Below are 57671 nucleotides of genomic sequence, written 5' to 3' on the forward strand. Positions count from 1 at the left end.
TTCCTTTATCTTTAGCTTCAGATTCAGTTAATCCGACAGAAGCGATCTCTGGATCAGTGAATGCAACAGCTGGAAGTGCACGGTAATCCACTGCAACTTTTTTCCCAGATATTGCTTCAGCGGCAATTTTAGCTTCATAACTAGCTTTATGTGCTAGTGCTGCTCCAGGAACAACATCTCCAATAGCAAAGACGCTCTTGATATTTGTACGTCCTTGGTTGTCAACTTCAATTAAACCACGATCAGAAACATTCACTCCAACTTGTTCTAATCCAAGTTCATCAGTATTTGGACGACGACCTACGGTTACCAATACATAATCAACATCAATAGATTCTTCTTTTCCGTTAACTTCATATTTTACTGTTACACCATTGTCAGTCGTTACAGCTTCTTTAGCCATAGCTTTTGTTACAATGTTCACGCCATGTTTCTTAAAGTTCTTCTCAACTAACTTAACCATATCTTTATCAAATCCGTTAAGAATTGCTGGAAGTCCTTCAAGAATTGTAATTTCAGCACCCAAGTTAGCATAAACTCCAGCTAATTCAGATCCAATATAGCCTCCACCAACGATGACCATTTTCTTAGGTACTTCCGTTAATGCTAATGCACCAGTTGAATCTAGTACACGTTCGCTGAATTTGAATCCAGGAATTTCAACAGGACGGCTACCAGTTGCAATGATAGCATTGTTGAAAGAATAAGTTTGTGCACTATCTTCTCCCATAACACGTAAAGTATGCTCATCATTAAAGAAAGCTTCTCCTCTAAGAATTTCAACTTTATTCTTTTTAAGCAACATTTCAATTCCGCCAGTTAAGCGGTCTACAACTTGCGTTTGTTTCCATTCTTGAGTTTTTGCAAAGTCAAGCGTTACATTTTCAGTTGTGATACCAAATGCTTTTGAATCTAATGATTCTTGATATTTGTGTCCAGCAGAAATCAATGCTTTAGAAGGAATACATCCAACATTCAAACATGTTCCACCAATTAATTCTCTCTCAACAATGGCAACTTTTTGTCCCATTTGTGCGGCACGGATAGCAGCAACATAGCCACCAGGTCCAGAGCCGATTACAACTGTGTCTAATTCAATTGCGAAATCTCCTACAACCATTTACACTTCACCTTAGCCTTCCATTAATAATAAATCTGGGTCTGCCAATAATTTTTTCAATTCGTTCATTGCTGCTTGTCCTGTAGCACCATCAATAATACGGTGGTCAAATACAAGTGACAATGGAAGCATTGGAGCTGCAACGATTTCACCTTCAGCGTTAACGATTGGTTTCTTGAATGAACGTCCAACTCCTAAAATAGCCACTTCTGGATGGTTAATGATTGGTGTAAAGAATTGACCATTCACTGAACCGATATTAGAAATTGAGATTGATCCGTCAGCCATATCGCTTCCTTTAAGTTTCCCGTCATGAGCTTTAGCTGCTAAATCATTGATTTCGTCAGCAATATCGAATACTGATTTAGTATTTGCATCTTGAACAACAGGAACATATAATCCTTGTTCAGTATCTGCAGCAATACCAATATTAAAGTAGTTTTTGTAAACAACTTCATCAGTAGTATCATCAATTGATGCATTAAGTGCTGGGTATTTTTTCATAACTGAAATCAGAGCTTTAACTACATAAGGTAAGAAAGTTAATTTAGTTCCTCTTTCAGCAGCAATTGCTTTGAATTTAGTACGGTGTTCAATAACTTTTGTAAAATCAACTTCATCAAACAACGCTACAGAAGGAATTGTTAACGTGCTGTTAACCATTGCTTTAGCAATTGCTTTACGAGTTGTCGTCATTTTTTCACGTGTTTCCTCATCTGAACGACCAGATTTAAACGGTTTAGCATCAGCTGAAACTGTTTTAGATGTTCCAGAAGATACAGGTGCTTTTGCACTTGATTGTGTAGATTCTTCTTTAGTTGATGAAGTTTTTTCAGATGCTGCAGCCCCACCGCCAGATACAAAGTTATCGATATCTTCACGAGTGGTACGTCCACCTTTACCTGTAGCTTCTACAGCACTAATATCAACATCTTTTTCACGAGCATATTGACGAACTGAAGGCATAGCAAGTACACGTTTATCAGGATTTGAAGTTTTGACGACTTCTCCTGAAGTTGCACCTTCAGAACCAGCTGGATCATTTTTCTTAGTTCCTGCAGCTGCATCTGATGAAGCTTCTTGAGTTTCTTCAGATACGTTTCCTTCTGCAGCGATTTCTACAATTGGATCTCCTACAGCTGCGACTGTTCCTGGTTCAACTAAGAATTTTTGGATTGTTCCATCAACAGGTGCTGCTAATTCTTCTACTGATTTATCATTTTGGATTTCAGCTATTGAATCGCCTTCTTCTACTGTGTCTCCTTCAGAAACCAACCAGCTGACGATTTCTCCTTCTGCCATTCCTTCCCCTACATCAGGGAGTTTAAATGTGAATGTTCCAGTTGAAGAACTTTTTGCTTCAGGTTTTTGTTCTGTAGAAGCTGGAGCTTCTGAATCACTTTCTTCGGATTCATGTCCTTCAGCATCGATTTCTACGATTGGATCTCCTACAGCTGCGACTGTTCCTGGTTCAACTAAAAATTTCTTGATTGTTCCATCAACAGGTGCCGCTAATTCTTCTACTGATTTATCATTTTGGATTTCAGCTATTGAATCGCCTTCTTCTACTGTGTCTCCTTCAGAGACTAACCAGCTAACGATTTCACCTTCTGCCATTCCTTCCCCTACGTCAGGGAGTTTAAATGTAAAAGCCATGTTTGCGCTCTTCCCTTCTTAATTAATGATTATTAATCATTTAAAGTTTAAAGTTATTGTTACCTATACAACAATAGGAAGAAAAACCAATACAGATTAATTAAATACTGAACTAGTTTTTCTCCTTTGTTGAATGATTATTAATTTATTTTAGTTTGACGATTGAATTTATTTAATTAAAAATTAACCGCTTTGTTGATAGCTTCAGTAATATCATCCGCGCTTGGTAACCAAGTATTTTCAGCTTGACCAAATGGATAAATCGTATCTGGAGCAGATACAAATCCAATTGGTGCTTCAAGAGAAAGAACTGAACGTTGCGAAACTTCAGAAATTACAGTGTTCCCTACACCGGCTTGACGTTGAGCTTCTTGAACCATAACCATACGGCCAGTTTTTTCAACAGATGCTACAACTGTTTCATAGTCAATTGGTGAAACGGTGCGTAAGTCAATCACTTCTACAGAGACGCCGTCTTTTTCTAAGTTTTCTGCAGCTTTTAATGCTTCACGTACCATATAACCATATGCTACAACTGTTACATCAGTTCCTTTTTTAGCTATTGCAGCTTTACCGATTGGAACAGTGTATTGTTCTTCAGGTACTTCATCACGGAATGAACGATACAGTTTCATGTGCTCTAGGAAAACAACAGGGTCGTTATCACGAATAGCTGAAGTTAATAGGCCTTTTGCATCATAAGGGTTAGATGGGATAACGACTTTCAGCCCAGGAGCTTGAGCCATTAATCCCTCAAGAGAATCAGCATGCATTTCAGGAGTGTGCACTCCGCCCCCGAATGGAGAACGAACAACTACTGGCATGTTCAGTTTTCCACCCATACGATAGCGAGTACGGGAAATTTGTCCAACGATTGAGTCCATTACTTCAAATACAAATCCGAAGAATTGAATTTCAGCAACTGGACGAAATCCTTGTACAGCTAATCCGAATGCCATACCACCGATACCTGATTCAGCAAGTGGAGTATCATTAACTCTATCTTCACCATGTTTATCATAAAGACCTTGAGTTGCACGGAAAACTCCTCCGTTTTTACCAACATCTTCTCCGAATATCAAGACTTTTTCATCACGAGCTAATTCTTGATCTAAAGCTTCAGTGATTGCTTGAATCATTGTTAGATTCGCCATGCTTATTTACTCTCCTTTGCTTGGTATTTCTCAATTTGTTCTTTTATGTTTTGACCTGGTGCGTCATACATACTTTCTAAGAAATTAGAGATTTTCATTTTTGGTGCTTGGTCTGCTTCTTTAGCAGCTTGTTTGATTTCTTCTTTGGTTTGCGCAATTAATTCTTCTTCACGTTCTGTAGACCAAAGTCCTTTTTCTGTTAAGAAATTACGGAAACGAATTAATGGATCACGTTGCTCCCAATAATCAAATGATTCTTGTTCACGATAACGTGTTGGATCATCTCCAGAAGTAGAGTGAGGTCCGAAACGAGAAGTAATTGTTTCAATTAGAACTGGACCATTTCCAGCTACTGCCCAATCACGAGCTTGTTTGGATACGGCATAAACTGCCAATGGATCCATACCATCAACTTGAATACCAGGAATACCAGCTGCGGCAGCTTTTTGAGCTAATGCTTTAGCTGCTGATTGTTTTTCTCGCGGTGTTGAGATTGCATAACCATTATTTTGAATATAGAAAACGATAGGCGCTTTGTAGCGTCCAGCAAAGTTCATACCTTCATAAACATCACCTTGTGAAGAACCACCATCACCAGTATATGTGAAGGTTACTTGATCTTCTTTTCCGGCTAATTTTTGTCCTACTGCGTTACCCATTGCTTGAATGTATTGCGCACCAATAATAATTTGAGGTGGAATTGCATTCAAATCTTCTGGATAATTATTTCCTTCTACATGTCCACGTGACCACAAGAAAGCTTGTGATACAGGCAAACCATGTTGGATTAACTGAGGTACATCACGGTAACCTGGGTATAACCAATCTGTTTTTTTGAACGCGAAGTGACTTGCTAATTGAGAAGCCTCTTGTCCCATTGTAGGCGCATAAAAACCTAAACGTCCTTGACGAGCTAATGCCATAGAGCGATCATGTAACACACGTGACCACACCATTCTTTCCATTAATTCTACTAACTCTTCATCTGATAAATCAGGCATAATGTCTTTATTTACGACTTTTCCGTCTTTATCAAGAATCTGAACCATCGGAAACGAAGCTTCGATTGAACCTAGTAGTGCTTCGTAATCAACTGGTTGCTTTGCCATAGACTACCCATTCCTCTCTTATAATTAAAAGTTTTGTTTTATTTGAAACAGTTTTGAATTACTGTATCAATTTTCTCGATTCCTTCTTAAATTTACCACGCATACGCTAACTTTGCAAGCAATATCATATAACATAAAGCTTATAAACGTTGATACATCAAGGGGATCACACACTTTGTGATCAAGCGAACTAGACAAGTGTTTCAATTAAAAAATTAGTTTTATTGTTATATATTAAAATCAATAGTAATACAGACTATTAAACTGTTATATAATATTGTTGCTTTTGGTTACTGTGTTTTTCTGAATTTTTGAAAATATAACTATGTGATTGAGTTCACTATATCATTAAAATAAATTTATCCTATTTTTATTTATTTTTTATGAACCAACCTTTACGTTGAAATAAAGCAATTGTCACGTGCAATATCGCTTGAAAACTGCTAAAATAACTAGGATAGATTATACTCATCAGATTACTTAATTAAGGAGTGTTTGCTTTGATTACTATGGATGACGTTATACGCGAAGGACATCCTACGTTAAGAAAAATAGCAAAAGATATTGAATTTCCGTTAACTGAAGAACTAGTACAGCTAGCAGAAGATATGTTACAGTTTTTAAAAAATAGTCAAGATCCAGATATCGCAGAAAAATACGAGTTACGTGGAGGCGTTGGTATCGCCGCTCCTCAAGTGAACGTTTCTAGCCGCTTGATTGCAGTCCACGTTCCTTCTAGCGATGAAGAATCAGATATCCCTGAATATAGTACTGTATTGATTAATCCTAAAATCATCAGTCACTCTGTTCAGCAGACGTGTCTTCCTGACGGAGAGGGTTGTTTATCTGTTGATCGTGAAGTACCTGGTATAGTCCCGCGTCACAAAAGAATCACTGTTGAATACTATGATACGACCGGCAGTAAACACAAAGAACGATTGCGTGGCTATCCCGCTATAGTCGTTCAACATGAAATTGATCATTTAAATGGTGTAATGTTTTATGATCGTATAGACCCAGAAAATCCTCTAGCATTGCCAGACGGCATAGACATTCTTGGGGCATAATAACTAAAAAGCTGAGATATTGTCATTTTGAACTGTAAAAGAGATCAATCTCTTACAGTTCAAAATGGCACTCTCAGCTTTTTTCTTTTTCTAATTCTATTTCTTCGGCCGGATCCACTGGTTCTCTTAATTCACGTCTCTGTTCTCTATGATAGTGTACAGCTTCGAGAAGCGGAATCATTAAAGCAGCTACAAATCCCCCGGCAAAGCCGTTATTATATAAATTGATTCCTCCATGAAGATAACTTGTATTGCTCACAACCGTCAAATGCAATCCACCTGCTACCATCCCCATGAAAAATCCATACCTTCCAGCAATTGGTGCTACTGTTGTCCCAAATAAACCAGCAATAATCACAGAAGTTGCACTCATATCATACGAATTGAGATATCCAATCAATATAACACCCAATAGTATAGGCAATACATTTTTTAAATGCTTACCAAACGCTCCAAAACCAACAACTGTTAATATACCTCCAATTGTTGGCCCGTTCAATTCTCCTCCTAGTACTAGTACAAATGTAGTCGCTACTAATCCTAGTAATCCCATATTAATTAAGGTTAGGCTGAAACCTGTCTTTTCCAGAAAATCAGTCGAAAGCTGACCTGAATGTTTAGTAATTGAACCATAACCTTTGAAAGACCATCCATTTTGATATAGCCCAAATACCAGTAATGAAGCGAATACAAAGAAGAATAAAATAGATAACGGTAGATTATACCCGCTGGAAAGGAGAGAAACCGGCTCTATCACTACCCCAGTCGCTCTTAAGATTGATGTGACTATCGTACCAACTACTCCGCTGGAAAATCCGATATTATAGAGACTAAAGCCTTTTGTAAAACCTACAAAATGGTGCGCTAATGGCGGAAGAATAAAGCCTGATACAAAACCTACACTATTGCCCAGTAGAATTCCAGGGAGAATTGGCAGACCAATATTGAACGTAATCTCATTTACTAAAGGTCCCAAGGCAGTACCAAATAATGCTGCTAAAAGTGATTTTTTAGCTGATACTTTCGTGATCCAAGCATAAGAAAATGCACCTAAAACGATCGGCATAGAGTTATACAAATTTTTTCCAAAAAAAGAGAAGGCTGCAACAGTAAAGAAAGCTGCAATCAAAGGACCATTTATTCTAGCTTTTGTCATTTTCATCAATACAAGAGAATGAATCATTAATATACCTGAATTAAAAAATGTGGCCCCTACAGTGGTTAATGCAAAATAATCAGTTGTTAAATTAGATGGCGAAGTTAAAATTTTGAATTGACCATTTATTATTTCTTCAAATGAATTAAAATAAAATGAAACGGCAATAAATAAAAATGAAAACCCTAGCAAAAACCCCAATAGGACTTTCTGAGAAACATGTTGGTAAGGTAAAATAACCCTATCATTGTTTATATCCATAATCATCTCCATTTCTTAATCACAATAATTAAATACCATTTATCAATAAATTTAATTCGGCAGATTACTTACTATTTAATTATAAATAATGTTTTAACTTGTTTCAACTTTTGATTCAAAAACACTAAACATGCTATATAAATTGAAATTACTTATTATAACTTCTTTCAAATATAAATTGAAAATCACTTTAACTGTTTTTGATATCAACCTATCTTAAAAGTTCACTTCTCTAACTGCGATATTAATTGTTTTTATCAGTAAAAATTTACTGTTCTTTTTATTTTTCCAAGATAATTTCATCCTAGATTTTTAAAGCTTGTCTATAAAGCACTCGTAATTCAGAGGGAATCTTAGCCTTTTATTTCAGAAATTTTTTAATACATTACCAATTCTGTACTAAATCAAAGATAGTTTCTTCAATGCTTTGTATATTCCATCGTTATTATTGGTGTCTGTAACTATGCCTGCAACATCTTTAACGATAGATTCAGCATTTCCCATGGCAACTCCAACTCCTACATTTCCGATCATTTCATAATCATTCATGCCATCTCCGAAAGCGATGATATCTTCTTTTTTAAATCCTTTATCCGTTGATAACTTAAAGATTGTTTCGAACTTCGAACCATTAGCCGGCAGAACATCCATCCCTTTTTCATACCATCTAACAAACCTAAACTCAGGAAATTGACCATCTTCATACAAATGTCTCTCTTCTTCAGTATAAAATATCAGTAATTGTGTTAAATCATTATATTTATAAAAATCAGTCTCATGATCCGGTACGTCAAATCCAACATGTTTCATTCCCGATTCAACCGCGTGGTTAATCTTGTGACTTCGCCTTTTTAAATCTTTTGCAGTTTCATAAATCAGTTGATGACCATTTGCATCAGCTACTTGAATTAACCGATTAATCGATTCTTTATCCAAAGGGTTTGAATAAACCATCTCATGGTGAAAAAACCCAGCCGCTCCATTACAGACTATATAATTGGGCAAATTCAACTCATCAATCAGTTCTTTTGCCATAACAGCGTTTCTACCTGTTGCAATCGCTACTTCATGACCATTTTTCTGCAAGCGATCAATAGCTTCTCTAGTGCTGCTTAAAATAGTTTTTTCATCTGTTAACAATGTTCCATCAATATCAAAGTAAATCATTTTTTTATTCATACGGATCTCCTCATTTAATTTATACATAATTATTATACACGAATTCAGTATACCGTGTGTAATCCATTCCACACAATTTATCTTAGCTTAATATTATAGAATTACAGTATATTGATACTCGTTATATTCAAGTTCTATTCATGAATGTTCTTTTTGTGTGATTTGCTTCTTCTATACTTATTTGAGTTAGTATGGTAGAATCAATATAGCTGTTGGTAAAGTTATGCCAACTTATCGGACGGATATAAAAAATGAAAATCAAGTTTGAGCCATGTCATGATTGACTTTACATCTATAGTGGCTTTTTTCATAATATATAAAATACAACCTGAATATGTTTTTTATATAGAGGTTTGCTTTTTTTATGCAAACTCCAACATCATAAAATCTGAATGAAAACAATTTTAAAAGGAGATTTATAATGAAACCGAATATTAAAAATAACGAAGCAGCCATCTTTGCATTAGGTGGGCTGAATGAGATCGGAAAAAATACGTACGGAGTACAATTTCAAGACGAGATCATTTTAATCGATGCAGGAATCAAATTTCCTGAAGATGATTTGTTAGGAATCGACTATGTTATTCCTGATTATTCTTACATTCTTGAAAATAAAGATAAGATCCAAGGGCTTTTCATTACGCATGGTCACGAAGATCACGTTGGCGGAATTCCTTATTTACTAAAACAATTAAATATTCCTGTTTATGCCGGTAAGCTTGCCTTAGCTCTTATCCGAAATAAACTGAATGAACATCAATTACTCCGTTCGGCTGAATTAAACGAAATCAACGAAGATACAGTTGTGAAATTTAGAAAGACATCTGTTTCTTTCTTCCGTACTACCCACAGTGTACCTGAGTCATACGGAATTGTTGTTAAAACACCTAACGGAAATATCGTTCAGACTGGAGATTTCAAGTTTGACTTTACTCCTGTAGGTGAACCTGCAAATCTGCATAAGATGGCAAAGATTGGTGAAGAAGGTGTACTAGCTCTGCTATCTGATAGTACCAATGCTGAAGTTCCTAACTTCACAAAATCAGAACAAGTTGTTGGGGACTCCATCCAAAACTTATTGAAGAAAATTGATGGTAGAATTATATTCGCTACTTTCGCTTCTAATATTTCCAGAGTACAGCAAGTCGTTAAAGCAGCGAATGCTACAGGACGTAAGATTGCTGTTTTTGGACGCAGTATGGTTACCTCACTAGAAACTGGCCAGGAACTTGGTTATATTGTGGCTGAAGAAGGAACCTTTATCCATCCTAATGAACTGAAAAAATACAAAGATAATGAAGTTCTGATATTGTGTACCGGCTCTCAAGGGGAACCGATGGCAGCCTTGAGTCGTGTCGCAAACGGTACCCATCGACAAATCTCAATCCAACCAGGAGATTCAGTGGTGTTCTCAAGCTCACCGATTCCTGGAAACACCGTCAGCGTTAACCGGGTAATTAACCAGTTATTAGAAGCAGGCGCAAATGTCATTCACGGAAAAGTCAATAATATCCATACCTCTGGTCATGGTGGACAAGAAGAACAAAAATTAATGCTTCGATTAATGAAACCTAAATTTTTTGTTCCAATTCATGGTGAACATCGCATGCAGAGAATCCACGCTAATTTGGCTATGAAAACCGGTGTGCCAGAAGAAAACTGTTTCATTTTAGATAATGGTGAAATTGTAGCATTTACTGAAGATTCTGCTAGACGTGCTGGTGAATTTACTGCACAAGATGTCTATATTGATGGTAGTGGTATTGGAGATATTGGAAGCGTCGTTCTAAAAGATCGTAAATTACTTTCCGATAATGGTTTGGTTGTCGTAGTTGCTACAATTGATACGGATAAGCGCTCAATTTTGGCTGGTCCTGATATCATTTCTAGAGGATTCATTTATATGCGTGAGTCAGAACAATTGATTCATGGTGCTCAAAAAGTGGCATTTGAAAGTATCACTCGTTCATTTGAGTATAAACAAGTGAATGAGTATAAAATGCGAAATGACTTAATTGAGGATATCAAACAATTCCTATTTGCTGAAACAGAACGTAAGCCAATTATCTTACCAGTTATTTTAACGAAATAACCTAAATAAAAACGCTAAAGCAGATTATTTTTGCTTTAGCGTTTTCTTTTTTTAATTCCCTATTATTCTACTAAATCATGTCTAAATGCATATATAGCGGCTTGAGTGCGATCTTCAACTTGTAGTTTAGATAAAATGTTAGATACATGTGTTTTTACTGTTTTTAAAGTGATAAAAAGTGAATCTGCAATTTCCTGATTAGAATATCCTTGGGAAATCAGTTGCAACACTTCTTTTTCGCGGTTCGTCAAATCATCGTGCAAAATAGTCTTTTGCTTAGTACTTTCCCGATCCAGAATTTTTTCTGTAACTTCTGTTTCAAAATATGGATCTCCATTATATGTAGAACGGATAGCTTCCGCAATTTCACTTGCTGAAGAGGTTTTCAAAAGATAACCTGAAGCACCTGCTTCCATGGCTGGGAAGACTTTTTCATCATCAATAAAACTAGTTAAAATGATTATTTTTGCTTCCGGCCATTCTTTTAAAATTTTCTGGGTTGACTCAATACCATCCATTACTTCCATGACTAGATCCATTAATATAATATCTGGTTTTTCTTTTAATGCAATTTCAAACCCTTGTTGACCATCTTCTGCTTCTCCAATGACAGTAATGTCTTCTTGTATAGAAAAATAAGAAGATAATCCTAATCGAACCATTTGATGATCATCTACTAGCAATAGTCGAATCATTTTTTTCCTCCTGCTATAATTGGTATGCTAATTTCAATACTCGTCCCTTTATTGGGAAACGAAATAATTTTTACATTTCCGCCAATTCCATTGATTCTTTCACGTATATTCTCAAGGCCATAGCTTCCTGATTTTTTAGAATTCATATCAAAACCTACACCATCATCTATCATTCTGAGTTGAACTGTTTCATGAACTTTTTTAAGATATACTTCCAGTTCTTCTGCTTTTGCATGTCTCAATACATTGGAGAGTAATTCCTGAACGATTCTAAATAAGTGGTCTTCTATCCCATCTGGCAATCTTACATTTTCAATTTCAAACCGAATATCCGTACTGATTTTTGTACAAAGTTCTTTTAATAATTGTTCAATTCCTTGCTTTAATGTTTTGCCGTCCAACTTAACAGGTCTTAAGTGCAGAAGAAGTGCCCGCATTTCCGTTTGTGAATCGTTAATGATTTTTTCAATTAAATCCAACTGTGTTTTAAACTTTTCATCCAATTCATCCGATTGCTGATTGACGGCACTCAGCATCATAGAGGCTGCAAATAACTGCTGACTTACAGAGTCATGTAACTCTCTAGCAATTCTGTGTCGTTCTTGCTCGAGAATTTCAATTTTTGTTTCATTACTCATCTGAGTAGAACGTTGGCTAGCACTGATTGCTTCCTCTGCCATACGCATTAATTTCTCGTGAAGATTAATGAACTGGCGGTCTATTTCTTTATTCACTTGTAATGGGGTATCTAATGAGTACATATCTAAAAATATAGAAGCAGAATAATGTCCTTTTGACATCATTTTAAGACCTTCTTCTACTTTCTTCAATTTCTTTCTTTCAAATGATTTCATATAAGCAAGCATGATAATTGTTAAAAAAACAGAAAAGAAAACTAAGTAAAATATTAGTGGAAATCCTGAGAATTTATATTCAAACATCATATAAAACCAATTTTCATCTGTAAAGGTAAAGCAGATGAATAAAGTAAATACAAAGATCAATAAGAAAAACAAGAAAAAGTATTTAGAAAATTCAGTGGCATTTTTTCTCATAAAAATACCACCTCTACTTCGCCCACTAATACGTTCAGCACGACCTTGATTTTTCTTGAACTCAAATGATAGGAAGGAGATTGCCATTTTAGTGTTTCATTTTTCAAGTCCAGTTCATCATGGCCCACTTTGACTTTACCAAGTAATAAAGATATATCTAATGAAACCCCAACTTCATCAGGTATGAGTATTTTAGTTTCACCAATTCCTTTTCTTATCAAGACGATATTTTCCTGTTTAGGTAAAATGGTGTTACCTAAATCAATAACTGTATCACCCATTATTTTAGTAAAATTTATATCGTCCCATTCATAAATATCATAGCCAATCGAATCATCGCCAAACCATTTTTTTCTAGACATTTGCACAGTTTCTTCTTCATGCTCTTTAAACTGTACAGCTACATATTCCTTTTCTCGCCATTTAGTCTGCTTTTTGGTAAGAGGATCTTTGACAGTCTTAAACATTCGGTGATCTTCTCCAACTTTGAAAATCAATAATACAATCAAAATGACCCATACTGCACTAGTAAACAGAATAGAAAGGAAGAATAATATAAGCCCTAGCCAAAAAAGATTGCCTTGCTTTTCATGAGATTTAAAAATTCTGTCAGAAAAAAACATTAATAGGATACTCCCTATTAATAAAATGAGAATCAGTGGATCTGTTACAAGATCATAAAGTAACCAAATTCCAAGCAAACCCATAATTATCTTAAAAATTGGACGATTCATTTTACATGCTCCTAGCTATTCTATAGTAATTATAGTATAGCGAATATATCAGATAATAGCATTACTTGAAAGCGAAAATCAGCCTAAAGTATGATTTTTGAAATAGGTAAAAAAAAAATCAAAAGATAGCCTAAACTATCTTTTGATCAGATTCTTGTTTATTTCAAAATACTTTTGTAATTTCAACTTCCATTGATCCACCTGGCGTTTCAATAGAAACAATTTCTCCGACTTTCTTTCCTAAAAGTGCCTGAGCAATTGGAGATTCATTTGAAATTTTACCAGAGAAAGGATCCGCTTCAGCTTTTCCTACGATTGTATATTCTTCATCAATACCATCTGGAAGTTCTTTAAAAGTAACTGAACGTCCAAGAGAAACTTCATCTGTTTTAGCTTTAGAGTTATCAATAATCTCAGCATTTTGCAGCATATTTTCTACGGTGCTGATGCGCCCTTCAATAAATGCTTGCTCGTCTTTTGCAGATTCATATTCAGAGTTTTCAGATAAATCTCCAAATCCACGTGCGATTTTGATTCGTTCTACAACTTCTTTTCTTTTCACTGATTTTAATTCGTTTAATTCGTTCTCCAATTTTTCTTTACCTTCTAAAGTCATTGGATATACTTTTTCTGTCATCAAATGCTTCACCTCATATATTATAATTAATGTTCAAACAAAAGAACTAGTATCTTTTTACCTTATTTATAGTTTTTGATTCAAACTCTGAGTTTATAATCTCAATGGAAACAAGATACCACGAACTTAACATCTTGTAAAGCGTTTTGTTAGGATATTTTAAGCATAGAATTTTCATCATAGAGAACGGTTTTTAAAGATCGTATCAATTTTGGTTGTCATCAAGTCTATTGCTACTTGATTCCTTCCACCTTCTGGAATAATGATATCTGCATACTTTTTGGTAGGTTCAATAAATTGTGTATGCATTGGTTTAACCACACCGAGGTACTGTTCAATTACGTGATCCAAAGTACGCGCCCGTTCTTCAATGTCTCTTTTGATTCGACGAATTATCCTGATATCATCATCTGTATCGACATAGACTTTAATGTCCATCAATTCTCGGAGTCTTGGATCTTCTAAGATAAGTATACCTTCTAAAATAATCACTTCTTTAGGTTCTTGCACAATGACTTCATTGCTTCGAGTATGTTTTGTATAATCATATACAGGTTTTTCAATTGTTTCATAATTGAGCAGCTTAAACAAATGCTGAATCAATAAGTCTGTATCAAAAGCGAATGGGTGATCGTAATTCGTGTTCAATCTCTCTTCAAAGTTTAAATGGTCCTGATTCTTATAATAAGAATCTTGTTCCAACATCATAATAGATCTACCAGGGAAATGATTATAGATCGCTTGACTGACACTTGTCTTTCCACTACCAGAACCTCCAGTAACGCCTATTACTATGGGTTTTGTACTTTTCATCTCAATTTTCCTTTCAGTTGAACGCTTATGATCCATTTATCAGATCGTTTTGTTCTTAATAAAAGCACTGAGTCGAAGGACTCAATGCTCTTTAATTTAATTCGTCTCGTAATTCAAGATGTTGCTGGTAGGTTTCGGAGAAATATACTTCTTTGGTTGATAGATCCGCTATAAAATACATATAATCTGTTTTAGTCGGATACATACTTGCATCAATCGATGCCTCAGCAGGACTATTTACAGGACCAGGTCCAATACCTGTATGTTGGTAAAGATTATAAGGAGAATCTGTTTCAAGGTCATCATACGTGATGCGCTCTTGATGTTCGCCCAATGCATAGGTCACACTAACATCTGTTTGAAGCGGCATATTTATCGCTAACCTATTGTAAAACACACCAGATATTAGCTTTCTATCTTCAGGAGTAATGCCTTCTCTTTCAATAAAAGAAGCAATTGTTAAAATACGGTGAACAGATGTCTCTTGAGAATCAATATCTGTATAGAATTTTTGCATAACTTGATCCATTCTAGAAAGCATTTGTGTTACAAGCTCTTCTAAAGTAGTTTCCTCATAAAAGTCATACGTTGCGGGATAAAGATACCCTTCTAATTTATATAAAGTGTCTTCTCTAGCATCATAAGCACTATTCAAAAGCTTGGGAAACTCATCACGTTTTTTCTGAAGAAACTCTTCACTTTGTACTAGGTCAAAAAACTCATCTTCAGAGTAATCAGTATTCTCACTGATTACACCAGCAATTTGTTCTATTGTATACCCTTCTGGAACCGTTATGCTTCCAGTAGATTCTTCAGTTATCGGAGACCCGCCCTTTTTTAGACTCTCAACAATCTCATCTGATGATAATGAAGGAGAAAACTTATAGTGTCCCGCCTGAAACCCTTGTTCACCATTGAATCTTAAGTGATAGTTAAAAACGAACGCGCTGTTAATAATTCCTTTTTCTTCTAAAATACGAGCAATATCCGTACGAGAAGATCCTATAGGTATTTCTACTGATATTTCTTCTGTACTGTCCGGGTCTAAAGGTTTTAGAGACGAGGTATAGTAGTGATAGCCTGAAAACCCTAGAATAATAATTAAGGTGATCAAAATAGCTACAATACTTAGTACTATTTTACGCACAGTATGCTTTGATTCCTGGTCAGGCATATTTAATCCATTCCTTTTTAAAAGTGTTTATATCCTTTTCATTATACACAATCAACCTTGAATATTAAAGATAAAATTTTGACTGTCTTCTATAACATTCTTTTATAAATAATCATTTCCCTTTTTCTTCTTTCAAACCAATTTTTATGACTGCAAAACAAAATAGTCATTAGAAACCTCAGTTAGCATTTCAAATGACTATTTTACACAGAAATAAATTTACTCTTCTTCTTCTTCGATAAAAGTATTTAAAACTTCTTCAATCATTTCCCATTCTTCGTCAGAATCGATTGCACTTAATGTTCCTTCTAACCCACCATCATTCTCTGTGTATGAAAATGCAGATAATTCTACTTCTTCACCTTCACTTGTTCCCGCAGGATATACAAGGACGTATGATTTTTCAAAATCATCTGAATCAAACGTAAAAAGAATTTCGTATAATTCTTCATTTCCTTCTTCATCAATTATTGTGATATGATCATGATCGTGTTCATGTTCGTGTGACATAATATCGTCTCCTAATTATTATTTGATTGTCGATCTAAATAGCCTTGTAAAATCATTACCGCAGCTAACTTATCAATGACTAGCTTCCTTTTTTTTCTTGAGGTATTTCCTTCTTCTATCAGCATTCGGTTAGCTTGAATGGTGGTCAATCGCTCATCTTGATATTCTACTGGAAGATGATAGGTCTCTTCTAACAGTTTGCCATACCTATATGATGCTTCTGCTCTTGGACCTATAGAACTATCCATATTCTTAGGCAATCCTACAATAAATTTTTCTATTTCGTAGGCTTTTACGAGTTCCGACATTCTTACAATTCCAAAATCTTCTTTTTCTTCATTGATTTTAATAATTTCTATACCTTGAGCCGTCCATCCAAAAGGATCGCTGACTGCTACACCTACAGTTCTAGATCCTACATCTAATCCCATTATTCGCATTTACTTAGTTATCACTTTCTAGATACTTCGTCATCAATTCTTCCAAAATTTCATCTCTCTCATGTCTTTTGATCAGATTTCTGGCATCGTTATGTCTAGGGATATAAGCCGGATCTCCAGACAGTAAATAACCTACGATTTGATTGATAGGGTTGTATCCTTTTTCTTCAAGTGCTTTATAAACAATTTTCAATGTGTCTTTCACATTGTATTCATCGTTATTATTCACACTAAAACGTACTGTATGGTCATTTGAAGTCATAATTTCCCCTCCGTACTTCATAAGCATAGTTTGACTGATGATTGATTTTAGAGAAAAAGCTTATGTGATGTTATTTTACAAGAAAATAACCGAAAGTACAATGACGAATAAATCGGTTTATTCAAATAATTTGCAATCATTTACTAGATTCTTGCTTTCTAAACTTTTACTCTACTTAGAAAGCAAGGATTCTTATAAGGCGAAATAAATAGTTCTCAATTTCAACTATTTACTTTGATCCAATTGCTGACAGATTCCAATGCTTTAGACAGTCCTTCTGGATTCTTTCCTCCTGCCTGTGCCATATCTGGACGTCCACCGCCACCGCCACCAACTAATGGGGCAATTGACTTAATTAAATCTCCAGCTTTAAAGCCCTTCTCAATTGCATGACTACTCATTGATGCAATCAAATTTACTTTATCTTGATTTTTCAAACCTAAAACAAGAATATCTGAGTAATTTTCTTGCTTCCATTTATCAGCTAATTGTCTCAATTGATTCATATCTTTCACTTGAACTTCTTGTGCAATATAAGTGATACCTTCTGAGTTATCTATTTTAGTAAATATATCATCTGCTTGAGTATTTGCTAATTTAGAGCTAAGCGATTCATTCTCTTGTTTTAGCTCTTTAAAATCTTGTTGTAGTTGTTCTAATTTATTAGGAAGTTCTTCAACAGTCTGAGCTTTTAGTTGATCACTAATATGCTGTAAAACAGATAATTGATTTTCCATCCATTTGTAATAACCTTCGCTTGTCTTAGCAATAATTCTTCTAGTTCCAGCACCAATTCCTGATTCAGAGATAATCTTGAATAACCCTATATCAGATGTGTTTGAAACATGGGTACCTCCACAAAATTCTTTAGAATATTGTCCAATCATTACAACACGGACTTCATCTCCATATTTTTCACCAAACAAAGCCATTGCGCCCAGTTTTTTTGCTTCTTCGATTGAAGTAACTACAGTAGTGACAGGAAGTGAATCAAAAATTTTCTGATTCACAATTGTTTCCATTTGTTTCAGTTCATTATCAGTTACTTGTCCAAAATGCGTAAAATCAAATCTTAACTGATCTGGTGCAACTAGTGAACCGGCTTGATTAGCATGACTGCCTAAGACATCTTTTAATGCTTGATGAAGTAAGTGGGTAGCTGTATGATTTCTCTCAATCAAGTTGCGACGTCGATGATCAACTTCAAGGATATAAACATCACCTTTTTTCAGTGAAGCAAGTACTTCTACTTCATGCAAAGGTTGTCCTGCCGGTGCAGATTTAACATTTTTTACTGTCGCTACAACCTCACCTGCGTGATTTTTTACAGTACCTGTGTCTCCAATTTGCCCGCCTTTTTCAGCATAGAATGGCGTTACATCAAATACTAATCGAACGTTTTTTCCTTTTTCAATTGAACCTTTGAATTCATCATCAGCTATAATTGCTTCTAGTGTTCCTTCAGTTGTCATATTTCCGTATCCAATAAATTCGCTATTTTTATTAAGTTTTGTCAATAAATCGCTTTGTACAGACATTGAACCTTCTTCGTTACGAGCTGATCTAGCACGTTCTCTTTGTTTTCTCATTTCATTTTCAAAACCTTCTAGATCAACTGTAAGATTTCGTTCCTCTGCAACTTCTTCAGTCAATTCGACTGGGAATCCAAAAGTATCATATAATTGAAAAGCAGCTTCTCCATTGAGAACCGTTTCGTCTGCTTTTTTCATTTGTTCTGTTATTTCATTTAACCGACCAAGACCTTCTGCCAGTGTTTCATGGAATCGTTCTTCTTCGTTTAGAATCACTTTAGTTATAAAAGGCGTTTTTTCCAAAATTTCAGGGTAATGTTCTCGCATTATTTCTCCAACAACTGGAACAAGTTTAGCTAAAAATGGTTTTTCAATTCCTAATTTACGACCATGCATGATTGCACGACGTAACAAGCGACGCAACACGTAACCGCGACCTTCATTTGATGGTAACGCTCCATCTCCGATCGCAAATGATATAGCACGAACATGATCTGCTATTACTTTAAAACTCGTTTGTTTGTCAGAACCTTTAACATAGGTATTTCCAGAGATTTCTTCAACTTTATTAATAATCGGCATAAATAAATCAGTTTCAAAATTCGTTGGTACATTTTGAATGACTGAAAGCATACGTTCAAGTCCCATTCCCGTATCAATGTTTTTATTAGGTAATGGATCATAAGTATCGTCGGGCTTATGATTAAATTGAGAAAATACTAAATTCCAAATCTCAAGCCATCTTTCATTTTCTCCTCCTGGATAGTTTTCAGGATCATTCTCAGATAAGTCATTGAAAGCAGGTCCACGATCATAAAAGATTTCTGAATTAGGACCGCATGGGCCTTCTCCAATATCCCAGAAATTCCCCTCTTCTTCTACAATGTGATCTTCATTTAATCCAACTTTTTCATGCCAGATTTTATATGCTTCTTTGTCTTCTGGATACACTGTTACATATAACTTGTCCGGATCCATTGCTATCCATTTTTCATCAGTTAAAAATTCCCAAGCCCACATAATGGCTTCTTCTTTGAAATAATCTCCAATAGAAAAATTTCCAAGCATTTCAAATAAGGTATGATGTCTAGCAGTCTTACCCACATTTTCAATATCATTTGTTCTAATACTTTTTTGAGAACTAGCTAACCTTGGATTGCTCGGTTTCACTGATCCATCAAAATATTTTTTCATTGTTGCTACACCTGAATTGACCCAAAGCAACGAAGGATCATCTATTGGGACTAGTGAAGCACTTTTTTCAATTTTGTGATTTTTCTCCGCAAAAAAGTCAAGATATAATTGTCTAAGTTCGGAACTGTTTAATTGCTTCATAAAATATTTCCTTTCTTGTATCATTTATCTATTTTTTTCAACAAAAAAACTGAATAATTCCATTGCTCACAAGGACGACTTTACGCGGTACCACCTTGTTTGCAATGACACTATTCAGTCTGTCATTACCTCTTAAATCTTGTTAACGCCAAGAAACGGTATGATTTCTCATACAAATAAAATTAGGGAGCGAATGATGTGCACTATTGATCCCCTTTCACCTTTAAAAGGACCTCTCTAAAATAGCTGATTTCATCATATATCCTAAAGTTCGAATAAAATGAGTATAGCTTAGTTTAAAAATATAGTCAACCCAATATTCTTTTAGCAATCGTTATTATCTCAATTTAGAAATTAGAATCTTCGGTACTAAACTGTTTGTGTAAAGAGAAGCCACGCCCTAATACTTCGCTCGCACTCATTGCAACTACAAAGGCATCTGGGTCAACTTCCAGCACTGTTTCTTTTAGTAAGGTAAATTCTCTTTCTTGTATAACAACCATTAACATATCTTTCTCAGTATTTCCATATCCGCCACGTACTCCCAAGTTTGTCACACCTCTTTCAAGGGTGTGGAGTACTTCACGTTTGATTTCTTGAGGACTATCCGAGATGATAAATATATTCTTATTTCGATTAAATCCTAATTGAACTAAGTCGATTGTTCGAGAAATCAAAAATAGTGAAATCAGTGAATACATTACAGTTTCAGGATTGAATACCACCAAAGCTAAGAAGATAACAAATCCATCTACTATTACAGTACTAATACCAAGTTGTAAATGGGCAAATTGATATAATAACTGAACAATTACACTTGTTCCACCAGTTGTGGCTTTAGCTCTAAATACAATTCCCAATCCTAGTCCAGTAAAGACACCACCAAAAACTGCCGCTAAAAAGGGATCATGCGTTAAGGGATCTAGATCACCTAAAAACATTAAATAAAAGGGTAGTAATAAACTACCTAAAATCGTTTTGTACCCTGCAGCTTTTCCTAATAATACAAAACATAGAATTAATAACGGAATGTTTACCGAATATTGAAAAATTGCTGGATCAAGATTATAGAGATTATTGGCTATAATTGACAGCCCAGATACTCCACCTGAAACAATATCATTTGGCAGCAAGAATACTTGGAACGCTACTGCTGTGATTAGACACCCAATAACAATATAAACGTAATCTACTGCATCTAACGTAAACCGCTTCGCTAATTTAAACATTCATTTCCTCCTTCAGTAACCTTTGTTCGAGTCATTCTATCATTACGCTTAGCCTTTCAACAACCATGATTGCGCCTTCATGAGTAAATTATCATCCTTAACCACATAATAGACACTTTTTCATTTAATAATTATGGTCTATTACTATTTATTTATGAATTAAAAAACTCTTTACGCCTTGAGAATAGATAGAAGTTCCAGACTAAAAATAACCAAAAGAACCTGTTGAATTAATATAGGATAAGAACCATAAATGAACACTTTTATCTAAAAGTGGTCATTTATTATAATTTATACAGTGTAAGGTGATAAATCTGCCATCCCTACTAAAGGATCTACTACATTTTTTTCAACCATAAGCGGAGTCAAAATATTAGTTTTCTCTTTTTTTGTTTTATATCCTTCTAGTTGATTTGGCGTTTCCTCGTTTACTTTTTCTGTGAAAGCCGTTAATTTACTATCAGATTTTTGTTCAGCTAGCAATCTTTCTTTAAGCGTTGTTTTTCTTAACATACTTGTTGACTGTAAGCTTTTTCTGTATGCATTTTCTTCACCACAGAGTATTAAAAAATGACTCGCTCGAGTAACAGCTGTATAAAGTAAATCTTTTTTCAGCATTCTTCTATATCCATTAACCATAGGCAAAATGACCATATCATATTCGCTACCTTGAGCCTTGTGGATTGAGCAGCAATAGGCTAGCGTTAATTTATTCCATTCATTGCGTAAATAGGTTACCTCATTCCCTTCAAAATCAATAATCAGGTTATCCGTTTTCGTTTCAGATTCTTTAGAAGGAATAATACCCGTAATGATTCCCATATCCCCATTAAAAACATTTCTTTCAGGGTCATTGACGAGTTGAAGAACCTTATCACCAATTCTATAGACATTATCTATAAAGTTAACTTCTTTTTTTTCATTATGTTCATTAGGATTAAACAAGTTCTGCAAATGCTTATTCAATACATTGATTCCTGCCGGCCCTTTATACATGGGAGCCAATACTTGAACTTCTTGTGCAGTATATCCTCTAGAAATTGCTTTAGTCACGACTTGAGTGATTACATCTAAAACTTTCGACGTTGTACATGGGAAAAAGCTACGGTCTTTTTTCTTATCTTTAAAATCATCAGGCAACTGATTTTCTTTTATTTTATGTGCTAACGGTATAATCGAAGAATCATTTCCTTGACGGTAAATATCCTTTAGTTCACTTTTTGGAATAACTTCACTTTCCAGAAAATCTCTCAAGACTTGTCCGGGTCCAACAGAAGGAAGCTGATCTTTATCTCCAACCATAATTACTTGCATATCATTTGGAATAGATTTGAACAATTGATAGGCAAGCCAAGTATCGACCATTGACATTTCGTCAATTACCAGAAGTTTCCCTTTTAAGTTTCGATCTGAATCATCAAGACTTTCTTCATCATCCATTGCTGTTAACCCTAATAATCTATGAATCGTAGAAGCAGGTAGGCCCGTTGTTTCTTTCATTCTTTTAGCCGCTCTACCCGTTGGCGCTGCTAAAAGAATGGGGAAGGCTTCGTCTTTATATTCTGCAGGATCTAATGAAAGATCATTTAATTCAGCAAATAAGTTAACAATACCTTTCAACACTGTCGTTTTCCCTGTACCCGGTCCACCTGTCAGTAAAAAAACTGGAGAATGCAGTGCTTTTTCAATCGCTGATCTTTGAGAATCTCCATATTCGATTCCCATCGCTTTTTCTAAATGACTCAGTTTTTTTTCGACTTGCTTTGAAGAGATTTCAATTTTATCTGAATAACTAAGTAATCGTTCGATTGCTGTAGATACGCCCCATTCAGAAGCAAACAGTGAGGGAATATAAAAACGATCTTCATCTTGGATAATCTCTTGCTGTCGAACTAATTCAATCACATTATCCGCTACTGAATCCGGATTAATAATGAAAGGTCTACTTTCTTCCAAAATTTGTATACTTCTGGTTAGCAAGGGTTTGCTTAAAGCAAAAGTATCCCCTTCGCTGATAGTAAGTTCATGAATGGAATAAAGAATACTTGCTTGTAACCTTTCTGGTGCATCTGCTTTTATACCAATCTCGTCAGCTATGGTATCCGCACGGTTAAACCCTATTCCTTCAATTTCTTTAATTAATTGATAAGGATTTTCTTGAATGATCGATAATGTCTTGCCTTCAAATTTCTGATAAACTTTATAGGCTAACTGATTACCCAATCCGAACTTGTTCAAGGCTAGAATGACTCGCTGCATTCCTTGTTCTTTTTCGAGAACATCCATTATCATTTGTTTCCTTGTCTGATTTAATCCAGGTACTTTATCTAAATGATTTGGATCATCAAGTATCAAATCTAATACACCTTCACCTAGAGTATTGACAATGCTCTCAGCTGTTTTCTTACCTATACCTTTGAATCGGCTGCTGGATAAATAAGAAACTACAGCCTGTCCGCTGGAAGGCTGTTTTTTTGCATAACGATCTGCTAGAAACTGTAAACCATATTTAGGATGATCCGTTAATTTACCATAAAATTGATAAGTTTCACCTTCTGTTACCTGTCCAAAATTCCCTGTAATCACAATTTGCGTTCCATCGTAAGTAGTATTTGTTTCTGACAAATCAACCAGCATGACTTTATAGAAATTAGAAGGATTAGAAAAATAGATCGCTGACACTTCTCCAACTATATACTTCTCTTGGTTTTCTTCTAATTGAAGTGTTTCGTTTTCCATATTTTTCCGCCATCCTTTCGCTCTGTCTATTTTAACGAAGTCTACGTGGTTTTTCTAGTCTTTATATTTAAAATAAATTTATAATACCCATGTAAAAAAGAGACAAATGAACGACCATTCGTCTCTTTCTCTACCTATGATTAAACGTATTGTAGTTCTTTTTCTTTGCTGTAAGCAGCATCAATCGTTCCGCCGCCTATACATTCATCTCCATCATACAATACAATTGCTTGCCCTGGAGTGATTGCACGAGCTGGTTCATCGAATTCAATTTGTGCTGTATTATTTTCTTTATCTAATTGAACGGTAACGCCTACATCCGTTTGTCTATATCTGAATTTGGCTGTACAGTGAAAATTAGTTGGTTTTTCTGAATGATTTGTAAATGAAAAATCACTCGCATCTAAATGAGTTGCATATAATACAGGATTTTCATATCCTTGACCTACATATAATTCATTTTTAGCAAGATCTTTCCCAATTACGAACCACGGTTCATTAGATGTACCATTACCACCGATCCCCAAGCCTTTTCTTTGACCGATCGTGTAATACATAAGCCCATCATGCTGCCCCATTACTTCACCATCTAAAGTCAACATTTTACCTGGTTGAGCAGGCAGATAATTCATCAAGAATGTTTTAAAGTCTTTTTCTCCGATAAAACAAATTCCTGTCGAATCTTTTTTCTTTGCTGTTGCAAGATCTGCTTCTTCAGCGATTCTACGTACTTCTTTTTTGTCCATTTCTCCAAGAGGAAACATAACTTTTGATAGTTGCTCTTGAGATAACTGGTTCAAGAAATAAGTTTGGTCTTTATTATTATCGATTCCTCTGAGCATATGCGTAACACCATTTTCATCTCTAGTTACACGAGCGTAATGGCCTGTTGCTACATATTCTGCTCCTAGTTCCATTGCATAGTCTAGAAAAGCTTTAAATTTAATTTCTTTGTTACACATTACATCAGGATTTGGCGTTCTTCCTTTTTTATATTCATCTAAGAAATAGGTAAATACTTTATCCCAATACTCTTTTTCAAAATTGATAGAATAGTATGGAATCCCAATTTTATTTGCCACTAATGCAACATCTTTATAATCTTCCGTTGCAGTACAAACACCAAATTCATCCGTATCATCCCAATTTTTCATGAACACTCCAATCACATCATACCCTTGTTCTTTTAAAATCAAGGCTGTCACTGAAGAGTCCACTCCTCCGCTCATTCCGACAACGACTCTAGTTTTCGAGTTGTCTGTCATAAAATCACCATCATTTCAGTTTAGATTCTGAACTATACACGAATTGAAGGTTCGTAAGTTTCAGTCTGTTCCATTATACTTACTTAAAGAAAGAAATCAAGCTGTATTAAGGTCTTTTAATACAACTTGATCCCATTATAGTCTTATTATGCTCTTTCTAAAACATTTTCTTCTAAAAAAGTATTAAATATTCCTTCTACCATTGTCCTAGCTTGTTCGTAATTTACATCTTTATAGATATCAATTTTTTTTAATCCATTATTAGAGACTGTTACGATTTTTAATTCAGTTAAATCCTTGGAAATTGTAATTTTTAACTTTGGAGCCGCTTTGTCAGTGACAAGCCTACTTAGCGTTCTTTCATAAATAAAAGCACCATTTTTATTTTCTGAAAATCCATGATCCTTTAATGTGTATCTTTTTGCTTCTGAACTTACTTTATATTTATCTTTACTCCCTAACAATCCATCCATCGGCTTTGTAGCCATAATAAAATTCCTCCTTTTTTGGTTTCATTTCAATATAAGTCAATTACTTTAACCGTTTAATTATTTTTGAAAGTTCAATAACAACTTTATCGATGTCTTTTTCAGTTGTACCCAGCCCTAAACTAATCCGAACTGTTTCGCTTATAGCTGAATGCTCTACTCCAAACATTGCACTCAATACATGACTTGGATCCACGTTACCAGCTGTACAAGCTGAACCTGTGGAAACTGCAATTCCTACCAAGTCTAAATGAATCAACAATCTTTCTGCATCGATTCCCTTCAAATATATACTCACTATATGCGGCAGTGATGAGTCATAAGATCCATTAATTTCTAAGTCTACTCCTGCTTGCTTAAGGTTGTTAATAAGTTTTTCTTTAAGTTTACGATAATAGACATTACGCTGTTTTTTATCTTTCATCATCAATTCAACAGCTTTTTGAAAGCCGATAATTGCGGGGATATTTTCTGTTCCAGCTCGTCTTTTTGTTTCTTGTTCTCCGCCTAGTATTAGGCTAGGTAATTTAATATTTTCTCTGCAATATAAAAAACCGATCCCTTTAGGTCCACCTATTTTATGAGCTGATACTGATAAAAGATCAATATTCATTTCGTCAACATCAATATCTTGAGATCCATAAGATTGTACAGCATCAGTATGAAAAACAACTGCGGGATTGCTGTTTTTTAATATAGAACCAATTTCTGCTATGGGCATAATAGATCCTACTTCATTATTTCCAGACATAATGGATACTAAGATCGTATCATTTCTTAAAGCTGCTTTTACTTGTTCTGCGCTAACAAATCCATCTTTATCTGCTGGCAAGTAAGTCACATCAAAACCCTTTGATTCAAGGTATTTCATAGGTTTTAATACCGCTTCATGCTCGATATTCGTTGTAATAATATGTTTTCCTATAGACTTATATTTTTCTGCTGTTTTTAAAATGGCTGTATTATCACTTTCAGAACCACCACTGGTAATGATGATTTCATTTGAGTTTGCGTGAATACTCCTTGCAAAAACAGCTCTTGCTTCATCCAAGTATCCTCTGCTTTTTCTTCCAAATTGATGGATACTTGAAGCATTTCCAAAAGTAGTCTGCATTGCTTCGCTCATAACTTCTATTACTTCTGGGTACATGGGACTTGTAGCTGCATAATCTAAATATATTGTACTTTCCATCTCTCCACATTCTTTCTATATTCTTCCTGGCTTCGATTTAATACAATTCTGGAAATAGCATTTCTAAAATGTCTCTGGTTAATCTTCTCCCTTTTCCTTCGGTAACAAAAGCATGCATGTGCATGGCAGGATTGAAATTTGCTTCAATTACAGTATAACCTGGATCCTCCGGAGTACTTGGTTTAGTGTAATCAGGAATAATCAGATCGATTCCTGTAACTTTCACTCCCAGTGGCACTGCCATTCTTGATGCAAGTTCTTTATAACTTGAGTGCATTTTATCCGTATAATCTATTGAGTCTCCACCAGTTGAAATGTTTGAATTCTCTCTAAGGTAAACGATTTCTCCTGATTCAGGTACACTGTCGAATGTATATCCTTGTTCTTTCAAAGTCAATGCTTCAACGTTGCCGAACTGTATTTTTTCAAGAGGCGCTCTATGGTTTGTTCCTCTAAGCGGATCCATATTTTTTTGTTCAATCAGTTCTCTGACCGTCTGACTGCCGTTCCCTTTTACATTCGCCGGAACTCTACGCAGTACGGCTTTCACTTTTCCATCCAATATAAAAAATCGATATTCAGTTCCTGTTGCAAATTCTTCAACTAATATGGCTGTATCTTCTTTAAAAGCAATTTCCAGTGCTTCTTTAAAATCTTCTTCTTGAGGAGAATTCTTAAATATCGAAATACCTAATCCATAGTTTGTTGATTTCGGTTTTACTACGACTGAACGATTCTTAAACTTATAATACGCTGCTTTTGCTGCTTCCAATGATTGAAACTCTTCTCCATCTGGAACATTAAAACCTTTACTCTTTAATATTTTTTTCGTTACTGTCTTATTCTCCATGATCCAGTGAGAAATATAGGTATCTTTGGCGGTCATGTTAGCATTTTTTACATATTCTTCATGATTTTTATACTGCAATTTCAAGAATTGATCACTTTCATCCAACACTTCTACTGTTATTCCTTTTTGAAGAGCATCAAACAAGAGTAACTGCGAAGACATCTCCATTCCTTCAAATCCATTCAGTAGATACGGTTTTTCGTTTGCTTCTTGCTTATATTGAGTACCAAGTTTTCGTCCTACTTTTAAATACTGATCGATTGAATCAATCTGTTGGGTTAATCGGCCTGCTAGTGTTTGAGAAGGATCCTCTAAGGCCTCCACAGCCTGGTTAATAACCTCAAAGTATTCAGAGTCAACTTTTAATTCATTGGCTATTGCCCGCATCTCTTTTAAAAGTTTCATTCCTTCTTGATAATAAGCTGGTTTAGCAAATGGATCTTCTGAAGCTGTTTGTTCGTTTCTTTCTGTTCCTTCTTTGATTGCTTCTTTTGCTTTAGAATCTTCTATCCAAATCATTAAGATAGAAAACAGATGAATGAAGCGTGCTTGTTCATTTGTAATTCCAAGTTTACTGTAAGGATTTAAATCGAAAAGACGAAATTCAACATATTCGATTCCTGTATGATTTAACTGATCTATTTTTTTAGCGTTTCCTCTCAAGCGTGCAGCACCATAAAACTCTCGCTCTTCACTTAAAATACCTTCAGCTACTAATTGTTCAATATCCGTTACGTAATGTGCAACTTCATCATATCTAACAATGACATCAGTGGAATTATGATATCCCATCGAACTATTCCGGACACTTCTAACTGGTTTTGTTAAAGGTGTCTCTTCTTTATCTTGTTCAAAAAAAGAGTGATGTGCAAATGGCGCAGCACCATATAAATAAGTCAATATCCATTGATATCTCAAAAAGTTTCTTGCTAATTTTAAATGCAGTTCATTTTTCACTTCTTTAATTGAATCATATTCTGTCTGATGATCAAATACCTTTTTGACAAACTGCTCTGAAAAAGAAAAATTATAATGTATTCCACTGATTAGTTGCTTTTTCTTTCCGTATTTTTCGGCAAGTTTTTCTCTATACGCTACTTCCTTCTGATCGCGTACTCTTACAATTGGAATTTGTTCTGTTTCCGGAAGACAAGCAGGCATGCTAAAAGGCCAGATATACTCATCCGATTTGACTGACCGCTGCATAACATCATTCAATGCATTTAACCATTTAAATGTTTCTTTTAAGGAATGCTCGGGGGGAGTAACCAATTCTAATTGAGCTTCACTGAAATCTGTTTGAATATACGGATGGTAAGAACGGTCCCCTAGTAGTTCTGGATGATCCGTTAGAGCAAGTTTTTGATTGTCGTCTACACGTATACCCTCTTTTTCAATTCCGAAGGTACCTTCTAAAACTGATTTTTCAAGTTTATTCACTTTGATTATATCTTTAATATTCATCATTATTCAAACCTCATCTATGCTTTCTTGGAGCTGATTCAACTTACATATTATCACAAAGTCTCTCATTGAGACAGTATAAGATTACGGAACCTCTTTATAACAACATGCAAACTTACGTTCAAAAATAGAGATTCGATTAATACCATGTTATACTAGTAGTAAGATTACTAGAAAGGAGTCCTAAATTTGAGTCAACCTCTTGCGTATCGAATGCGCCCAACTTCTATTGATACACTTGTTGGTCAGGAACATCTTGTCGGTGAAGAAAAGATTATCTGGCGAATGGTCGAAGCTAAAAGATTATCTTCAATGATTCTTTACGGACCCCCAGGGATCGGAAAAACAAGCATTGCCAGCGCAATTGCCGGTTCAACTAAATATGCTTTTCGAATGCTTAATGCTGCGACAGATACAAAAAAGGACTTACAAATTGTAGCTGAAGAAGCTAAAATGAGTGGAACAGTTATTTTACTATTAGATGAAGTACATCGTTTAGATAAACCAAAACAAGATTTTCTTTTGCCACATCTTGAAAATGGTCGAATCATCATGATCGGGGCAACTACTGAAAATCCCTATATATCAATTCATCCTGCAATCAGAAGTCGTTCTCAAATATTTGAATTATTTCCATTAACAGAATTTCAAATACAATCAGCACTACTTCGGGCAATTGACGATACAGAGAAAGGATTAGGACACTTAAACTTACAAGTGGAAGAGCAAGCTTTGCTCCATTTATCGAGAGGAACAAATGGCGATCTGAGAAGTGCTTTAAATGCATTGGAGTTAGCTGCTGAATCAACCAAGCCTGACGCAGATAAAGTGATTCATATTACCCTTCCTATAGTTGAAGAATGTTTACAGCGTAAAGTACTGACACACGATAAAGATGGGGATGCACATTATGATGTAATATCTGCTTTTCAAAAATCTATCCGCGGAAGTGATGTGCACGGGGCGCTTCATTATCTGGCCCGATTACTTGAAGCCGGCGAATTGCAGATTGTCTGTAGACGCTTAATGGTAGTAGCTTACGAAGATATTGGACTAGCTAACCCTGCTGGTTCCGCTAGAGCTGTAACAGCTGTACAAGCCGCTGAAAAGCTTGGTTTGCCCGAAGCACGTATTCCGCTAGCAAATGCAGTTATTGAACTATCTCTTTCTCAAAAATCAAACTCTGCTATCGTAGCTGTAGATAAAGCCCTATCAGATGTTCGTAATGGCAAAAGCGGCCAAGTACCTAATCACCTTAAAGATTCTCATTATAAAGGTGCAAAAAATCTAGATCGGGGCGTTTCATATAAATATCCCCATAGTTTCCCTGGATCATGGGTCAGTCAACAGTATTTACCAGATTCGTTAAAGTCCGAGACTTATTATCTCCCCAATCCTTCTAGTAAGTTTGAAGAAGCATTAGCAAAACAATATAAGAAGTTTAACACTTGAATTTCAAATAAATAAACGCTTCCTGTTAATATATACGCTCAAATAGTCTTATATAATAAATTATGTTCATTGACAAATTTCATTGCTCATGCTACTATAAAGATAAGATTTCTGAGGTGTACGCGGTGTCGACTACATGTGTTGACCGAACATTTTTATTTTTGAATAGGGATTCTAAAAGGAAAATTTATGACATGCCTTATCACTTGGACGTCAGACATTTTCCTGGTGAAGCCCACCTGCTTATTGTGCGGGTTCAACCAAATACGACAATCAACCGGCACCATCGGATTTCTTATACTTAGATTTTCAAACCACTCTACTTTTGTAGAGTGGTTTTCTACTTTTAATTTATCTTTATTTCTTATTAGTATATATTCTTAAATTATTTCTAGTATAATAATAGTAAGAAAACATTTTAAAGGAGTGGTAAACCATGTTACAAGAATATAGAAGAATATTAGTTGCTATAGATGGTTCCAAAGAGGCAGAAAAAGCATTTCGAAAAGCCGTGGAAGTAGCAAAACGTAACAATGCAGCACTTATACTAGCCCATGTCATTGATACCCGTGCTTACCAGTCATTTTCTACATTTGACGCCTCCATTGCTGACAATGCACGACAAGAAGCCGAAAATACTCTAAAAGAATACAAAGAGTATACAAAAAATGAAGGATTATCAGAAGTAAAAATTATATTAGAATTTGGGTCTCCTAAGGTCATTGTTGCAAAACAAATACCTGAATCTGAAAATATTGATTTGATTATGTTAGGAGCTACTGGTTTAAATGCAGTTGAACGAATTTTTGTTGGGTCAGTTTCTGAATACGTTATCCGTCATGCACGTTGTGATGTCATGGTCGTTAGAACAGATTTAAAAAATGAAACAATTAAATAAAGCAAAAAAAGCATTCTCCAAGATCTTGGAGAATGCTTTTTTATTTAGAGTGTTATTTAAGTTTTTCTACGTCACGAGCAATCATAACTTCTTCATCAGTCGGAACTAGTAATACTTTCACTTTTGAATTTTCTTTAGATATAAAACGTTCTTTTCCACGTACATTATTCTTTTCAGGATCAAGTTCAGCTCCCAAAAATGTTAAACCATTTATAATGTTTTCACGAGTTTCCACACCATTTTCGCCGATTCCAGCTGTGAAGACTATTGCATCTACACCATTCATAGTAGCAGCATATGAACCAATATATTTTCTTACACGGTCTTCAAAGATACGCAGTGCTAATGCAGCATCTTCATTAGTAGCTTCAGCGTCTTCTAAATCACGCATGTCACTAGAGATTCCTGAAAGACCTTTCAAACCTGATTTATTATTTAAAATATAAATCATATCATTGATATTTTTTATACCTTCTTTTTCCATCAAGAACGGAAGTAAAGAAGCGTCAATATCTCCTGAACGAGTGCCCATTGTTACTCCAGCCAATGGTGTAAATCCCATTGAAGTATCAATGGATTTTCCACCTTCAACAGCAGTAACTGAAGCTCCATTTCCTAAGTGACAAGTAATGATTTTCAAATCTTCAATTGGTTTTCCGATCATATCAGCAGCTCTTTCCGCTACATATTTATGACTAGTACCGTGAGCACCATATTTACGTGCATTATGCTTCGTATAATATTCTTTAGGGATGCTGTACATATAATTCACTTTAGGCATTGTTTGGTGGAAAGAAGTATCAAAAACAGCTACGCTTGTGATGTCTGGCAAAATTTTACGGAATGCTTTTATCCCTGTTGCATTTGCAGGGTTGTGTAAAGGTGCAAACTCAGATAACTCTTCAATTTGGTTAATAACTTCATCATTGACTAGTGCTGAATCATCGAAAATCTCTCCACCAGCAACTACACGATGGCCAACTCCGGTAATTTCATCAAAACTTTCAATGATATTTAGTTCAGTTAGTTGTTTTAAAAGCATCTCCACAGCTAATTCATGGTCATTAATATCTAATATATCTTCATATTTTTTACCTTCACCATATTTAATTGTGAAAATCGAATCGTTCAATCCAATACGTTCTACAATACCAGAAGCCAATACTTTTTCTTCAGGCATTTCAAATAATTTCCACTTTAAACTAGAGCTTCCAGCATTTATTGCAATTGTTTTAGTCATTCATTTCTCTCCTCTTTATTTTTAAAATGATTCATTAAACTGAGTTTTTTTCCATTGATTAATTTCTTTTAGAAATTCTTGCATTGCTGCAATATTTTTGAAATCTGGTGTGGTAGCTAATAATACTTCTTTGGCTTGGACCGTATTTTGACCCTTTTTTTGTAAAATCAAAATTGACTTTCTAGACTGCTCTGTCTTAAATATTTCTTTAGGAAGAGTAATCATTCCTTGGAAATATCCGACTTTTTGAATATAGTCTAATAATGACTTAGCTTCTTCTGTTTCAAAAAGATTAGCCGGTACCAGATAAAAGCCAAAACCGCCATCTTTAAGATATCTCATACCTTGTTCAATCATTAAATAATGAGTATAAGAATGCCCAGAATTAAATGATGTTTCATAATCTTTAGCTTGTTCATCAATCGGGTAATAACCTATAGGCAAATCAGATACAACGCTATCTGCCGGATCAATCAATAAATTGCTTAAGGCATCTTGATGAGTTAAATTAATGGTTAAATTCTGTAATGCAGCACTAATAGCCGCTAATGATAATAGTAAATCATCATTATCGATACCCGATAATTGAATTAACCTATTATCTTTTTTCAAAAAATAATAAATTGTATAAAGCAGATTCCCTGTTCCTACAGACAAATCTAATAAATGATAGGTTGTCGTTTTAGGTGGCGCAATGGTCTCAACTATATAAGCCATAAGCGATCCAATTGAGTCAGGTGTCATCTGATGGTTTGGTTGTACATAGTCTTCTCGCATTCCTTTTAATATAGAAAGCTGAATCCCTTGCCTTACTTCGCTAGGAGATATTTCAGAAAGGGCAAGCTGTTCATAGATACTGTTCAGTTGAATTTGACTTTCTTTTGAAGGTTTCCCCTCCAGTACTCGAACAGTCTTGTCATCTAATAAATTTTCTCCTGTTTCAATCAATGCTTCCAAGTAGGAAATATTTAATTCTTCTTTTAAAACCTGAGAAGATTGATCAAGAGTATGGTAGACAGTTTCAATTTTATCTGTCGACACCTTTTGCCCACCTTTCTACATCACTCTACGTATATTCTTATAATTGACTGATTGTGTATTGGAATCGAGAAAATTCGTTTTTACACAATCTGTCAGTTTCCGAAAAACGCATCGTTTATAAGCTGAAATATTAATCTCTTTAACATACTTATTCTAACTGATTCTTAAGGTTTTCTCAAGGAATTTAAGAATACAGAAATATAAAAAAAGAACCAAGACGGCTTTTATAAAAATCCGCTTGATTCTTAAAATAATATCTGATTATCTTGTATCTAGTTTCCAATGAAAAAGTCTTTATCTCATCATTTTTAGTTAGCTACTGGGTATACAGAGACTTGTTTTTTATTCTTGCCTTTACGTTCGAAACGAACAACACCATCAATTTTTGCAAATAAAGTGTCATCTCCGCCTTTTCCAACGTTTTCTCCAGGATAAATTTTAGTACCGCGTTGACGGTATAAGATTGATCCACCTGAAACAACCTGACCATCACCACGTTTAGCGCCTAAACGCTTAGACTGTGAGTCACGTCCGTTAGTAGTAGATCCGCCACCTTTTTTATGTGCGAATAACTGTAGATTCATTTTCAACATTAGAATGCACCTCCATTATTATGAGTTTATTTGTTTAATTTTAATATAATCTGGGGACTCTTCCTGTACACTTTTAAGTGACAACAATAAGCTTTCCAATAAAATCTGAGCAGTGTTAGCTTGGTCTTCTGACTGACTATCCGGAAGCTTCATAGAGAGATACCCTCCCGCTTCTTCATCGATAACAATTGAAGGAGACAGCCCTGCTAATTCTATTATACTATTTATTGTCCCGATACTAAGCGCTGAAACCGCAGCACATACAATATCTTGGCCATATGGTCCAGATTCTGCATGACCTGAAATCTCAATAGAAATGATTTTGTTATTCTTCAAACGATAAAACTGCGCTTGAATCATCTAAATCCTTCTTCCACTTATTTAGTTTTGATCGAATTGATCAAAACTTTAGTGTATGGTTGGCGATGTCCTTGTTTAGAATGAGAGTCTTTTCTACGACGATACTTAAACGTAACTACTTTTTTAGCACGTCCTTGTTTCTCGATTGTAGCTTCTACTGAAGCTCCCTCAACTGTTGGAGTTCCAACAACTGCGTTGTCTCCTCCAACAAACAATACTTCTTCAAAAGTAATAGAGTCTCCAGCTTCTCCGATTAATTTTTCAACGTAGATTGCTTTGCCTTCTTCTACTTTAATTTGTTTACCACCAGTTTTGATGATTGCATACATGTTTGTTGCACCTCCTTATTTAGTAAAGCATTTTTTATGCTTTCTATTGCACTTAGACTCGCCGCCATGAGTGACCTATTCAGTGCTTTAAAACTCAAAAACGAGCGGTTGTAGCTGTGGTGCCTCACAAATACAACATTAATATCTTAACAGACCAGATATAGAACGTCAATCATTATTTATTGAATAACTTTTGCCAGAAAGATTTTTTTTCTTCTTTCAAAGTCATTAATGGTACAGTTTCTCCAAGAATTCTTCTTGCAATATTTCTATATCCTTGTGATGAAATATTGTCCGGATCTAATGCGACTGGGTTTCCTTTATTAGATGAACGAACCACTTCGTCATCTTCAAAAACAATTCCTAGTAATTCTACAGATAAATGTCTGGTAATTTCATCGATATCCATAACTTCACCTTTTTGCATCATCTGTTTTCTAATTCTATTGATAACCAATTTTGGAGATCCAATTTTAGTTTGTTCAACTAATCCTATAATTCTATCAGCATCCCTAATAGCTGATATCTCAGGAGTAGTAATCAGAATTGCATCATCTGCTGCTGCAATTGAATTTTTAAACCCTTGTTCAATACCAGCTGGACAATCTATCAAAACATAATCATAGTCTTTGTTCAATTCAGCGACCAGTTCAATCATTTGTTCTTCATTAATAACATTTTTATCAGCATTTTGAGCAGCTGGTAGTAAAAATAGCTGGTCATTAAATCGTTTATCTTTGATGATGGCTTGGTGCAATTTTGCACGACCTTCTATAACGTCTACAATGTCATAAATAATTCTGTTTTCTAGGCCTAATATAACATCTAAATTTCTTAAGCCGATATCCATATCAACTAAACAGATTTTTTTCCCTTGCAAAGCTAATGCTGTTCCAAGATTAGCGGTTGAGGTAGTTTTCCCTACTCCGCCTTTCCCTGAAGTTATGACGATGGCTTTACCCATTAATTAATCCTCCTGTAACATATCCTAATTCCGGTCTCAAATTTTTGATATCGCTTAGCGGTGATACTCTCAAAATATGTAAATCATCTAGATAAACAACTTCGACTTTAGAAGCGCTCCCGCTTGCCACAATATCTGCTTGTTCAATTACATGAACATGATCTACTATTCTAACTTGGGCATTATAGGAGAAATTAGCTACGACTACTGATTCTTCTTTTCCTTCTGCACCAGCATGTGCGGTCCCTCTTAAATCTCCAAGAATAAAGATACTTCCTGTCGCTTTAACTGTCCCCCCAGGGTGAACGCTCCCCACAAGTACCAGATCTCCTTCAACTTTAATCATTTGTCCACTGCGTACTGTACTAACCTGCAACTTTGTGCTAACTTCATTATGCCATTTCAGTGCCCTATCTATTGTTACAACCTCTGATTCAATATTTTTCACTTTAAGGTTAGACTTATCTTCAATTAAAGCGATTGTTTCGCTTTTTTCTCTGTCTGTAAATAATTTATTACCAGTTTTTATAGTCAATTCTAGAGGTTTATCCGCTGCTGCTTCTTTCTTCAGTGGTTCAATAAGCTTAGACATCTCATCTAATACTGTTTGAAAAGCAGCCGCTTGATCTACCAATAACTGAAATCCATCTTTTGTTCCTTTTAATGTTACAACCTTTTGCAAGTTTTTCACCTCTTTATTAAAGACTGGAATATGATTATGATTATAATGTGTAACCAATTAATGAGCAGATCGTTTATTTCTTAAATCTTATCTCATCTTTTTGAATAACGCCCTGAATAATTTTGTCAATAGGATAGCCGATTAGCAGAATCGCGATTCCATTAAATAAGAGCGTAGCTCCTAGTCTTTCAAGCAAAAATTCTTGAGTGGATATTGCCGTAATGTTGATCGCGCGATATACACCGAAAACAAAAAATTCTGATATCGTTATGACTATAATACTTAAGAGAAAATAGATAATCAAATTAGGTTGAAAGAAATTTTTGAATTGCAGTAAAACATATACAACAATTGTAAAAATAGCCATAAAAATGCCTAAGTATCCAGTGTAATAGCTGTCATATATAAATCCCATCAGTAAAGCAAGAATTATAATATGTCGAAAACTTAAATAAAAAGTTAGTATCAATAACACTAATAGTGTTAAGTGCGGAACAATCATCCCGATGTTGGTAATAAATAACCCCTTTAATTGTGCCACGAGTATGCCGTCTAATAACAGAGCAATTAAGAGCATGAGGAGCGGATAAACAATTTTTTTCCATTGACTCATCACTCTTCCCCGCTTTCAGCTGAACGATCAATTACTGTTACATAACGAATATGTTCAAAATCAGTTGCCGGTTTCAGATAGACTTGTTGTGCAAGCCCATGATCATCCATACTAACTTCGTCTACTGTACCGATCACTAGCGATCTAGGAATTGAGCCACCCAATCCAGAAGTAATGACTTGTTCCCCTTCTGAAATTTCAGCTGTCGATGTAATTTGTGTCATAATCAATCTATTTGTATCGGTATCGTAACCAGTAATCAAGCCATTAATCACTTCTTTAGATAAAATCTCTGCAGAAACTTGATTAGAAGAACCTTCAAGATTAGTCAATAAAACAACTTTAGAGCTGGTAGGATCAGTTTCACTAATTCTGCCAATCAAACCATTACTTGACATAACAGACATCCCTTTTTCCAGTCCATCTTGTTCACCTCTATCAATAATCACTTGATCGACCCATGAATCTGGGTTTCTTGATATAACTGTACCGGAAATAGTTTGAAAATCTTTCAGTGAACTTTTCAATTCTAACTCTTCTTGCATTCTTTCATTTTCATCTCGTAAAACGGCTACTTCAGCTTGGGTTTCATAAATACTATCTATTTCTTTTTTTAATCTTTGATTTTCTTCAAAAGTGTCTTGTAGTTTGTTAATTGACCCAAATATGTCGCTTACTGCATTAACAGGTTTAGAAAAAACTCGACCTGTTACAGCTGTGATATCATTTGTAAACTGCTGAATAAATGTCACTGACCCCGACTGGGTAAGTGATAAAGACAGCAAAGAAACAAATAGAATTACACTTACTAAAAGGACGATCATTTTTTTATTTGTAAAAAATTGATTCAATAGTCACACCTCAAATATTATAGCTCTGGTTATTTTACCATAATTTAAAGCAAAAACGTAGGTAATTCTAATCGAATACTAAAGCTTACTTACCATTATACTATCTATTATCCATAAATAAGCGGGAAAGATAACCTCCCCGCCTCTTTTTCTTATGGAATTTATTGATTATCTACTTTGTTTACGGTATAGATCCAAATGATTCAAAGCTTCTCCAGTACCAATTGCTACACAGTTCAATGGATCATTTGCTACAAATACAGGTACTTCAGTCTGCTCAGCAATGACTTCACTCAAGTGTTTAAGCATAGCGCCTCCACCTGTAAGAACAATTCCTCTATCGATAACATCTGCTGAAATTTCAGGTGATGTATCTTCTAATGTCCCTTTTACAGCAATAACGATGCTATCCACAACTTCTTGAATGGCTTCAGCTATATCAACTGCTGAAATTTCTATTGTTTTTGGTAGACCTGTTAGCAGATCCCGACCTCGGATATCTGTTGATCCTAATTCCTGAGCTGCTTCTATTGAAGCACAACCTAATTCCATTTTTACAGATTCAGCCGTTCTCTCACCAATTAATAAGTTATATTTGTTTCTGATATAATGAATAATTGAAATATCCATTTGATCTCCAGCCATTTTAATTGTACGACTGCTGACAATCCCTCCTAAAGAGATAGTCGCTACATCAGTAGTACCTCCGCCGATATCTACTACCATGCTACCTGTCGGGTCATTTACTGGCAGACCCGCACCAATTGCTGCAGCAAAAGGTTCTTCGATCAGAAATGCTTCTTTAGCACCAGCCATTTTAGTTGCATCAATAATCGCTCTCTTTTCAACTTCTGTACCTCCGCCTGGCACACATACCACAACACTTGGTTTTGAAGCTCTTTTGCCAATTCCTTTACTGATAAAGTATTCCATCATAGCAATCGTAGTATCATAATCAGCTATGACACCATCTTTCATAGGACGAATCGCAACAATACTTCCTGGAGTACGTCCAATCATTTTTTGGGCATCCAATCCAACTGCAACGACTTCACCAGTAGTATTATCTTTCGCAACTACAGATGGTTCTCCTAATGCTATTCCTTTTCCTTCTACATACACATTTGTATTTGCTGTACCTAAATCGATTCCGATTCCTTTATTGTTAAACCAACGCACTTGTTCGTTCCCCTCTCAAAATAAAACATTAAGATCTTTGTTTAACAGTTAGTTATTTTAAATTGCAAAGATTCATTGCTTCATTGTACCTTTTTATCAATTGATTTTCACTATTAGTTTACGACTTTAATTCTTTTTTTATATGTTTGACATTAAACTGATAGAAGATAAATAATTTGTTGCTTTATTCTAACACAGGATATATTGACTAATCTATAAAATATGTATAACAATTTAATATTTTAATATTTATAAGCATTAAAAAACCGAGAGAACGAATACCGCTCTCTCGGTTGAAAATTTTTAAGTTAAATTAAGCTTTTTCTACGTTAGCAGCTTGAGGTCCGCGTGCGCCTTCTTCAATATCAAAAGTTACAGCTTGTCCTTCTTCTAATGATTTGAATCCTTCTTCGTTGATAGCTGAGAAATGTACGAATACATCGTCTGCGCCTTCACGTTCGATAAATCCAAAACCTTTTTCTGCGTTAAACCATTTTACTGTACCATTTTCCATATTACTTTTTCCTCCTCGTGCCGTAAGCACATTCTATTTCACATTATTGCTATAGGTAACGAATCGGAATGTTCTTACACATTACTTTTTTCTTTCCCTAACAAAATGCTAAGTAAAGTATAGCATGGACATTTAAATAAAGCAAGCATTTGCTTGAATCTTTTCAAAAAAATTTAAACTTATTTTTGAAATTTATAAACTTTTCTCTAATGCTTTATCCCAATAATGAATTCTTTTTTTACTAATTGATTTTGACTCTTTTATTAGTTAAATAATACCTTGCTCTTTCAAGCTTACATAACTATTTTCACCTATTATAATATGATCCAGTAGATCTATACCGATCATTTCTCCCGCTTTTATCATCCTTTTGGTAAAAGATAGATCTGCCTCTGAAGGTTCAGGATTTCCTGAAGGATGGTTATGTGCAATGATGATTCGAGCTGCAGCATATTTTACAGCGCCTCTATATATTTCTCTTGGATGTGCGATTGAGCTATTCAAACTTCCTTTAAATACAATTTCTTTTTTAATAATCTCATTTTTAGTGTTTAAATGAAGTGCCATAACATGTTCTTGCTGCAATCCACCAAGCTCATCTTGAAGTAAAGCACCAACAAATGAACTGGATGTTACTGTTCCTTCTTTAATCTGTGAAGCCCTCGCTACTCGATTTCCAAACTCAATTGCTGCTATCATTTCAATTGCTTTTGCATTCCCGATCCCTTCAATACTTACCAATTCTTCTACTGTTACATGTCTTAGCATAAATAAATTATCAAACTCTGATAAGACTTCCATACTTAATTGGAGGACGTTCATTTCTCTAGTACCTGTTCTTAATAAAATTGCCAGTAACTCATGATTTGCTAATGCTTTAGCCCCATATTCAGTTAAACGTTCTCTGGGTCTTGATTGTTCTGGCACATCACTAAATTTCTGTGTAGTAACCTTCATATTGTCTTTCCCCCTTTTAAAATAAAAGAAGGGAGCAATTATCGCCCCCTTCTTACTTATTAAACTTACAAAATAAGTTTCAAAATAATTAAATTAGTTTTCAATGTACTCAATAACTTTGGTTAAGTCCGGTAATATATCTGTTGCTTTCTCTTTAGCTTCTTCATTCGGACTGATTAAATCGGGAATCATAATGACTGGTATTCCAGCAGCATGCGCTGCTCTGACACCGTTTAACGAGTCTTCTAACACTAAAGCCTCAGAAGGAGTTGCTGTAGTTTTACTTAATGCTTTTAAAAATATTGCAGGATCTGGTTTAGAATCCTTAACCTCATCGCCCCCTACTATCTCAGTAAAATATTTTGATAGTCCCGCATTATTTACTAGTTTTTCTACCATATTTCTTTCCGTGCTAGACGCTACAATCATCTCTATATTCTGGCTTTTTAAATACTCTAATAATTTTTCTAAACCCAATTTTTTTGGTAAAGCTTTTTCCAATAAAGCTTTTTCTATATCTATTTTACTTTGTTCAATAAAACGATTAGCAAGATGTTTATCCGTTTGCTCTGAACGGATAGCTGCGAAAAAATCCTTATCACTTGCTCCGATATATCTTTCATAAAAAGGATAATCAAAAGGCATTCCTATAGAGTCTGCTGTTGCTTGGTTAGCGCGGTAATACATCGATTCAGTATCAAACATCAATCCGTCCATATCGAACAAGACTGCTTTAATCTTAGGCATATTATTCTCCTTTTAACATTTTTAATTTGTTTAACTGGTCCGAAACAGATGAATATCTTTGATGATATTCCTGCGCTTTATTTCGTTCTTCTTCAACGACCTTTTCTGGAGCGTTTTGAACAAATTTCTGATTTGCCAATTTCCCTTCAACACGTTTAATTTCCTGAGTCCATTTGTCTAATTCTTTTTCTAGTCGTTTGATTTCTTCGTCAAAATCAACTAATCCAGCTAATGGCAAGAATATTTCCGCTCCTGTTATTACAGAAGTCTTGACTTCATCCGGTACTATAACCTCTGTATCAATGGTCAAATTCTCCGGATTACAAAAGCGTTCAATGAAACTACGATTATTTATAAGGAATTCTTTTTCTTGCTCAGACTTTGCTTTTACTAAGATATCGATTTTTTTAGATAATGGACGATTAACTTCTGCCCTAATTGTTCTAACTGATCGAATCAAGTCTATCAGCATATTCATATTATCAATTGCTTCCTGGTCATTAAACGCGCTCTCAGGAGTAGGATATTCAGCAGTAACTAGTGACTCTCCAACATGTGGCATATTTTCCCAAATTTCTTCTGTAACAAAGGGCATGATTGGATGCAGTAAGCGAAGAGTTTGATCAAGGACATAAATCAAGATACTTCTAGTTGATTTTTTTTCATCCTCTGAACCATTAAATAAAATTTCTTTGCTCATCTCAATATACCAGTCACAATAATCATCCCAAATAAATTTGTAAAGAACACGACCTGCTTCACCAAACTCGAATTTCTCAAATAATTCTGTAACTTGTGTAATCGTCTCATTCAATCGAGCTAAGATCCATTTATCTGCAATAGACTTTTTACCATTAAGATCAATGTCTTCGGTTGTGAAATGATCTAAATTCATTATTACATAACGACTTGCATTCCAGATCTTGTTGATGAAGTTCCAAGCCGCATCCATTTTTTCATAGCTGAATCTTACATCCTGTCCAGGAGCTGATCCATTAGACAAGAACCAGCGTAAAGCATCTGTTCCGTATTGATCGATAACTTCCATAGGATCTATCCCATTACCAAGAGATTTACTCATTTTTCTTCCTTGTTCATCACGAATCAGACCATGGATCAATACGTTTTTAAAAGGTCGCTCATTTGTAAATTCCAGACTTTGAAAAATCATACGACTTACCCAGAAGAAAATAATATCATAGCCTGTAACTAAAGTACTAGTTGGAAAATAACGCTTAAAGTCTTCCGCTTCAATATCTGGCCAACCCATTGTTGAAAAAGGCCATAAAGCCGAGCTGAACCATGTATCTAGAACATCCTCATCTTGGGACCAATTTTCAATATCTTCGGGCTCGTGTTCACCAACATACACTTCTCTAGTTTGTTTATTATACCAGGCGGGAATACGGTGCCCCCACCATAACTGTCTTGAGATTACCCAGTCATGAACGTTATTCATCCAATTATTAAAAGTTTTTTCAAATCGTTCAGGAACAAAGTTAACTTTGTTCTCTGTTTTCTGATTATTAATAGCTTGCTCTGCTAATGGCTCCATTTTTACAAACCATTGAGTAGAGAGCCTTGGTTCAACTACAACTCCTGTGCGTTCAGAATGCCCAACGCTATGAACCATTTCCTCTACCTTGATTAGATATCCTTGCTCTTTTAAGTCGCTAATGATCCGTTTTCTAGCTTCAAAGCGATCTAATCCTGCATAATCCCCCGCAAGGTCATTCATTGATCCATCATTGTTCATCACATTAATTCGTTCTAAATCATGGCGATTTCCCACTTCAAAGTCATTTGGATCATGCGCTGGGGTAATTTTAACGACTCCTGTACCAAATTCCATTTCTACATAATCATCGGCAATGATTGGCAACTCTCTACCTACTAAAGGAAGTGTCAATGTCTTACCGACTAAATGCTTGTAGCGATCATCATCTGGATGGACAGCTACTGCTGTATCCCCTAACATTGTTTCAGGACGTGTAGTGGCAATTTCTAATGCACCAGATCCATCCGTTAATGGATATTTCATATGATAAAATGCACCATTCACATCTTTGTGATCTACCTCAATATCTGACAGGGCTGTTTGAGCTTTGGGATCCCAATTAATAATATACTCACCACGATAAATTAAGCCTTTATTGTAAAGGTCTACAAACACTTTATTTACTGCCTTGTTTAACCCTTCATCCAAAGTAAAACGTTCACGGCTATAATCTACAGAAATACCTACTTTTGCCCATTGTTCTCTAATGTTTCCAGCATACTCTTCTTTCCAGTCCCAAACTTTTTCCAGAAATTTTTCTCTTCCTAAATCGTACCGAGAAATACCTTCTTGAGAGAGCTTTTCTTCTACTTTTGCTTGGGTAGCAATTCCGGCATGGTCCATACCCGGTAACCAAAGTGCATCATATCCTTGCATTCTTTTTTGTCGGATAATAATATCTTGTAAAGTTGTATCCCAAGCATGTCCAAGATGTAGTTTTCCTGTTACATTGGGTGGTGGAATAACAATAGAATAAGGTTCTGCTCTTTTATCTTCACTTGGCTTGAATAAATCTTGATCCAGCCATTTTTCATATCGACCTGCTTCAACTTCTGTCGGCTGATATTTTTTTGACATTTCTATTTCTTCTGTCATAAAAATCACTCCATTTCTTTTTTTGGCTTTTATAGATTGTTTAATGATGAACATCCGCTTTGCTAAGTCTAGGGCGCTATCAGTAAGCCTGTTTCGCTGTGCTCAAAGGCATAACGGATTCGTAACCCACCAATCATAGTTCCATTCGTTCGAACGACTCCGTCAACTCGCTTTGCTTCGAAAGGACTTTTGAGTTGATACTACGCTCCTCTTCGTTACGCCTAGTACTTTGTCCGTAGCTCGCTTTGCTTCGAACGGACAAAGCAAAAAGCATCCGTCCTATTATAACAATAGGACGAATGCTTAATCATTCGCGGTACCACCTAAATTGATTGAAGAAAATAATTCTTCAAACCACTTCATAAACGGGGGTAATGACCCGTTACCTCAAACAAAGCTACTGATATTATTCACTCTGTTAGCTCACAAGCTACTTCTCAATCCAACTCATTAGGGATTTCCACCATACACCCATTCTCTTAAATAAAATTAGAAAGATACTCCTCTTGTTCTCAGCTAAATATTTATTTATATTCTATCAGACTACCCTTTTAAAAGAAAGTCTTTCTTTTATGTCATTTCTGCTTCTTCATGTCTAGCAGCTGCGATTGCTTCTTCATAGTTAGGATCTTGGGACATTTCTTTAACGACTTCTCGGTAAACAATTTGTCCTTCTCTGTTTAAAACAAATACTGCACGAGCAGTTTTATCCATTTCTTCAACATAAAGACCATAGGCTTTAGAAAATGAGCGATCACTGTCATGTAACAAATCCATATCGATTTCTTTAGCTGAACACCAGTCTTTCTGTTCTTCTTTAGTATTTGTTGAAATAGATAATATTCGAGTACTATCTAAAGTACGAGCCATTTCGTTAAATTTAGCTGTCTGTCTTGAACATGTACTCGTATTGATGTCAGGAAAAGTGCTAATCAATACCACTTCACCCTTATAATCTGACAAACTAATTGCCTTTTCATTTAAATCATTTAAAGAAAAATCAGGCGCTTGTTCACCCTTGACCGGTACAGTTGAATTTGTCGTAAGTGGCTTACCTTTCATCATTACATCCATGTTAACAACCTCTCTCTTTCAGTTAATACCTTCATTCTAACGTTAAGATAAGAAATTGTACAATAAAAACTACAATAGATCTTCAAAAATTTGCTTTTGTTTAGACTCCTGATTATCATCTGTTGAAATCACTTCAATATTAATACCCTGAATGGCTCTTTCAATTAAACCATGGATATCCATTTTTTCTTCAATTTCCAGTACATGTTTTAACTTTGGTTTCGTTCTAGGCTTCGGTGGCGTAAAAATTGTACAGCAGTCTTCATAGGGTAAAATTGCTAGTTCAAAGGTATCTATCGCTTGAGCAACTTCAATAATATCCATTTTATCCATAGAAATAAGCGGTCTTAAAATTGGAGTATGCGTCACTTCATTTATTACAAACATGCTCTCCAGTGTCTGAGAGGCTACTTGTCCAAGTGATTCTCCGTTAATAATAGCTAATCCAGATCGTTGTTCTCGTATTTTATCCGTAATCCTTAACATCATTCTTCTGGTAATCGTCATAATATAACCTTGCGGAACGAAGTTTTTAATAGTTTCTTGAATTTCAGTAAAAGGAACCTCTATAAAAGGAAGTGGACCAGAGAATTTGACCAATTTTTCCGTTAAATCTTTTGCCTTTTGTAAGGCTTGCGGACTAGTATAAGGAGGACTATGAAAATGGACAGCCTCTACTTGTATGCCTCTTTTCATAGCGTAATAGCCAGCAACAGGGGAATCAATACCGCCAGATAACATTAACATGCCCTTCCCACTTGTTCCCGTGGGCAATCCCCCAGCTCCTTTAATTGAATCGATGGACAAAAATATTCCATCAAGCCTCACTTCTACACGTACACTAATATCTGGTTTTTTCATTTTAACTTTGATTTCTGAGATCGATTCTATTATATATTCACCTAAAATTTGGTTTACTTCATTTGTATTAAAATCCCACTCATGATCTGCTCTTTTTGTGTTTATCTTAAATGTTTGACCTATATTGTAATTAGATTGAACTAAAAACAATGCTGCTTCTTTAGCCTTTTCAATCGATTTTTCTACCTTTATTACTGGTGATATCGTTTGTATACCGAACAAGACTTTTAATTTACTTATAATGACGTCTGCATTTTCACCATTTAACTCAATATGCATACGATCTCTATGAGATTTAATCTTCAACTTATTATATTGATCAAGTGCGCTTTTAACGTTTTTATCTAGCTGCTTAATAAACTGTTTTTTATTTTTGCCTTTTGTAGATAATTCTCCATATCTTACCATTACTTCTGTGATCATATATTACCCTCTATTCTATAGAATTACCTTAAAGGAATGATAAATTTCATCAAATATTTTTATAAATTTTTCAAGTTCTTCCTGAGTATTCTCTTCAGATAAACTAACTCTAATTGCTGTTTCAGCAGTAATTTTTGGTATACCCATAGCTAAAAGTGTACTTGATTCAGTCTTTTTTTTACTTGAGCATGCGCTTGTTGTCGAAACAAAGACGCCTTTTTTTTCAAGTGCATGTACTAGCACTTCTCCTTTAATTCCTTTAATACCAAAACAGAGTATATGTGGTGCACGATGTTTTGGGGAAAATATTTCAATATTCTTTTTTTTATCTAAATACTTTTCCAATTCTATAGTCAGTTTTGATTGTGTTTTAATTTGTTTTTCAGAAGTTATTTTTAATGCTTTGGCCATCGCTACGATTCCTGGAACATTTTCTGTTCCACTTCGACGACCTGCTTCTTGTCCACCACCACTTAGTAACGGAGCAAGCTTTCGTCCCTTTTTCACATACACAAATCCTGTGCCTTTAGGACCATGAAATTTATGTCCTGAAAAAACAGCCATATCTATTCGGCTTTGTTCTCCTAGTTTTAAATCAATTTTACCGACCGCTTGAACTGCATCTACATGAAAATGAATAGAAGGGTAATCCTTCAAGATCTCTCCGATCTTTTCAACAGGTTGGATGCTTCCCGTTTCATTATTGACAGCCATCACAGAAACCAGAACAGTATCTTCTCTTAAAGCTCTTTTCAAATTCTCAACAGAGATAATCCCTCGTGAGTCAACCGGAAGATAAGTTACTTCCCATCCTAGATTTTCTAGCTGTTTTATTGATTCTAATACTGCTGGATGCTCTATTTCTGAGGTTATCAAATGCTTACCAAAATGTATCTTTTCTAATGCAGTGCCTTTCACAACCCAGTTATCTCCTTCGGTACCACCACTAGTAAAGAAAATTTCTTCAGATTGGACACCCACTGTTTCTGCAATTAGTCTTCTTGATTGTGTTAATAATCCAGTTGTGGTCTCTCCAAGCTCATGCAAACTTGACGGATTACCAAAATACAACTTATTTACTCTATTAAAAGTCTCTAAAACAGATGAGTCAATTTTAGTTGTTGCGCTATTATCTAGATAAATCATATATGCACTCTTTCTATTCTCTCAATCTTTTTTACGTAGCATAATGCCAATTGAACCTTATTATAGCAAATTAGCGAGAAGCTTCAACTCGATAAAAGAGCTAGAATGTGAATTCAAATCACAGTCTAGCTCTTTTATTACACTTTTAAACTCAAGAAAAGTTTTTTTCTTTTCTATATTGTTTTTGAACTTCTTCAAATGCTCCCGGTTCAATTGATTCCAGTTTATCTCGAACCATTTGTAAAGAAGTTTGATAATCAAAATCCTCTGAAAATAAACTACGACTATATTTAATTGTTTCTATCACTTCGCTGTGCTCACTCTTATAACGGTATAAGCGCTGGCTAACAAGCTCGCTAAGCATTGCTTGATCTACTAATTCATCTGTATCATGTGCTAACTGCTCAACATCTTCTTCACACAACTCATGTAATGTGAAAACTTCTGTCATATCAAGTTTAGGTTTAGCTAAACTCTGACTTAACTGTTCTATATGATCAGTAGTATAAAAGAAAAATTCAAGATATTCAGAAGGCAAACCTGGAAGATGTCTACTTTCAACATATCTTTTCATTTCACGCATAGCGATTTCCATCTCTTCCAAATCTTGTTTTATTTCTATTTCACTTTTCCTATAATCACTCAAATGCTGGCTAGTTATATTTGTTTTTTCGTTCATTTCTTGTAGATGATCAAAGATTGCGTTCAGCAACTGACTTGCCTCAGAAAAAGGCATATTCTCTTCAGCTAACTCTTCATTGATTTTCATATACTGCTTTTCTTGTTCTGCTATTATCTCTTGTGTTTGAGTTGCTTCATTCATTTCATCTCTGTATAAAAGATAACTCTGAGAAAGTCTATCTATTTCTATAAATAATTTACGGTTCTGTTCTTTAAGATAATGGAATATTTTCCGTATCTGTATAACTAATTCCTTGACTTCTGTTTTTGCTCTTATTTCAACTTCTAAATTATCATAGACCTGCTCTATTTTGTCTTCGAGTTCTTTAATCATTTCCTCTGCTTTTTCAACTTCAAGTGAGCCCAAGAAACTATTAACACTTTCTAATTTCACGTATGCCTGAGCTATTTCTTCTTTTATTGAATCATCCGGGAACCTATATCCTTCTTCTAGTAAAGATCGATAGCCACTTTCTAGCTCTTCGATCTGTTCAAGTATCTCATTATCCATTTTTTTTAGAATCTTAGGAATATCAGTCATATATTTTTCCATTGAAGCAATCGTTTTTTCAAGTTGCTTTAATAATAAGTTTGCCTCTTCATGATCTCCAGCAGCTGTTAAATGAGAAAATGTTGAAAAGTCCGTTTCCATTGTACCCAATTTATCTTCCAATGCATCAACTGCTTTCCCAAATGAAAAACTCTTAGCCAAGAGATCTTTACGAATCATATGGTACCTTTTTTTAATAGATTCTATTTTTTTAAGGTTTGCTTCTTCACGTTGCATTAATTCATCTAATGCTGTATTTAAGTTGTTTAAATCATTTTTAATTTCACTAATCTTACTTTCTGCTTGTTCTTCATGATAACGTGCCTTTTTAAAACGATAACGATCAGTGGCTTGCTCAGCTTCAAATAACAAACTTTCAATTGTCGGAAATTGCTTTGTTTCGATCTGATCCCATTGTTTTTTTAATTCTTCAGCTGTTTCTCTTGATTGTCCAGCCATGCTTTTATCATTGATAGACTGTATTTTATCTGCTGGAAAATAGTCCATTACTATTGATTTTTTCGAATCCAACTCATCTATAGATTTATAATGGTTTCTTCTGATTATATACATTGCTATGTAAATGATGACGATCAACAATATTAATATGATACCGACAATTTTTAACGTCATGAACTTTCCCTCCGACTAGGCTTTATATACATAAATTCCCTGCCCGCTTTTCTCTTCTTAACAGTATATCAAATATTAAGGAATTATGTTATACTTACAAGCAAATTCTCTAAAATAGGTGTAAGCAACCTATTTATTTTTTTTACAAAGCTACTTTTATTTTTTAAATTTATAACAAATGAAAAGGTGATAAAATGAACACAGTCAAACCTAAACATATGCTGAATAAACAGTTAGATGCTTTATTAGAAGGCGAAACAAATAAAATTGCTAATTTAAGTAACGCATCTGCATTATTGTTTGAAGAATTGCCCGATATTAATTGGGCAGGATTTTATCTATGGGAAGAATCAGAAAATGAATTAGTCCTAGGACCTTTCCAAGGAAAAGTAGCCTGCGTTAGAATCAAAAATGGAGCCGGAGTATGCGGAACTGCTTTTAAAGAACAAAAGACTTATCTAGTCAAAAATGTACATGAATTTCCTGGACATATTGCATGTGATGCAGCAAGCGAATCTGAAATCGTCGTTCCTATTACAAAAGACGGTATTCAAATCGGAGTTTTAGATATAGATGCGCCAATAAAAAACCGCTTTACAGAAGAGGATAAAGAAATAATAGAAGAATTTGCACATGTTTTATTAAAACACCTATAAAAAATAAAACAAAACCTACTGAATACCAGAATTTTTAGTATTTAGTAGGTTTTTATGTTTATCCTTGCAAAATTAGTTTATTCCAATTCTTAATTTTTGCATAAAACCATTTGTTCATTTTATGTAGATCCTCCTGCGATAACCATTCATAGTAATCATGCTCATCCGATAAGCTTATGTCTTGAAAGTTTTTGATCTTACAACTATAAATAATTCCCGCAATTTGATGATTATTTTCATTATTCAGATAATTCCATGTATCAATTAGATTGAATGGTTCAATATACAAATCGGTTTCTTTTTTGATTTCTCTTATAAGTGTCTCTTCAATTGTTTCTCCAAACTCCATTCTACCCCCCTGGTAATTCTAGCAAACTATTCTGACTATTAGACTTATGAACAGCAAGGATCTTTTCTTCCTTTATAATAAGTCCTTTTATGCCAAAATCAAGTTTCATAAAACTTACTCCTTTTTATTTATAGAATGACGTACATGGTTGAAATAATTAATTTCCTACTATTTCCAAGAAATTAGCCCCTTCTTTTAATTGTCTAGATAAGTCTTCATAGACCTCTTTTTGCTTTAAAAGTCTTTCTCTCCACATACTTTTAGCTGTTTTTGTAGCAAATTCTTTTTCTGCTTTCATTAACGTTGTTATCCTATCCACTCTATGCTTTAAATACTTAAGTTGATCTTCAATTTTTTTATCATAAAAACGGTCATAAGAAAGACTTTCAAATGTTCTGAAGGTATCAAAGCGATCTAAGTTGTCACTGTCAATTATTGTCAAAGAATTACTGGTTAAATCTCCTTCAAAATCGCTATTTCCATCCACATGATTTGCAACACCTAGTAAAATTTCTACTCTCTGCTTTTTGGTTAAATCCAGCTGCATTAAAAATGGTTGAATCATTTTTGCTGAATTACGTCCATGATTTTCCCAGTCTTCTTTGTTCTCAAACTCTATTGTATAGCTAATATCGTGTAACAATGCACCAATTACTGCAATATCTTTGTCTAAATCTTCTTTTTCGGACAAATCCATAGCGATTTTTGAAACTCTTAAGGTATGTTGATATCTATATTCTTTAGCATTTGGATTTTGTTTAAAATAGTCACTACTGTTATATGTATTCTGCAAAAATTTCACTGCTTTTTCTATATTCTTCATCTATTTTCTCCTAACACATTCTCTTTAGGTTTTTAGTCTTTGTATTTCTATTGATCAGTTTATCATATAAATCCTTGTTAAATTCATTAATAATGATTCTTTTTATAAAAAAAAGCCTGCAGCATATGTGCAAGCTTTTCTGAACCAGTTAAAATTAACGGTTATAGTATTCAACGATGAATGATTCATCAATGTCCGCTGGCATTTCTTCACGTAATGGTAAACGTGTAAGTGAGCCTTCTAATTTTTCTTCATCAAAAGTGATGAAGTCAGGACGGCCGTATAATGACTCAACAGATTCTTTAATGATTTTAATGTCTTTAGATTTTTCACGTACACCAACAACTTCTCCAACTTTTACGCTGTATGAAGGGATGTCAACGCGTTTTCCATTAACAGTAATATGACCATGATTTACTAATTGACGTGCTTGACGACGAGTAGTTGCTAAACCTAGACGGTATACTACATTGTCTAAACGTTGTTCAAGTAAGATCATGAAGTTAACACCGTGTTTGCCTTCACGAATTTTACCAGCTTTTATGAATAAATTGAAGAATTGACGTTCATTTACTCCATACATATAACGTAATTTTTGTTTTTCCTTAAGTTGCATACCATATTCTGATAATTTAGTACGGCTAGTTGGTCCGTGTTGCCCTGGAGCATAAGGACGACGTGCTAGTTCTTTACCTGTTCCTGAAAGTGAAATGCCTAAACGACGAGATTTTTTCCAAGAAGATCCTGTGAAACGTGCCATAGTTGTATTCCTCCAATATTTTTTTGGAGTAAAATAACGGAATAGAAATTCAGTATTACGTGCAGTTTCTATGAACTTTCGCCATTGCAGCCGCAGGTTACTCATTTACTTACTTTAAGAAACTGTTGACGCGGATACCATTTCTTGCTGCATTATTTTACACAAAGACTATTGTACCTTGTATCAAATATAAAGTCAATAATTAAAGCAAACTAAAAACTCAAAGAAACATCAATCTAGATGCTTCTTTGAGTTTTTGTAAAAGAATTTTCACTCATAATAGTTTGACTTAAAATCTTAGAGTTGCTGCTATACCTGTATCAGAAGGCATTCTGGCTTTATCAAGAATATATACTTTTCCGTTAGTTTTAAGAACATTTTGAACTAACTGATTGACATAGGCATTAATTTCTGCGCCTTCTTTATATTGTCCATTTTCGTCGATTACTCCATGCACTTGATAGTGATCTTCAATCAATAGTGTATCAATTTTACCTTGGATACTCGCCATTGCTAAATCATTATATTGTGCTTCTAATCGAAACTCCGGAGTAGTTTCATTGAATTTTTCTACTAATGCTTTATAACGTCGATCTATGATCTCAGTCACTACTTCACTAGCTTTATCTTGGATCTGTGCACTTGACAATTGAGCTGTTGACCCTTCAACTTTTGTCTCATCTAGATGAGGATTCTTAGATATTTTTTCAAAATCAGATATATTCTCAGGAAGTGCAAATAATACTAGTGGCAATTCTGTTGGTTTTGAATAATTTTCATAAACATATTTATCTACAGCTCGGAAATAATTGTTCTGGTCAATTTGAACTTCATTACTTTTTTCATTATGTCCATGAAACATACCTTGCCCAACAGATCCATTATAATCAGCTGTATTTAATTCTCCACCTGTCAGCTCTTTGCCTAAAGCCTTTTCTAAATCTGTCGGAGCATCTTCAGGCAAAGGGATTTCTTGAAGTTGAGCTCCACGTCCATTATATAAGGTGAACTTATCATGATTAAGCCCTAACATATGGTAATAACTCACGTATTGGAAATTTGGAATCAATGGTAATACATACGCTTGCTCAGATAATACTACTTCATTCTTAACTGGCGCACTTAGTCTGTAAAAGAATGCCTTTGTCTGAGTAACATAAAACACAATGCTCTCAGATGCTCTTCTCCAGAAATCTGAATCATTTCGCAAATCCTTAATTTGTTCTAAGAAAGTGTCACATGTTTTTTCATCATACACATCACAGATTTTTTCTTTTGCTTCTTTTAATAGGTTTTGAAACTGAATCTGGTTCGCTTCTGTTTCAAACGCATTAGCTTGAGCGTTCAACGAAATGGATAAATACACCTCGTCTGATTTCATAATTTCATCTGTAGGAAATGCAAATAATTCTTTCATATTTTCACCTTCCATATTCTATTTTCTTTGCTCTTATCGCTTAAAAATATTCCAAAGATAAGATTAAAGAATATTATACTTTCATCATATCTAATCTTTCAGAAATTGTCTAAGGATATGCAATAGGCTGACCCGCCTAAAAGAATAATTAATTAAGTTCTTCTTTTAGGTGGTTCTATTGAATTCAAAAAATCAGAATATAACATACCAAAAATCAAACTGTTGGTCCATTCACCTTTATTCCAGTAATCCTCTATAAAATTTCCTTCTATTCTCATTCCTAATCTTTCACATAGTTTTTTTGATGCCTGATTTCTTGAGTCGATGTTCACCTGTATTCTGTGAATATCTAACTCTTCAAATAATACATGGATCAACTTTTGTAATGCTTCAGTCGCAAAACCATTTCCTGAAACCGCACGATTAAAACTGTACCCAAGTTCAACAGTTTCTCGCATATCTGTATACCAGACGTATAAGTCTCCAATAATTTTATTTTGGAAAACAACTGCTAAGTTCAGCATTTGATCTCGCTTTAATTGACTATTACTGATTTTCACATTGAACAAATCCTCAGCCGTTTCAGAAGTCCATGGATCATGAAGCAAATAGCGGCAAGTTTCGTTATCTTTATAGATTGCAAAAGTATCAGCAAAGTCTTTTTCTTGGAAAGTTCTTAGACTTAATCTTTTTGTTTCAATAATCACTTTTAATCTCCTAATTTTTTATTTATCTATCAAATTATGCTGCTCATACAGATCTAATAGCTGTTTGTAAAGAGGAATTAACTGGCTAATTGTTTCAAATAAAAAAGCTTGCTGTGTTGACTGATCATCAAGTAAAGGACTATTATTGGGAATAATCCTCCCAATCAAAATTTCTCCTTTTTTCACAGTAATCATTCTTTCTATAATCCTTGTTCCACTTTCTTCAGTAAGAGGCTCTACATTAGACTTTGTATGATCTCCAGAAATCACAAAGTTGTCCTTCAGCTTTATCCAATTTTCTTTGTTTTCAAGAAGACTTTTACCCATGTCTTTCTCCAACAACGGTTGATCAATTATGGAAACGAAAACAAAGATATGCTCTTCATTAATCCCCATTTGAATATGAGGATATTTTTTATAGCCTCTAGAATCCCCTCCAATTGCGCTCCAAGTAGATTCTGGAGGATTTGTGGTTCTTCTCCTATGCTGAGCTATATGAAAATGGGTTTTATATCCAGTTTTTTCTTCGACTATTCTCGAATAAGTATCCCCAAATTCTTGAAATATTGGTTGAATACGTTCTCGAATAGCTTCCATTCGCTCTTCTAACTGTTTTAATTGAAATATTTCAAAATCTTCTTTTTTATAAGTTCTACGCACAATTGTTCCTCCAATATTTCTTATCCCTTTAATATAAACAGTTTTATTAGATTATTATATCAGTTTTATTAAAATAACAGTATCCCTTGATACTAATGTACTTACAAGCCTACTTGATCATAGATTTCTTGAATCATCAATTTCATAGACTGTAAACCACCACCAGAAAGATACCATAATTCGGGATTCAAATATATAATATGATCTTTTTGGTAAGCTGTTGTTTTCTGAATAACGGGGTTTTTGCTCAGATCACTATCTGAATCATCCCCACCTACTGCCCGTGTTCTATCTACAACAAATAACAGGTCAGGATCTTTTGATAAAACATATTCAAATGATATAGATTGTCCATGAATAGATGCCTCAATATTAGTATCAATCGGAGTAAAACCAAATTCATCATAGATCATTCCGTATCTGGAGTTTTTACCAAAAGCTGAAAGGCTGCCTTCATTTAATATTGTAATTAATGAAGAATAATTTGAAGATTCAGCCTTTTCTTTAAGGTTTGTCATGTTGCTTTTTATTGTGCTTATCTGACTATCCATCTCTGATTCTGACACAAAAATTTTCCCGATAGTTTTCATATTACTTTCAAATGAAGACCAATAGTTTTCTAAGTCTAATCCCAAATACAAAGTAGGTGCTATTTCATTTAACTTGTCCTCATAATCTAACTGTCTGCCTGAAATAATAATTAAATCAGGATCCAAATCATATACTGCTTCTAAATCAGGTTCTTTTAAATTACCTACTGACTGAGCTCCAGAATTTTCAAATTGAGATAAATATTCTGGTAAATTCTCTGTCACTGTTCCCACAACTGAATCTTCTAAATTTAGTTCAGAAAGAGTATCTAATATCCCCATGTCAAATACGACTACCTTTTCTGGATCTAAAGGTACATCTAAACTTTCTCCATTAGCATCTGTCACTGTTATATTTTTGTTTTCAATTTCTTCAACACTTGATGCATCACTTTCTGTTTTCTGTGCGCAGCCTGCCATAACCAATACAATACTAAATAATAGTCCAACTAATTTTTTATTCATTTTTATTCTCCTTTTTGTTATTTCAATAGTATAAAACAAATTTTTTACTTTCTTTTTCAATAATATCTATATTGATTTCAAATAATTCTTCAATTATTTCTTTAGTCACCATTTCATCTACTGTACCTGAACCAAATAGTTTTCCTTCTTTCATAGCGATAATATTGTCTGCATATGCAGCTGCAAAATTAATGTCATGAATAACCGTAATAACCGTTTTTCCTAAATCATCTACCATGCCACGCATCGTTTTCATCATTTGTACACTATATTTCATATCTAAATTGTTAAGAGGTTCGTCTAATAGAATATAATCAGTATCTTGAGCTAATACCATCGCAATCATAGCTCGCTGAAGCTGTCCGCCTGATAATGTGTTTATGTATTGATTAGATAATTCATTAAGCCCCATATAATTTAATGATTTTTCTATGACGTTATAGCAATGTTGATTTAATCTGCCTTTTGTATAAGGAAAACGACCGAAGGAAACCAATTCTTTAATCGTTAAACGCATCGACATTATATTAGATTGTTTAAGTACGGAAAGTCTCTTGGCTAATTCATTCTGTTTCCAAGTTCTAATCTCACCTCCATCAATATAAATTTCACCAGTGTCACTGGGAATCAGTTTGCTGACCATTTCCAGCAAAGTACTTTTCCCTGCTCCGTTAGGACCGATACAAGCAGTCATTTCTCCTTTACGAATAGGTACTGTTATATCTTGTACAACTTTTTTCTGTCCGTATTTTTTTGATAATTGTTTTATTTCCATCATTCCTATTGTTTCCTCTCTTTTAATAAGATGATTAAAAAATATAGGCCTCCCACAAACTCTAAAACCACACTAAGAGTTGTTTGAAATTTAAAAATATGTTCGATAACAATCTGTCCTGATATAACAAAGACTATAGTAAATAGACTTCCTCCTATAAATAATGTTTTATGCTGAAATGTATCAAATATCCTATAGGATAAGTTGGCTCCTAAAAACCCTAGAAACGTCACAGGACCTACAAGTGCAGTAGAAACAGCAGTCAATATGCTAATCAATAGAAATAAAATAAAAGTAAGCAAATCAACATTGACACCTAACTGCAAAGCATTTACTCTACCAAGATGTAATACGTCAAGTACACTAGACAATTTAAACAAAAGTACGATAACTGGCAAACTAGTTATTATAGTAACAAAGAGTAGACTCGTATCTATATTATTAAAACTGGCAAATAATCGACTCTGTAATTGATCAAACTCATTCGGATCCATTAAAACTTGTAAAAAAGAAGAAAAGCTTCTAAAAAAAGTACCCATGATTAACCCAGTCATCAACAAGAGATAAAGTCTCCCAGGAAATTTTTTAAAAAATATCCAGTATAGTAAACAACTGGCACCTACCATTAAAAAAGTTGACAGAAAAAAATTGAAATATTTATCTCTTATTAGGGCATGTCCGTTCCCTAATAAAGCCATAATTACTGTCTGAAAAAATACATAAAGCGAATCAAGACCAATAATACTAGGTGTTAGAATTTTATTTTCAGTCATCGTCTGGAATGTCATAGTTCCAATAGTGGAGCAAATACTAATGATAA

At 34.6% G+C, this 57671-nt stretch carries 54 protein-coding genes, 1 other RNA gene and 2 other annotated features (2 of these 57 cut by a window edge); of the genes, 6 read left to right on the forward strand and 49 right to left on the reverse strand.

Annotated features, from left to right (window positions below; genetic code table 11):
• The 4 genes from lpdA to pdhA form a co-directional block, all read right to left on the reverse strand.
• On the reverse strand, nt 1-1120 hold the 5' portion of the coding sequence (gene lpdA, locus BLT22_RS00270; RefSeq protein WP_087058872.1) for a dihydrolipoyl dehydrogenase. The gene continues 287 nt to the left of window position 1, outside the view; 1120 of the gene's 1407 nt are visible here — the first part of the coding sequence; it begins with the start codon at nt 1118-1120; the stop codon falls past the left edge of the window.
• Nucleotides 1121-1132: 12 nt separating this feature from the next.
• Nucleotides 1133-2776 (reverse strand): 2-oxo acid dehydrogenase subunit E2, encoded by a 1644-nt coding sequence (locus tag BLT22_RS00275; protein ID WP_091759367.1) that lies wholly within the window; start codon nt 2774-2776, stop codon nt 1133-1135.
• A 176-nt stretch (nt 2777-2952) separates the two neighbouring features.
• Nucleotides 2953-3930, reverse strand: coding sequence for an alpha-ketoacid dehydrogenase subunit beta (locus tag BLT22_RS00280; RefSeq protein ID WP_091759370.1), 978 nt, complete (start codon nt 3928-3930; stop codon nt 2953-2955).
• A gap of 2 nt (nt 3931-3932) precedes the next feature.
• Nucleotides 3933-5039, reverse strand: coding sequence for a pyruvate dehydrogenase (acetyl-transferring) E1 component subunit alpha (gene pdhA, locus BLT22_RS00285; RefSeq protein ID WP_087058866.1), 1107 nt, complete (start codon nt 5037-5039; stop codon nt 3933-3935).
• Between the two features lie 500 nt (nt 5040-5539).
• Between pdhA and def the strand changes: the two genes are divergently transcribed.
• On the forward strand, nt 5540-6106 hold the full coding sequence (def, locus tag BLT22_RS00290) for a peptide deformylase (RefSeq protein ID WP_091759373.1): 567 nt from the start codon (nt 5540-5542) through the stop codon (nt 6104-6106).
• A 73-nt stretch (nt 6107-6179) separates the two neighbouring features.
• Here the strand turns inward: def and BLT22_RS00295 are convergent, their stop codons facing one another.
• A complete protein-coding gene (locus BLT22_RS00295) occupies nt 6180-7523 on the reverse strand; it encodes a DUF1576 domain-containing protein (RefSeq protein WP_176935240.1) in 1344 nt (447 codons plus the stop codon).
• A gap of 399 nt (nt 7524-7922) precedes the next feature.
• Nucleotides 7923-8702 (reverse strand): Cof-type HAD-IIB family hydrolase, encoded by a 780-nt coding sequence (locus BLT22_RS00300; RefSeq protein ID WP_087058860.1) that lies wholly within the window; start codon nt 8700-8702, stop codon nt 7923-7925.
• Nucleotides 8703-9123: 421 nt separating this feature from the next.
• Between BLT22_RS00300 and rnjA the strand changes: the two genes are divergently transcribed.
• Nucleotides 9124-10794, forward strand: a complete 1671-nt coding sequence (gene rnjA / locus BLT22_RS00305) for a ribonuclease J1 (protein ID WP_091759380.1) — start codon at nt 9124-9126, stop codon at nt 10792-10794.
• A gap of 62 nt (nt 10795-10856) precedes the next feature.
• Here rnjA and BLT22_RS00310 read toward each other — a convergent pair whose 3' ends face one another.
• The 16 genes from BLT22_RS00310 to gshAB form a co-directional block, all read right to left on the reverse strand.
• Complete coding sequence (locus tag BLT22_RS00310; protein ID WP_091759383.1) at nt 10857-11489, reverse strand: response regulator transcription factor; 633 nt, start codon at nt 11487-11489, stop codon at nt 10857-10859.
• Entirely contained in the window at nt 11486-12544 is a 1059-nt protein-coding gene (locus tag BLT22_RS00315) for a sensor histidine kinase (protein ID WP_091759386.1), read from the reverse strand. The genes BLT22_RS00310 and BLT22_RS00315 overlap by 4 nt, the downstream gene beginning before the upstream one ends.
• A complete protein-coding gene (gene liaF, locus BLT22_RS00320) occupies nt 12541-13278 on the reverse strand; it encodes a cell wall-active antibiotics response protein LiaF (protein ID WP_091759391.1) in 738 nt (245 codons plus the stop codon). Before liaF ends, BLT22_RS00315 begins: the two co-directional genes overlap by 4 nt.
• A 163-nt stretch (nt 13279-13441) precedes the next feature.
• A complete protein-coding gene (gene greA, locus BLT22_RS00325; protein WP_087058850.1) occupies nt 13442-13915 on the reverse strand; it encodes a transcription elongation factor GreA in 474 nt (157 codons plus the stop codon).
• A gap of 177 nt (nt 13916-14092) precedes the next feature.
• Entirely contained in the window at nt 14093-14728 is a 636-nt protein-coding gene (gene udk, locus BLT22_RS00330; RefSeq protein ID WP_087058848.1) for a uridine kinase, read from the reverse strand.
• A 91-nt stretch (nt 14729-14819) separates the two neighbouring features.
• Entirely contained in the window at nt 14820-15902 is a 1083-nt protein-coding gene (mltG, locus tag BLT22_RS00335) for an endolytic transglycosylase MltG (RefSeq protein ID WP_091759394.1), read from the reverse strand.
• Nucleotides 15903-16121: 219 nt separating this feature from the next.
• Complete coding sequence (locus tag BLT22_RS00340) at nt 16122-16412, reverse strand: DUF1292 domain-containing protein (RefSeq protein WP_091759398.1); 291 nt, start codon at nt 16410-16412, stop codon at nt 16122-16124.
• An 11-nt stretch (nt 16413-16423) separates the two neighbouring features.
• Nucleotides 16424-16852 (reverse strand): Holliday junction resolvase RuvX, encoded by a 429-nt coding sequence (ruvX, locus tag BLT22_RS00345; protein WP_087058842.1) that lies wholly within the window; start codon nt 16850-16852, stop codon nt 16424-16426.
• A 4-nt stretch (nt 16853-16856) separates the two neighbouring features.
• On the reverse strand, nt 16857-17114 hold the full coding sequence (locus tag BLT22_RS00350) for an IreB family regulatory phosphoprotein (protein WP_087058840.1): 258 nt from the start codon (nt 17112-17114) through the stop codon (nt 16857-16859).
• A gap of 221 nt (nt 17115-17335) precedes the next feature.
• The gene (alaS, locus tag BLT22_RS00355; RefSeq protein ID WP_091759402.1) at nt 17336-19981 is read right to left on the reverse strand and encodes an alanine--tRNA ligase; all 2646 of its coding nucleotides are present in this window, start codon (nt 19979-19981) and stop codon (nt 17336-17338) included.
• 347 nt (nt 19982-20328) lie between these two features.
• Nucleotides 20329-21210 (reverse strand): YitT family protein, encoded by an 882-nt coding sequence (locus BLT22_RS00360; protein WP_087058836.1) that lies wholly within the window; start codon nt 21208-21210, stop codon nt 20329-20331.
• A gap of 291 nt (nt 21211-21501) precedes the next feature.
• Nucleotides 21502-23949, reverse strand: coding sequence for an SF1B family DNA helicase RecD2 (recD2, locus tag BLT22_RS00365; RefSeq protein ID WP_087058834.1), 2448 nt, complete (start codon nt 23947-23949; stop codon nt 21502-21504).
• 140 nt (nt 23950-24089) lie between these two features.
• A complete protein-coding gene (gene mnmA, locus BLT22_RS00370) occupies nt 24090-25214 on the reverse strand; it encodes a tRNA 2-thiouridine(34) synthase MnmA (protein WP_091759405.1) in 1125 nt (374 codons plus the stop codon).
• Nucleotides 25215-25360: 146 nt separating this feature from the next.
• On the reverse strand, nt 25361-25702 hold the full coding sequence (locus tag BLT22_RS00375; RefSeq protein WP_087058830.1) for a hypothetical protein: 342 nt from the start codon (nt 25700-25702) through the stop codon (nt 25361-25363).
• Nucleotides 25703-25745: 43 nt separating this feature from the next.
• Nucleotides 25746-26894, reverse strand: a complete 1149-nt coding sequence (locus BLT22_RS00380; RefSeq protein WP_091759408.1) for a cysteine desulfurase family protein — start codon at nt 26892-26894, stop codon at nt 25746-25748.
• Between the two features lie 37 nt (nt 26895-26931).
• Nucleotides 26932-29211, reverse strand: coding sequence for a bifunctional glutamate--cysteine ligase GshA/glutathione synthetase GshB (gene gshAB, locus BLT22_RS00385; RefSeq protein ID WP_091759411.1), 2280 nt, complete (start codon nt 29209-29211; stop codon nt 26932-26934).
• 186 nt (nt 29212-29397) lie between these two features.
• On the opposite strand from gshAB, the gene BLT22_RS00390 reads away from it, so the two are divergent.
• The 3 genes from BLT22_RS00390 to BLT22_RS00400 all read left to right on the forward strand — a co-directional run bounded on the left by BLT22_RS00390 (nt 29398) and on the right by BLT22_RS00400 (nt 31558).
• Nucleotides 29398-30660 (forward strand): replication-associated recombination protein A, encoded by a 1263-nt coding sequence (locus tag BLT22_RS00390; RefSeq protein WP_087058823.1) that lies wholly within the window; start codon nt 29398-29400, stop codon nt 30658-30660.
• 105 nt (nt 30661-30765) lie between these two features.
• A non-coding RNA gene (gene ssrS / locus BLT22_RS00395) (6S RNA) lies at nt 30766-30957 on the forward strand.
• Nucleotides 30958-31096: 139 nt separating this feature from the next.
• Nucleotides 31097-31558: a universal stress protein gene (locus tag BLT22_RS00400; RefSeq protein WP_087058821.1), complete on the forward strand. Its 462-nt coding sequence runs from the start codon at nt 31097-31099 to the stop codon at nt 31556-31558.
• Nucleotides 31559-31610: 52 nt separating this feature from the next.
• Here the strand turns inward: BLT22_RS00400 and BLT22_RS00405 are convergent, their stop codons facing one another.
• The 18 genes from BLT22_RS00405 to BLT22_RS00490 all read right to left on the reverse strand — a co-directional run bounded on the left by BLT22_RS00405 (nt 31611) and on the right by BLT22_RS00490 (nt 49649).
• Nucleotides 31611-32798, reverse strand: coding sequence for an acetate/propionate family kinase (locus BLT22_RS00405; RefSeq protein ID WP_091759415.1), 1188 nt, complete (start codon nt 32796-32798; stop codon nt 31611-31613).
• A gap of 21 nt (nt 32799-32819) precedes the next feature.
• Nucleotides 32820-33839, reverse strand: coding sequence for a class I SAM-dependent methyltransferase (locus BLT22_RS00410; RefSeq protein ID WP_091759418.1), 1020 nt, complete (start codon nt 33837-33839; stop codon nt 32820-32822).
• A 308-nt stretch (nt 33840-34147) separates the two neighbouring features.
• Nucleotides 34148-34423, reverse strand: coding sequence for a 50S ribosomal protein L27 (gene rpmA / locus BLT22_RS00415; RefSeq protein ID WP_280525125.1), 276 nt, complete (start codon nt 34421-34423; stop codon nt 34148-34150).
• Nucleotides 34424-34450: 27 nt separating this feature from the next.
• Nucleotides 34451-34792, reverse strand: coding sequence for a ribosomal-processing cysteine protease Prp (locus BLT22_RS00420; RefSeq protein WP_091759421.1), 342 nt, complete (start codon nt 34790-34792; stop codon nt 34451-34453).
• 17 nt (nt 34793-34809) lie between these two features.
• Nucleotides 34810-35121: a 50S ribosomal protein L21 gene (gene rplU, locus BLT22_RS00425; protein WP_091759424.1), complete on the reverse strand. Its 312-nt coding sequence runs from the start codon at nt 35119-35121 to the stop codon at nt 34810-34812.
• 44 nt (nt 35122-35165) lie between these two features.
• Nucleotides 35166-35241 (reverse strand) — a sequence feature (ribosomal protein L21 leader region).
• Nucleotides 35242-35296: 55 nt separating this feature from the next.
• Nucleotides 35297-36085 (reverse strand): septum site-determining protein MinD, encoded by a 789-nt coding sequence (gene minD, locus BLT22_RS00430; RefSeq protein ID WP_087056912.1) that lies wholly within the window; start codon nt 36083-36085, stop codon nt 35297-35299.
• A complete protein-coding gene (locus tag BLT22_RS00435) occupies nt 36078-36767 on the reverse strand; it encodes a septum site-determining protein MinC (protein WP_087056913.1) in 690 nt (229 codons plus the stop codon). The genes minD and BLT22_RS00435 overlap by 8 nt, the downstream gene beginning before the upstream one ends.
• Nucleotides 36768-36840: 73 nt before the next feature.
• Entirely contained in the window at nt 36841-37380 is a 540-nt protein-coding gene (mreD, locus tag BLT22_RS00440) for a rod shape-determining protein MreD (RefSeq protein ID WP_091759427.1), read from the reverse strand.
• Nucleotides 37380-38231, reverse strand: a complete 852-nt coding sequence (gene mreC / locus BLT22_RS00445; RefSeq protein WP_091759431.1) for a rod shape-determining protein MreC — start codon at nt 38229-38231, stop codon at nt 37380-37382. The genes mreD and mreC overlap by 1 nt, the downstream gene beginning before the upstream one ends.
• Before the next feature lie 168 nt (nt 38232-38399).
• Nucleotides 38400-39410 (reverse strand): rod shape-determining protein, encoded by a 1011-nt coding sequence (locus tag BLT22_RS00450; protein WP_087056916.1) that lies wholly within the window; start codon nt 39408-39410, stop codon nt 38400-38402.
• 313 nt (nt 39411-39723) lie between these two features.
• On the reverse strand, nt 39724-39924 hold the full coding sequence (locus tag BLT22_RS00455) for a cold-shock protein (protein WP_034302391.1): 201 nt from the start codon (nt 39922-39924) through the stop codon (nt 39724-39726).
• Nucleotides 39925-40191: 267 nt separating this feature from the next.
• The gene (gene radC, locus BLT22_RS00460; protein WP_091759434.1) at nt 40192-40881 is read right to left on the reverse strand and encodes a RadC family protein; all 690 of its coding nucleotides are present in this window, start codon (nt 40879-40881) and stop codon (nt 40192-40194) included.
• Nucleotides 40882-40974: 93 nt separating this feature from the next.
• Entirely contained in the window at nt 40975-41628 is a 654-nt protein-coding gene (locus BLT22_RS00465; RefSeq protein WP_087056918.1) for an HAD family hydrolase, read from the reverse strand.
• Nucleotide 41629: 1 nt separating this feature from the next.
• Nucleotides 41630-44281 (reverse strand): valine--tRNA ligase, encoded by a 2652-nt coding sequence (locus tag BLT22_RS00470; protein ID WP_091759437.1) that lies wholly within the window; start codon nt 44279-44281, stop codon nt 41630-41632.
• Between the two features lie 288 nt (nt 44282-44569).
• Nucleotides 44570-44804: a binding site (T-box leader), on the reverse strand.
• 47 nt (nt 44805-44851) lie between these two features.
• The gene (tpx, locus tag BLT22_RS00475; protein WP_091759441.1) at nt 44852-45355 is read right to left on the reverse strand and encodes a thiol peroxidase; all 504 of its coding nucleotides are present in this window, start codon (nt 45353-45355) and stop codon (nt 44852-44854) included.
• A gap of 69 nt (nt 45356-45424) precedes the next feature.
• Nucleotides 45425-46639, reverse strand: a complete 1215-nt coding sequence (gene thiI / locus BLT22_RS00480) for a tRNA uracil 4-sulfurtransferase ThiI (protein ID WP_087056921.1) — start codon at nt 46637-46639, stop codon at nt 45425-45427.
• Nucleotides 46640-46654: 15 nt separating this feature from the next.
• Nucleotides 46655-47785: a cysteine desulfurase family protein gene (locus tag BLT22_RS00485; protein ID WP_091759444.1), complete on the reverse strand. Its 1131-nt coding sequence runs from the start codon at nt 47783-47785 to the stop codon at nt 46655-46657.
• Nucleotides 47786-47936: 151 nt separating this feature from the next.
• On the reverse strand, nt 47937-49649 hold the full coding sequence (locus tag BLT22_RS00490) for a septation ring formation regulator EzrA (protein WP_091759447.1): 1713 nt from the start codon (nt 49647-49649) through the stop codon (nt 47937-47939).
• A gap of 194 nt (nt 49650-49843) precedes the next feature.
• On the opposite strand from BLT22_RS00490, the gene msrC reads away from it, so the two are divergent.
• The gene (msrC, locus tag BLT22_RS00495; RefSeq protein ID WP_087056924.1) at nt 49844-50305 is read left to right on the forward strand and encodes a free L-methionine (R)-S-oxide reductase MsrC; all 462 of its coding nucleotides are present in this window, start codon (nt 49844-49846) and stop codon (nt 50303-50305) included.
• Nucleotides 50306-50363: 58 nt separating this feature from the next.
• On the opposite strand, the gene BLT22_RS00500 is transcribed toward msrC, so the two are convergent.
• The 9 genes from BLT22_RS00500 to BLT22_RS00540 all read right to left on the reverse strand — a co-directional run.
• Complete coding sequence (locus tag BLT22_RS00500; protein WP_091759450.1) at nt 50364-50654, reverse strand: NUDIX domain-containing protein; 291 nt, start codon at nt 50652-50654, stop codon at nt 50364-50366.
• A gap of 157 nt (nt 50655-50811) precedes the next feature.
• Nucleotides 50812-51477: an HD domain-containing protein gene (locus tag BLT22_RS00505; protein WP_091759453.1), complete on the reverse strand. Its 666-nt coding sequence runs from the start codon at nt 51475-51477 to the stop codon at nt 50812-50814.
• A gap of 154 nt (nt 51478-51631) precedes the next feature.
• Nucleotides 51632-52237: a 30S ribosomal protein S4 gene (rpsD, locus tag BLT22_RS00510; RefSeq protein WP_087056927.1), complete on the reverse strand. Its 606-nt coding sequence runs from the start codon at nt 52235-52237 to the stop codon at nt 51632-51634.
• Nucleotides 52238-52526: 289 nt separating this feature from the next.
• Nucleotides 52527-53654, reverse strand: coding sequence for a baeRF6 domain-containing protein (locus BLT22_RS00515; RefSeq protein ID WP_143020608.1), 1128 nt, complete (start codon nt 53652-53654; stop codon nt 52527-52529).
• 152 nt (nt 53655-53806) lie between these two features.
• Entirely contained in the window at nt 53807-54361 is a 555-nt protein-coding gene (locus tag BLT22_RS00520) for a GNAT family N-acetyltransferase (protein WP_091759458.1), read from the reverse strand.
• 18 nt (nt 54362-54379) lie between these two features.
• Complete coding sequence (locus tag BLT22_RS00525; protein WP_176935242.1) at nt 54380-55021, reverse strand: DUF1054 family protein; 642 nt, start codon at nt 55019-55021, stop codon at nt 54380-54382.
• Between the two features lie 101 nt (nt 55022-55122).
• Nucleotides 55123-56076 carry a siderophore ABC transporter substrate-binding protein gene (locus BLT22_RS00530; protein ID WP_091759464.1) on the reverse strand — a complete coding sequence of 318 codons (954 nt, stop codon included), beginning with the start codon at nt 56074-56076 and terminating at the stop codon, nt 55123-55125.
• A 22-nt stretch (nt 56077-56098) separates the two neighbouring features.
• Nucleotides 56099-56854: an iron ABC transporter ATP-binding protein gene (locus tag BLT22_RS00535; protein ID WP_091759467.1), complete on the reverse strand. Its 756-nt coding sequence runs from the start codon at nt 56852-56854 to the stop codon at nt 56099-56101.
• Nucleotides 56855-56856: 2 nt separating this feature from the next.
• Nucleotides 56857-57671, reverse strand: partial view of an iron chelate uptake ABC transporter family permease subunit gene (locus BLT22_RS00540; protein ID WP_091759470.1) — the 3' portion only. Its footprint extends 145 nt past the window's final position; only the last 815 of its 960 coding nucleotides appear in the window; its start codon lies beyond the right edge, outside the window; it ends in the stop codon at nt 56857-56859.

It is taken from the genome of Marinilactibacillus psychrotolerans (assembly GCF_900101525.1).
GTDB lineage: Bacteria > Bacillota > Bacilli > Lactobacillales > Carnobacteriaceae_A > Marinilactibacillus > Marinilactibacillus psychrotolerans.

What these genes read in the sequence shown, in the direction of transcription:
- BLT22_RS00275 (WP_091759367.1), bottom strand. Translation starts at nt 2,776, where the DNA reads ATGGCTTTTACATTTAAACTCCCTGACGTAGGGGAAGGAATGGCAGAA.
- BLT22_RS00280 (WP_091759370.1), bottom strand. Translation starts at nt 3,930, where the DNA reads ATGGCGAATCTAACAATGATTCAAGCAATCACTGAAGCTTTAGATCAA.
- pdhA (WP_087058866.1), bottom strand. Translation starts at nt 5,039, where the DNA reads ATGGCAAAGCAACCAGTTGATTACGAAGCACTACTAGGTTCAATCGAA.
- BLT22_RS00295 (WP_176935240.1), bottom strand. Translation starts at nt 7,523, where the DNA reads ATGGATATAAACAATGATAGGGTTATTTTACCTTACCAACATGTTTCT.
- BLT22_RS00300 (WP_087058860.1), bottom strand. Translation starts at nt 8,702, where the DNA reads ATGAATAAAAAAATGATTTACTTTGATATTGATGGAACATTGTTAACA.
- rnjA (WP_091759380.1), top strand. Translation starts at nt 9,124, where the DNA reads ATGAAACCGAATATTAAAAATAACGAAGCAGCCATCTTTGCATTAGGT.
- BLT22_RS00310 (WP_091759383.1), bottom strand. Translation starts at nt 11,489, where the DNA reads ATGATTCGACTATTGCTAGTAGATGATCATCAAATGGTTCGATTAGGA.
- BLT22_RS00315 (WP_091759386.1), bottom strand. Translation starts at nt 12,544, where the DNA reads ATGAGAAAAAATGCCACTGAATTTTCTAAATACTTTTTCTTGTTTTTC.
- liaF (WP_091759391.1), bottom strand. Translation starts at nt 13,278, where the DNA reads ATGAATCGTCCAATTTTTAAGATAATTATGGGTTTGCTTGGAATTTGG.
- greA (WP_087058850.1), bottom strand. Translation starts at nt 13,915, where the DNA reads ATGACAGAAAAAGTATATCCAATGACTTTAGAAGGTAAAGAAAAATTG.
- udk (WP_087058848.1), bottom strand. Translation starts at nt 14,728, where the DNA reads ATGAAAAGTACAAAACCCATAGTAATAGGCGTTACTGGAGGTTCTGGT.
- mltG (WP_091759394.1), bottom strand. Translation starts at nt 15,902, where the DNA reads ATGCCTGACCAGGAATCAAAGCATACTGTGCGTAAAATAGTACTAAGT.
- BLT22_RS00340 (WP_091759398.1), bottom strand. Translation starts at nt 16,412, where the DNA reads ATGTCACACGAACATGAACACGATCATGATCATATCACAATAATTGAT.
- ruvX (WP_087058842.1), bottom strand. Translation starts at nt 16,852, where the DNA reads ATGCGAATAATGGGATTAGATGTAGGATCTAGAACTGTAGGTGTAGCA.
- BLT22_RS00350 (WP_087058840.1), bottom strand. Translation starts at nt 17,114, where the DNA reads ATGACTTCAAATGACCATACAGTACGTTTTAGTGTGAATAATAACGAT.
- alaS (WP_091759402.1), bottom strand. Translation starts at nt 19,981, where the DNA reads ATGAAGCAATTAAACAGTTCCGAACTTAGACAATTATATCTTGACTTT.
- BLT22_RS00360 (WP_087058836.1), bottom strand. Translation starts at nt 21,210, where the DNA reads ATGTTTAAATTAGCGAAGCGGTTTACGTTAGATGCAGTAGATTACGTT.
- recD2 (WP_087058834.1), bottom strand. Translation starts at nt 23,949, where the DNA reads ATGGAAAACGAAACACTTCAATTAGAAGAAAACCAAGAGAAGTATATA.
- mnmA (WP_091759405.1), bottom strand. Translation starts at nt 25,214, where the DNA reads ATGACAGACAACTCGAAAACTAGAGTCGTTGTCGGAATGAGCGGAGGA.
- BLT22_RS00375 (WP_087058830.1), bottom strand. Translation starts at nt 25,702, where the DNA reads ATGGCTACAAAGCCGATGGATGGATTGTTAGGGAGTAAAGATAAATAT.
- BLT22_RS00380 (WP_091759408.1), bottom strand. Translation starts at nt 26,894, where the DNA reads ATGGAAAGTACAATATATTTAGATTATGCAGCTACAAGTCCCATGTAC.
- gshAB (WP_091759411.1), bottom strand. Translation starts at nt 29,211, where the DNA reads ATGATGAATATTAAAGATATAATCAAAGTGAATAAACTTGAAAAATCA.
- BLT22_RS00400 (WP_087058821.1), top strand. Translation starts at nt 31,097, where the DNA reads ATGTTACAAGAATATAGAAGAATATTAGTTGCTATAGATGGTTCCAAA.
- BLT22_RS00405 (WP_091759415.1), bottom strand. Translation starts at nt 32,798, where the DNA reads ATGACTAAAACAATTGCAATAAATGCTGGAAGCTCTAGTTTAAAGTGG.
- rpmA (WP_280525125.1), bottom strand. Translation starts at nt 34,423, where the DNA reads ATGAATCTACAGTTATTCGCACATAAAAAAGGTGGCGGATCTACTACT.
- BLT22_RS00420 (WP_091759421.1), bottom strand. Translation starts at nt 34,792, where the DNA reads ATGATTCAAGCGCAGTTTTATCGTTTGAAGAATAACAAAATCATTTCT.
- rplU (WP_091759424.1), bottom strand. Translation starts at nt 35,121, where the DNA reads ATGTATGCAATCATCAAAACTGGTGGTAAACAAATTAAAGTAGAAGAA.
- minD (WP_087056912.1), bottom strand. Translation starts at nt 36,085, where the DNA reads ATGGGTAAAGCCATCGTCATAACTTCAGGGAAAGGCGGAGTAGGGAAA.
- mreD (WP_091759427.1), bottom strand. Translation starts at nt 37,380, where the DNA reads ATGAGTCAATGGAAAAAAATTGTTTATCCGCTCCTCATGCTCTTAATT.
- BLT22_RS00455 (WP_034302391.1), bottom strand. Translation starts at nt 39,924, where the DNA reads ATGGAAAATGGTACAGTAAAATGGTTTAACGCAGAAAAAGGTTTTGGA.
- radC (WP_091759434.1), bottom strand. Translation starts at nt 40,881, where the DNA reads ATGAAGGTTACTACACAGAAATTTAGTGATGTGCCAGAACAATCAAGA.
- BLT22_RS00465 (WP_087056918.1), bottom strand. Translation starts at nt 41,628, where the DNA reads ATGCCTAAGATTAAAGCAGTCTTGTTCGATATGGACGGATTGATGTTT.
- BLT22_RS00470 (WP_091759437.1), bottom strand. Translation starts at nt 44,281, where the DNA reads ATGACAGAAGAAATAGAAATGTCAAAAAAATATCAGCCGACAGAAGTT.
- tpx (WP_091759441.1), bottom strand. Translation starts at nt 45,355, where the DNA reads ATGGATGTAATGATGAAAGGTAAGCCACTTACGACAAATTCAACTGTA.
- thiI (WP_087056921.1), bottom strand. Translation starts at nt 46,639, where the DNA reads ATGATCACAGAAGTAATGGTAAGATATGGAGAATTATCTACAAAAGGC.
- BLT22_RS00485 (WP_091759444.1), bottom strand. Translation starts at nt 47,785, where the DNA reads ATGATTTATCTAGATAATAGCGCAACAACTAAAATTGACTCATCTGTT.
- BLT22_RS00490 (WP_091759447.1), bottom strand. Translation starts at nt 49,649, where the DNA reads ATGACGTTAAAAATTGTCGGTATCATATTAATATTGTTGATCGTCATC.
- msrC (WP_087056924.1), top strand. Translation starts at nt 49,844, where the DNA reads ATGAACACAGTCAAACCTAAACATATGCTGAATAAACAGTTAGATGCT.
- BLT22_RS00500 (WP_091759450.1), bottom strand. Translation starts at nt 50,654, where the DNA reads ATGGAGTTTGGAGAAACAATTGAAGAGACACTTATAAGAGAAATCAAA.
- BLT22_RS00505 (WP_091759453.1), bottom strand. Translation starts at nt 51,477, where the DNA reads ATGAAGAATATAGAAAAAGCAGTGAAATTTTTGCAGAATACATATAAC.
- rpsD (WP_087056927.1), bottom strand. Translation starts at nt 52,237, where the DNA reads ATGGCACGTTTCACAGGATCTTCTTGGAAAAAATCTCGTCGTTTAGGC.
- BLT22_RS00515 (WP_143020608.1), bottom strand. Translation starts at nt 53,654, where the DNA reads ATGAAAGAATTATTTGCATTTCCTACAGATGAAATTATGAAATCAGAC.
- BLT22_RS00530 (WP_091759464.1), bottom strand. Translation starts at nt 56,076, where the DNA reads ATGAATAAAAAATTAGTTGGACTATTATTTAGTATTGTATTGGTTATG.
- BLT22_RS00535 (WP_091759467.1), bottom strand. Translation starts at nt 56,854, where the DNA reads ATGATGGAAATAAAACAATTATCAAAAAAATACGGACAGAAAAAAGTT.